The sequence below is a fragment of the Cohnella luojiensis genome, assembly GCF_004564235.1.
In the GTDB taxonomy this organism is placed as follows: domain Bacteria; phylum Bacillota; class Bacilli; order Paenibacillales; family Paenibacillaceae; genus Cohnella; species Cohnella luojiensis.
In genome coordinates, this window is record NZ_SOMN01000019.1 from 1 (window position 1) to 57,671 (window position 57,671).

55 protein-coding genes, 1 tRNA gene and 2 pseudogenes (1 of these 58 running past the window's edge) are annotated in these 57,671 nt (G+C 48.8%); 45 read left to right on the top strand and 13 right to left on the bottom strand.

Features of this window, described 5'->3' with window-relative positions; genetic code table 11:
* Positions 1-318: 318 nt before the first annotated feature.
* Complete coding sequence (locus tag E2980_RS13605; protein WP_135152730.1) at positions 319-1,392, bottom strand: HD-GYP domain-containing protein; 1,074 nt, start codon at positions 1,390-1,392, stop codon at positions 319-321.
* Positions 1,393-1,432: 40 nt separating this feature from the next.
* Complete coding sequence (gene gyrA, locus E2980_RS13610; RefSeq protein WP_135152731.1) at positions 1,433-3,907, bottom strand: DNA gyrase subunit A; 2,475 nt, start codon at positions 3,905-3,907, stop codon at positions 1,433-1,435.
* Positions 3,908-4,070: 163 nt separating this feature from the next.
* Between gyrA and E2980_RS13615 the strand changes: the two genes are divergently transcribed.
* Entirely contained in the window at positions 4,071-4,844 is a 774-nt protein-coding gene (locus tag E2980_RS13615; RefSeq protein WP_135152732.1) for a YheC/YheD family protein, read from the top strand.
* A 110-nt stretch (positions 4,845-4,954) separates the two neighbouring features.
* Here E2980_RS13615 and gyrB read toward each other — a convergent pair whose 3' ends face one another.
* From gyrB to dnaA, 6 genes are all read right to left on the bottom strand, one after another.
* On the bottom strand, positions 4,955-6,871 hold the full coding sequence (gene gyrB, locus E2980_RS13620; protein WP_135152811.1) for a DNA topoisomerase (ATP-hydrolyzing) subunit B: 1,917 nt from the start codon (positions 6,869-6,871) through the stop codon (positions 4,955-4,957).
* Between the two features lie 54 nt (positions 6,872-6,925).
* Positions 6,926-7,171 (bottom strand): extracellular matrix regulator RemB, encoded by a 246-nt coding sequence (gene remB / locus E2980_RS13625; RefSeq protein ID WP_120977999.1) that lies wholly within the window; start codon positions 7,169-7,171, stop codon positions 6,926-6,928.
* 16 nt (positions 7,172-7,187) lie between these two features.
* On the bottom strand, positions 7,188-8,306 hold the full coding sequence (gene recF / locus E2980_RS13630) for a DNA replication/repair protein RecF (protein ID WP_135152733.1): 1,119 nt from the start codon (positions 8,304-8,306) through the stop codon (positions 7,188-7,190).
* A gap of 45 nt (positions 8,307-8,351) precedes the next feature.
* Complete coding sequence (gene yaaA, locus E2980_RS13635; RefSeq protein ID WP_135152734.1) at positions 8,352-8,567, bottom strand: S4 domain-containing protein YaaA; 216 nt, start codon at positions 8,565-8,567, stop codon at positions 8,352-8,354.
* A gap of 10 nt (positions 8,568-8,577) precedes the next feature.
* Positions 8,578-9,717, bottom strand: a complete 1,140-nt coding sequence (dnaN, locus tag E2980_RS13640; protein WP_135152735.1) for a DNA polymerase III subunit beta — start codon at positions 9,715-9,717, stop codon at positions 8,578-8,580.
* 196 nt (positions 9,718-9,913) lie between these two features.
* Entirely contained in the window at positions 9,914-11,263 is a 1,350-nt protein-coding gene (dnaA, locus tag E2980_RS13645) for a chromosomal replication initiator protein DnaA (RefSeq protein WP_135152736.1), read from the bottom strand.
* A gap of 474 nt (positions 11,264-11,737) precedes the next feature.
* On the opposite strand from dnaA, the gene rpmH reads away from it, so the two are divergent.
* From rpmH to E2980_RS13705, 12 genes are all read left to right on the top strand, one after another.
* A complete protein-coding gene (gene rpmH, locus E2980_RS13650) occupies positions 11,738-11,872 on the top strand; it encodes a 50S ribosomal protein L34 (protein ID WP_135152737.1) in 135 nt (44 codons plus the stop codon).
* 77 nt (positions 11,873-11,949) lie between these two features.
* Positions 11,950-12,372: a ribonuclease P protein component gene (gene rnpA / locus E2980_RS13655; protein WP_135152738.1), complete on the top strand. Its 423-nt coding sequence runs from the start codon at positions 11,950-11,952 to the stop codon at positions 12,370-12,372.
* Between the two features lie 154 nt (positions 12,373-12,526).
* Positions 12,527-13,357 (top strand): YidC/Oxa1 family membrane protein insertase, encoded by an 831-nt coding sequence (locus tag E2980_RS13660; protein ID WP_240703029.1) that lies wholly within the window; start codon positions 12,527-12,529, stop codon positions 13,355-13,357.
* Positions 13,354-13,974 carry an RNA-binding cell elongation regulator Jag/EloR gene (jag, locus tag E2980_RS13665; RefSeq protein ID WP_135152740.1) on the top strand — a complete coding sequence of 207 codons (621 nt, stop codon included), beginning with the start codon at positions 13,354-13,356 and terminating at the stop codon, positions 13,972-13,974. Before E2980_RS13660 ends, jag begins: the two co-directional genes overlap by 4 nt.
* 77 nt (positions 13,975-14,051) lie before the next feature.
* Positions 14,052-15,428 carry a tRNA uridine-5-carboxymethylaminomethyl(34) synthesis GTPase MnmE gene (gene mnmE, locus E2980_RS13670; protein ID WP_135152741.1) on the top strand — a complete coding sequence of 459 codons (1,377 nt, stop codon included), beginning with the start codon at positions 14,052-14,054 and terminating at the stop codon, positions 15,426-15,428.
* Between the two features lie 30 nt (positions 15,429-15,458).
* Positions 15,459-17,360: a tRNA uridine-5-carboxymethylaminomethyl(34) synthesis enzyme MnmG gene (gene mnmG, locus E2980_RS13675; RefSeq protein ID WP_135152742.1), complete on the top strand. Its 1,902-nt coding sequence runs from the start codon at positions 15,459-15,461 to the stop codon at positions 17,358-17,360.
* A complete protein-coding gene (rsmG, locus tag E2980_RS13680) occupies positions 17,357-18,112 on the top strand; it encodes a 16S rRNA (guanine(527)-N(7))-methyltransferase RsmG (protein WP_135152743.1) in 756 nt (251 codons plus the stop codon). The genes mnmG and rsmG overlap by 4 nt, the downstream gene beginning before the upstream one ends.
* Before the next feature lie 306 nt (positions 18,113-18,418).
* Entirely contained in the window at positions 18,419-19,234 is an 816-nt protein-coding gene (gene noc, locus E2980_RS13685) for a nucleoid occlusion protein (RefSeq protein WP_135152744.1), read from the top strand.
* Between the two features lie 171 nt (positions 19,235-19,405).
* A complete protein-coding gene (locus E2980_RS13690) occupies positions 19,406-20,179 on the top strand; it encodes a ParA family protein (protein ID WP_135152745.1) in 774 nt (257 codons plus the stop codon).
* Positions 20,160-21,008: a ParB/RepB/Spo0J family partition protein gene (locus tag E2980_RS13695; RefSeq protein ID WP_135152746.1), complete on the top strand. Its 849-nt coding sequence runs from the start codon at positions 20,160-20,162 to the stop codon at positions 21,006-21,008. The genes E2980_RS13690 and E2980_RS13695 overlap by 20 nt, the downstream gene beginning before the upstream one ends.
* A gap of 237 nt (positions 21,009-21,245) precedes the next feature.
* Positions 21,246-22,415, top strand: coding sequence for an aminotransferase class V-fold PLP-dependent enzyme (locus E2980_RS13700; RefSeq protein WP_135152747.1), 1,170 nt, complete (start codon positions 21,246-21,248; stop codon positions 22,413-22,415).
* 46 nt (positions 22,416-22,461) lie between these two features.
* A complete protein-coding gene (locus E2980_RS13705) occupies positions 22,462-22,953 on the top strand; it encodes a DUF4446 family protein (RefSeq protein WP_167747122.1) in 492 nt (163 codons plus the stop codon).
* Here E2980_RS13705 and yyaC read toward each other — a convergent pair.
* Positions 22,928-23,548, bottom strand: coding sequence for a spore protease YyaC (yyaC, locus tag E2980_RS13710; protein WP_135152749.1), 621 nt, complete (start codon positions 23,546-23,548; stop codon positions 22,928-22,930). The two genes, E2980_RS13705 and yyaC, sit on opposite strands and share 26 nt — an antisense overlap.
* 212 nt (positions 23,549-23,760) lie before the next feature.
* On the opposite strand from yyaC, the gene E2980_RS13715 reads away from it, so the two are divergent.
* From E2980_RS13715 to E2980_RS13730, 4 genes are all read left to right on the top strand, one after another.
* Entirely contained in the window at positions 23,761-24,006 is a 246-nt protein-coding gene (locus E2980_RS13715) for a putative Se/S carrier protein (RefSeq protein ID WP_135152750.1), read from the top strand.
* 21 nt (positions 24,007-24,027) lie between these two features.
* A complete protein-coding gene (locus E2980_RS13720; protein WP_135152751.1) occupies positions 24,028-24,891 on the top strand; it encodes a mechanosensitive ion channel family protein in 864 nt (287 codons plus the stop codon).
* Positions 24,892-24,935: 44 nt separating this feature from the next.
* Complete coding sequence (locus E2980_RS13725; RefSeq protein ID WP_135152812.1) at positions 24,936-25,154, top strand: DUF951 domain-containing protein; 219 nt, start codon at positions 24,936-24,938, stop codon at positions 25,152-25,154.
* Between the two features lie 76 nt (positions 25,155-25,230).
* Positions 25,231-25,321: transfer RNA gene (locus E2980_RS13730), tRNA-Ser, on the top strand.
* Positions 25,322-25,831: 510 nt separating this feature from the next.
* On the opposite strand, the gene E2980_RS13735 is transcribed toward E2980_RS13730, so the two are convergent.
* Positions 25,832-26,020 (bottom strand): YjzC family protein, encoded by a 189-nt coding sequence (locus E2980_RS13735; protein WP_135152752.1) that lies wholly within the window; start codon positions 26,018-26,020, stop codon positions 25,832-25,834.
* A gap of 176 nt (positions 26,021-26,196) precedes the next feature.
* Between E2980_RS13735 and rpsF the strand changes: the two genes are divergently transcribed.
* The 10 genes and pseudogenes from rpsF (at position 26,197) to E2980_RS13785 (ending at position 32,639) form a co-directional block, all read left to right on the top strand.
* The gene (gene rpsF, locus E2980_RS13740; RefSeq protein WP_135152753.1) at positions 26,197-26,484 is read left to right on the top strand and encodes a 30S ribosomal protein S6; all 288 of its coding nucleotides are present in this window, start codon (positions 26,197-26,199) and stop codon (positions 26,482-26,484) included.
* Between the two features lie 66 nt (positions 26,485-26,550).
* Positions 26,551-27,054, top strand: a complete 504-nt coding sequence (gene ssb, locus E2980_RS13745) for a single-stranded DNA-binding protein (protein WP_135152754.1) — start codon at positions 26,551-26,553, stop codon at positions 27,052-27,054.
* A 20-nt stretch (positions 27,055-27,074) separates the two neighbouring features.
* Positions 27,075-27,422 (top strand): 30S ribosomal protein S18, encoded by a 348-nt coding sequence (rpsR, locus tag E2980_RS13750; RefSeq protein WP_135152755.1) that lies wholly within the window; start codon positions 27,075-27,077, stop codon positions 27,420-27,422.
* 176 nt (positions 27,423-27,598) lie between these two features.
* Positions 27,599-28,444 carry a hypothetical protein gene (locus E2980_RS13755; protein ID WP_135152756.1) on the top strand — a complete coding sequence of 282 codons (846 nt, stop codon included), beginning with the start codon at positions 27,599-27,601 and terminating at the stop codon, positions 28,442-28,444.
* A 158-nt stretch (positions 28,445-28,602) separates the two neighbouring features.
* Positions 28,603-29,262: a type 1 glutamine amidotransferase domain-containing protein gene (locus tag E2980_RS13760; RefSeq protein ID WP_135152757.1), complete on the top strand. Its 660-nt coding sequence runs from the start codon at positions 28,603-28,605 to the stop codon at positions 29,260-29,262.
* Between the two features lie 91 nt (positions 29,263-29,353).
* Positions 29,354-29,455 (top strand): annotated as a pseudogene (locus tag E2980_RS13765) (oxidoreductase); the annotation flags it as partial.
* 163 nt (positions 29,456-29,618) lie between these two features.
* Positions 29,619-30,650, top strand: a complete 1,032-nt coding sequence (locus tag E2980_RS13770; protein ID WP_135152758.1) for an NADH:flavin oxidoreductase/NADH oxidase — start codon at positions 29,619-29,621, stop codon at positions 30,648-30,650.
* A gap of 19 nt (positions 30,651-30,669) precedes the next feature.
* Positions 30,670-31,560 carry a LysR family transcriptional regulator gene (locus E2980_RS13775; protein ID WP_135152759.1) on the top strand — a complete coding sequence of 297 codons (891 nt, stop codon included), beginning with the start codon at positions 30,670-30,672 and terminating at the stop codon, positions 31,558-31,560.
* Between the two features lie 189 nt (positions 31,561-31,749).
* Positions 31,750-31,836 (top strand): annotated as a pseudogene (locus E2980_RS13780) (D-mannonate oxidoreductase); the annotation flags it as partial.
* 8 nt (positions 31,837-31,844) lie between these two features.
* Positions 31,845-32,639 carry a Nif3-like dinuclear metal center hexameric protein gene (locus tag E2980_RS13785; RefSeq protein ID WP_135152760.1) on the top strand — a complete coding sequence of 265 codons (795 nt, stop codon included), beginning with the start codon at positions 31,845-31,847 and terminating at the stop codon, positions 32,637-32,639.
* Between the two features lie 88 nt (positions 32,640-32,727).
* On the opposite strand, the gene E2980_RS13790 is transcribed toward E2980_RS13785, so the two are convergent.
* The 3 genes from E2980_RS13790 to E2980_RS13800 are packed head-to-tail and all read right to left on the bottom strand — an operon-like array spanning position 32,728 to position 35,360.
* Positions 32,728-33,582, bottom strand: a complete 855-nt coding sequence (locus E2980_RS13790; protein WP_135152761.1) for an SDR family oxidoreductase — start codon at positions 33,580-33,582, stop codon at positions 32,728-32,730.
* On the bottom strand, positions 33,579-34,667 hold the full coding sequence (gene uxuA, locus E2980_RS13795; protein WP_135152762.1) for a mannonate dehydratase: 1,089 nt from the start codon (positions 34,665-34,667) through the stop codon (positions 33,579-33,581). The genes E2980_RS13790 and uxuA overlap by 4 nt, the downstream gene beginning before the upstream one ends.
* Positions 34,668-34,685: 18 nt before the next feature.
* On the bottom strand, positions 34,686-35,360 hold the full coding sequence (locus E2980_RS13800) for a GntR family transcriptional regulator (RefSeq protein WP_135152763.1): 675 nt from the start codon (positions 35,358-35,360) through the stop codon (positions 34,686-34,688).
* A gap of 139 nt (positions 35,361-35,499) precedes the next feature.
* On the opposite strand from E2980_RS13800, the gene E2980_RS13805 reads away from it, so the two are divergent.
* The 18 genes from E2980_RS13805 to E2980_RS13890 all read left to right on the top strand — a co-directional run.
* On the top strand, positions 35,500-37,080 hold the full coding sequence (locus tag E2980_RS13805) for a response regulator (protein ID WP_135152764.1): 1,581 nt from the start codon (positions 35,500-35,502) through the stop codon (positions 37,078-37,080).
* A 78-nt stretch (positions 37,081-37,158) separates the two neighbouring features.
* On the top strand, positions 37,159-38,886 hold the full coding sequence (locus tag E2980_RS13810; RefSeq protein WP_135152813.1) for a sensor histidine kinase: 1,728 nt from the start codon (positions 37,159-37,161) through the stop codon (positions 38,884-38,886).
* Positions 38,887-39,004: 118 nt separating this feature from the next.
* Positions 39,005-40,708, top strand: coding sequence for a type 2 periplasmic-binding domain-containing protein (locus E2980_RS13815; protein ID WP_420808649.1), 1,704 nt, complete (start codon positions 39,005-39,007; stop codon positions 40,706-40,708).
* A gap of 101 nt (positions 40,709-40,809) precedes the next feature.
* Positions 40,810-41,790 carry an ABC transporter permease gene (locus E2980_RS13820; RefSeq protein ID WP_135152765.1) on the top strand — a complete coding sequence of 327 codons (981 nt, stop codon included), beginning with the start codon at positions 40,810-40,812 and terminating at the stop codon, positions 41,788-41,790.
* 14 nt (positions 41,791-41,804) lie between these two features.
* Positions 41,805-42,737 (top strand): carbohydrate ABC transporter permease, encoded by a 933-nt coding sequence (locus tag E2980_RS13825; RefSeq protein WP_135152766.1) that lies wholly within the window; start codon positions 41,805-41,807, stop codon positions 42,735-42,737.
* A 16-nt stretch (positions 42,738-42,753) separates the two neighbouring features.
* Positions 42,754-43,764, top strand: coding sequence for an endo-1,4-beta-xylanase (locus E2980_RS13830; RefSeq protein WP_240703026.1), 1,011 nt, complete (start codon positions 42,754-42,756; stop codon positions 43,762-43,764).
* Complete coding sequence (locus tag E2980_RS13835; protein WP_135152768.1) at positions 43,761-45,836, top strand: alpha-glucuronidase family glycosyl hydrolase; 2,076 nt, start codon at positions 43,761-43,763, stop codon at positions 45,834-45,836. Before E2980_RS13830 ends, E2980_RS13835 begins: the two co-directional genes overlap by 4 nt.
* 117 nt (positions 45,837-45,953) lie before the next feature.
* Positions 45,954-46,283, top strand: a complete 330-nt coding sequence (locus tag E2980_RS13840) for an ArsR/SmtB family transcription factor (RefSeq protein ID WP_135152769.1) — start codon at positions 45,954-45,956, stop codon at positions 46,281-46,283.
* Between the two features lie 108 nt (positions 46,284-46,391).
* Positions 46,392-48,104, top strand: coding sequence for a SulP family inorganic anion transporter (locus E2980_RS13845; protein WP_135152770.1), 1,713 nt, complete (start codon positions 46,392-46,394; stop codon positions 48,102-48,104).
* Positions 48,105-48,331: 227 nt separating this feature from the next.
* Entirely contained in the window at positions 48,332-49,372 is a 1,041-nt protein-coding gene (locus tag E2980_RS13850; RefSeq protein WP_135152771.1) for an LCP family protein, read from the top strand.
* A gap of 154 nt (positions 49,373-49,526) precedes the next feature.
* Positions 49,527-49,967 carry a CBS domain-containing protein gene (locus tag E2980_RS13855; protein ID WP_135152772.1) on the top strand — a complete coding sequence of 147 codons (441 nt, stop codon included), beginning with the start codon at positions 49,527-49,529 and terminating at the stop codon, positions 49,965-49,967.
* Positions 49,968-49,995: 28 nt separating this feature from the next.
* Positions 49,996-51,975, top strand: a complete 1,980-nt coding sequence (locus E2980_RS13860; protein ID WP_135152773.1) for an amidohydrolase family protein — start codon at positions 49,996-49,998, stop codon at positions 51,973-51,975.
* Between the two features lie 183 nt (positions 51,976-52,158).
* A complete protein-coding gene (locus E2980_RS13865; protein WP_135152774.1) occupies positions 52,159-52,461 on the top strand; it encodes a MazG-like family protein in 303 nt (100 codons plus the stop codon).
* Between the two features lie 12 nt (positions 52,462-52,473).
* Positions 52,474-53,373, top strand: a complete 900-nt coding sequence (locus E2980_RS13870) for a DUF2232 domain-containing protein (protein WP_135152775.1) — start codon at positions 52,474-52,476, stop codon at positions 53,371-53,373.
* Positions 53,374-53,440: 67 nt separating this feature from the next.
* Positions 53,441-55,408: a DHH family phosphoesterase gene (locus E2980_RS13875; RefSeq protein ID WP_135152776.1), complete on the top strand. Its 1,968-nt coding sequence runs from the start codon at positions 53,441-53,443 to the stop codon at positions 55,406-55,408.
* Positions 55,405-55,848: a 50S ribosomal protein L9 gene (gene rplI / locus E2980_RS13880; RefSeq protein ID WP_135152777.1), complete on the top strand. Its 444-nt coding sequence runs from the start codon at positions 55,405-55,407 to the stop codon at positions 55,846-55,848. The genes E2980_RS13875 and rplI overlap by 4 nt, the downstream gene beginning before the upstream one ends.
* A 4-nt stretch (positions 55,849-55,852) precedes the next feature.
* Positions 55,853-57,229 carry a replicative DNA helicase gene (gene dnaB, locus E2980_RS13885; RefSeq protein WP_135152778.1) on the top strand — a complete coding sequence of 459 codons (1,377 nt, stop codon included), beginning with the start codon at positions 55,853-55,855 and terminating at the stop codon, positions 57,227-57,229.
* A 177-nt stretch (positions 57,230-57,406) separates the two neighbouring features.
* Positions 57,407-57,671 carry the 5' portion of an adenylosuccinate synthase gene (locus E2980_RS13890; protein WP_135152779.1) on the top strand. Its footprint extends 1,025 nt past the window's final position, so only the first 265 of its 1,290 coding nucleotides appear in the window; it begins with the start codon at positions 57,407-57,409; its stop codon lies off the right edge, out of view.

The window sequence follows — 57,671 nt, forward strand, 5'->3', positions numbered from 1 at the left end:
CAGCGTTCGTCCTGAGCCAGGATCAAACTCTCCATAATAGAGAGCCAAAAGGCTCATTCAATGCTGGTCTTACTTGTTTGTTTCTTACGCTCAATGTTCAGTTTTCAAAGAACAATTCGTGTTTCTTGTTTCGTCGTCCGCGTTAACAGCGACTCAAATAATATATCACGCTGGGCGAATAGATGCAACTGTTTTTTATAAACTTTTTATTAAATAATCTCGCGATAGAGTCTGGACCGTAACAATAGAATAAGAAAAAGACCGAATCGCGGTTGCGTAACCAACGATCCGATCTTCAAGGGAACAAGCAGGAGAATCTTATTTCGTAGCAAACACTTCGCATATAAACAGCTGACGATTCTGTCCTAGATTCACAATCTGGCCGTTAATGGATACCATCGGACGAGTCGGGTTGTTACGATCGGAGAAGACGATTTCTCCAATCTCGCCATTGTTTAACTTAACGAAAACACCAATATGAAATTGCGTAGTTCTCTCAATGAATGTTTGTACATAGAGAGGTTCGAGCTTGCCGAAGGAACCGGAATAAAGCTCCTCAAGTACGAGATAGGGCGACTCCGCCTTGCGGTAATTGCGATTGGAAGTCATCGCATGGTACATGTCGGCTATCGCGACGATCTTGGCGTAAGGGTGTATTTTATCCCCTTTCACCTTCATCGGATAACCGCTGCCGTCAATACGCTCATGATGTTGAAGCGCCGACAGCCATACGCCCTGATTCATCGAAGTACTACCTTCGAGCATTCTGAAACCATATACGGTATGCTGCCTCATCTCCTGCACTTCTTCCGGCGTCAGCCTCGAAGGTTTATTCAGGATTGCTGAATCTACCTTCACGTTGCCAATGTCGTGCAGCAGGGCGGCCATGGAAATCGGAAGCCAGTCTTTCTCCGGAAACTTATTCCACTTGGCCAACTGATAGGAAGTCAGAGCGCATAGAACGCTATTTCGAACGAGGACGTCTAACATTCCGACGGATGGGGGAGCATAAAATGTCAGAACGTTATATTCATCCATATGTTCGATAAGCGCGTTCAAGCCATTACGTAGATCAAGCACGGGAAGCTTCTGTCCGGAACTAACCATGGACATGATACGCTTGAGCAGCCTCTCCATTCGAAGAAACTCCTGCTGTAAGGAGGACAGCTTAATTTCCGCGGTAGCGGCAGTTTCATCTGCCGTGTCCGGACTCTGATCCTCCAAACGTTGGCGTACGATATCCACGCTCGAGATCAGGAAAGCATGCAGAATCTCCGTGTCCCTCTCCGATAGCGCCCGGCCTTGCTGCAGCAACAAGCTTCCGAGAGCAGTCTGGACGTCACTGCCCAGTCGATCGCCAACTTGAACTTGTGAAATTGGAATGATCGGCATGCTGCATCCCTCCCCCTAGACGGTATTGGAAAACAACTCTTTAGTTGTCTTCCGTTTCGCCTTCGACCTCTTCAGAATCCGGGTCAGTATCTTCGCTCTTAGGAGCCCGTGCAACCGTCGCCACGGAATCCTCGTCGCGGATATTAATAAGCTTAACACCTTGGGTAATCCGTCCCATTGTATTAATGCCCGACATACTGGTGCGGATCAAAGTTCCAGACGAAGTCATGATCATCAAATCTTCATCATCGTGTACGACTTTCAATCCCACGATAATCCCGTTCTTCTCGGTCACGTTCAAGGTTTTAATTCCTTTTCCGCCGCGAGTCTGAATCCGGTATTCCGTCATCGGGGTACGTTTACCGTAGCCCTTAGCCGTCACGATAAGAACCTCTTGGTCCGGTGCGACGATATCCATATCGATGACCTTATCGTTCTCGTCCAATTGAATGCCTTTTACGCCGGTCGCAGAACGACCCATCGCCCTAACATCCTGTTCGGAGAAACGAATGGACATGCCTTGGCTTGTTCCCATCACGATCTCGCGTTCGCCATCCGTCAGCTTCACGCCGATCAAGTCGTCGTCTTCTCGCAAGGAAATGGCAATCAAACCGACTTTGCGGATGTTCGAATAATCTTCGAGTGGCGTCTTCTTCACGATGCCGTTACGGGTTGCGAAGAAGAGATACTGGTTAGGCTCAAATCCTTCTACCGGTATCACCGCGTTGATCGTCTCGCCCTGTTCGATCTGAATAAGGTTGATAATAGGCGTGCCTCGAGCCGTCCGGCTTAAATCCGGAATTTCATAGGCTTTCATCCGGAACACGCGACCTTTGTTCGTGAAGAACAATAGGTAGTGATGGGTATTGGTGACGAACAGATTTTCGATGAAATCATCGTCTTTGGTCCCCATCCCCATAATCCCTCTTCCGCCCCTCTTCTGGCTGCGGTAGGTGGAAACGGGAAGGCGCTTGATGTACCCGGTATGCGTCATCGTAACGACGACATCGTCGCGCGGAATGAGATCCTCATCCAAGATTTCGTCATCGCTGACGGTAATCTCCGTACGACGTTCATCGCCGTATTTCAGCTTGATCTCTTCGAGTTCTTCGTAAATAATATCGTTCACGAGTTGCTCATCGGCAAGAATGGCTTTATATTCGGCGATCTTCTGCTGTAGTTCATTGTACTCCTGTTCGATCTTCTCGCGTTCCAAGCCCGTAAGGCGTTGAAGACGCATATCGAGAATGGCTTGCGCCTGATCTGAAGAAAGACCGAATCGCGTAATCAAGCCTTCGCGAGCTTCATCCGTCGTTCTGGAAGCGCGAATGAGCGAAATGACCTCATCCAGATGGTCCAACGCGATACGCAAGCCTTCCAGAATGTGCGCGCGCGCTTCCGCTTTCTTCAAGTCGTACTCCGTGCGACGACGAATAACTTCAACTTGATGCTTGATATAGTAGTGAAGGACGTCCCTTAGGTTAAGGGTCTTGGGCTCGTTATTCACTAGCGCCAGCAAGTTAATTCCGAAGCTTGTCTGCATCTGAGTTTGCTTATAAAGATTGTTCAATACGACGGTAGGCGTCACGTCACGGCGCAGCTCGATTACAATACGCATTCCGTTACGGTCCGACTCATCGCGAAGATCCGTAATTCCGTCTATCTTCTTCTCGCGCACGAGCTCGGCGATTTTCTCGACGAGACGCGCCTTATTGACTTGGTAAGGAATTTCGTGGACGAGAATACGTGCTTTTCCGTTATTCTCCTCAATCGTAGCCCGTGCCCTCATCGTAACGGAACCGCGGCCCGTCGCATAGGCTTGGCGGATGCCAACCCTGCCGAGAATAAGTCCGGACGTTGGGAAGTCAGGTCCCTTTATATATTCCATCAGATCGTATGGAGTTAATTCCGGATCGCGCAATAAAGCTTGCGTACCTTCTATGACCTCCCTCAGATTATGGGGAGGAATGTTGGTGGCCATTCCGACGGCGATGCCGGTGTTGCCGTTAACGAGCAGGTTCGGATATCTTGCAGGCAATACCACGGGCTCATTTTCTTCACCGTCATAGTTAGGCCTGAAATCAATGGTTTCTTTGTTGATATCCCGAAGCATTTCCATGGCGATCTTGGAAAGGCGGGCTTCCGTATACCGCATCGCAGCCGCAAAATCTCCATCAACGGAACCGAAGTTGCCGTGTCCGTCCACGAGCATGTACCGGAGAGAGAAGTCTTGAGCCATCCGGACCATTGCCTCGTAAATCGAGGAATCGCCGTGCGGATGGTATTTACCGATAACTTCGCCGACGATTCTCGCCGACTTTTTGTAAGGCTTGTCCGGGGACATTCCGAGTTCAGACATCGCATATAGAATACGCCTATGAACAGGCTTCAAGCCATCGCGCACATCCGGCAAAGCCCGGCTGACGATAATGCTCATTGCATAATCCATGAACGATTCCCGCATCTCAACCCCAATATCGCGGTCTTTGACTTGGGAGCGTTGTTCTTCCGACATGAAGATCCTCCTTAAGCAATATCAAGCGGGTAATATCGCGCTCGCGGCCTTATATATTCTGGTCGTTCAACAAACACCGCAAGACGATTTCCGTCATAGATTAGAAAATATACAATAATTCCATTATATCACACTGCCGAAGGGAAAGGTTGGATGAACCCGCATGCCGATTCAACGCGTCCGCAGTAAATGGGCCAAAACCGACGTTCTTCTTGCCGATCCCATTTTGAGAGAATACGTGCCTTCCACTCGCAGTTTCGAGCAGTCAACAGTGAAACAAATGCTTGAGCAATACGCAATGATCTATGTGAAACCAATCCATGGAACCTTCGGCAGCGGAGTGATCCGCGTAGAGAAGAATTCCGAATCCTCCACGCCTTATTCCTTCCAATCGGGGGAAACAAAGTACTCCTTCGGTACTTTCAACGAAATGTTCCGCAAGCTGCAAAAAGTGAAAAAACGCAAAGCCTATCTTACGCAACAAGGAATCGAGTTGTTAAAGTATAACGGAAGAAGATTCGATCTCAGGATCATGGTCCAGAAAAACCCGCAATCCCAGTGGGAATCAACAGGGATGATCGGCCGAGTCGCCCACCCTCGCAAAATCGTAACCAATTACCACGCAGGCGGTACTCCCATGCCCGTAAACACTTTGCTGAAGGCTTTCCTTTCTTCCGAGCAATGGAATCGATACGACACTAATCTTCGTAAGCTCGGAGTAGATACCGCTCGAGCTTTGGAAAAGCGGTTCCCGAGAATCAAGGAAATCGGAATCGACGTGGCGATCGATCACCATCTAAGACCATGGATTCTCGAGGTCAATACGTTGCCTGATCCATTCCTGTTCAAGAAGCTGCCCAATCGGTCCGTCTTCCGAAAAATCTATTACTATGCGGTAGCCTATGGCAGGTTCAAAGCCCGTAAACGCAACGCGTGATGCGTGACGGATTGCCAACGATGGTTCCACCGCGCACAGTCATCGCATATCCGCAGGGGGTATCTCTATCTAGAGATACCCCCTGCTCTTATCCATGGATGCCGAACATGCTAGACATCCAAATTTTTAACGTACCTCGCATATTGTTGAATGAATTCCCTGCGAGGCTCCACGTTGTCTCCCATCAGGGTATCGAACATGAGATCGGCCTTGATCGCGTCTTCGATCCTGACTTGCAGCATCGTGCGGCTGTCCGGATCCATCGTCGTTTCCCATAGCTGGCTTGCGTTCATTTCTCCCAAGCCTTTGTAACGCTGAACATTCAGCTTCGCGCCTTCTCCGAACTCCGCGAAGATCTGATCCCGTTCCTTCTCGTTCATTGCATAACGAACGGTTTTGTTCCGTTCGATCTTGAAGAGCGGCGGCTGAGCGATATAGACGTAGCCTTCTTCGATCAACTTGCGCATGTAGCGATAGAAGAACGTGAGGATCAGGGTACGGATATGCGCGCCATCGACGTCGGCATCGGTCATGATGATGATTTTGTGATATCTAGCCTTAGTGATATCGAAGTCATCGCTTATACCGGTACCCAACGCCGTAATCATCGCCCGGATTTCCAGGTTGGAGAGAATCTTGTCCAGGCGCGCCTTCTCAACGTTGAGGATCTTACCGCGCAAAGGCAGGATCGCTTGGAAATGACGATCGCGGCCCTGTTTAGCGGATCCGCCCGCGGAGTCGCCTTCTACGATGTAAATCTCGCTGATGGAAGCGTCCTTGGACGAGCAATCCGCCAGCTTACCCGGAAGCGAGCTAACTTCAAGCGCGCTCTTCCGTCGAGTCAATTCGCGCGCCTTACGCGCGGCTTCCCTTGCCCGGGCCGCTTGAAGGCCCTTCTCCATGACTTTCCGCGCGATAGCCGGATTCTCGTCTAGGAACTGAAGAAGCTTCTCGCTGAACAAAGACTCCACCAAGCCGCGAACTTCGCTATTTCCAAGCTTCGTCTTCGTTTGTCCTTCAAACTGAGGTTCCGGAATCTTAACGGAAATAATCGCCGTCAAGCCTTCCCTTACGTCGTCCCCGGTTAAATTGGATTCGTTCTCTTTCACGAAACCCATTTTACGGGAATAATCGTTAATGATTCTCGTTAAAGCGCTCTTGAAGCCGGATTCGTGCGTTCCGCCTTCATGCGTATTGATATTGTTCGCGAAAGAGTAAATATTCTCCGAATAGCCGTCGTTATATTGCAGAGCGACTTCTACGTTGATATGATCCTTCGTTCCTTCGACGTAGATCGGTTGATCATGCAAAGGATCTTTCGTGTGATTCAAATATTTAACGAACTCGATGATACCTCCGTCGTATCGGAACGTATCGCTCATGCCCGTTCTTTCGTCGCTGATGTTGATCTCGATTCCCTTGTTCAGGAACGCCAACTCGCGAATACGTCCTACGAGGGTATCGTAATCGAATACCGTCGTTTCCGTGAAAATCTCCGGATCCGGCTTAAACCGGACTTGGGTGCCCGTCTCCTCGGTATCCCCTATAATCTTAATGTCGTATTGCGGCGCGCCCCGACGATACTCCTGCTGATGAATATGTCCTTCGCGCTTAACGGTAACGATTACTTGCTCCGATAGGGCATTCACTACGGATACGCCGACGCCATGCAATCCGCCGGATACTTTATATCCCTCGCCGCCGAACTTACCGCCGGCATGCAAGACGGTCATAACGACCTCAAGCGTCGATTTCTGAAGCTTGGTGTTTAATCCAACCGGAATTCCGCGTCCATTATCGATAACGGTAATGCTGTTGTCTTCTTGTATGATTACGTCGATCCGCGTGCAATAGCCGGCCAACGCTTCGTCAATGCTATTATCGACGACTTCCCAGACAAGATGGTGCAAGCCTTTACCGCTGGTAGATCCGATGTACATACCCGGACGTTTGCGTACCGCTTCCAGGCCTTCCAGAACTTGAATCTGACTCTCGTCGTAGGTATTTTGCTGTGAATTTACGGACAAACCTTCCACCGCCTTCTTTACGTAACCACTGTTCAATAACGATACAGAAAGCTATTAGCCTTCCAAAATGTGCGCCCTCTTCTTAAGCGTGGACGTGGATATGGGAGAGTAATACACCTTATGCTCCGTTACAACAATCGATTTCGGATCCTCTTCCCCGATCGTTTCCACTTCTTTGTTCTTCTGCGCATGCACGACGAATTGCCTCGACAGCTTCGAAGATTGCTCGATGGAAATATCGAAGATAGCCACGAGCTGCGACGTTCGAATGATTTTTTCCCCGCCTAGATGGATATACACGAAGCTCACTCCTTACTTAGCGCAGCACTTGGCCGTCTCTCACGTGGAAAATAGAAGCATCCTTCAAGCGACTCATGTTGACGCTTTCCAAACCCGTTGTCGTGATAAAGGTTTGAACTCGGCTCTGGAAAGTCTCTATAAGCTGAGTCTGCCGGGTCTGATCCAATTCCGAGAGTACGTCGTCGAGCAGCAATAACGGGTATTCCCCGATTTCTTCGTGCATCAGTTCCAATTCGGCGAGCTTCAATGACAATGCCGCTGTACGCTGCTGTCCTTGCGATCCGAATGACTGAACATCCTTGCCGTTAATGGCAAAACTCAAATCATCTCGATGCGGACCGGTCAGCGTCATTCCCCGTCGGAATTCCTGTTCCTTGCCCTGTGTTAACTTTAACATAAATTGTTCGAATAAAGAAGATTGTTCTTGGATATCCATACCAATGGAGCTCCCGAATGATGGCTTGTACTCCACGGTGAAGCGCTCGTTGCCGCCGGTGATGCCGGCATGTATTTTCTCCGCCCACTTCTGCAGGTTTATAATAAAGTTTTTCCTTTTTTGCATCATTTTAACACCTGAGGTAGCTAACTGTTCATTCCATACGTCTAACATTTCCGGAGATGCCCGATGGATGTCCGTCGACTTCAGGTAATTGTTTCTTTGTTGCAGTATTTTCTGATATTGCTGCATGTCGTACAAATAACCGGGGTGCACCTGACCGATTTCCATGTCCATGAATCGGCGGCGCACTCCCGGTGCTCCTTTGACGATATCCAGATCTTCGGGAGCGAACAACACCACGTTCAGCGTTCCTACGAAGCTGCTTAATTTGCGTTGTTCCAATCCGTTTACCTTGGCTTTCTTCCCCTGAGCGGATAACTGCAGCTCCAGACTGACATTTCCGTGCTTTCTTCTCATCTGGGCTCTGATAACCGCAGCAGTCTGATTCCAGCCGATCAGTTCTTTATCCTTCGAGGTCCGATGGGACTTCGTTAGAGACAGCACGTGAATCGCTTCGATCAGATTGGTTTTCCCTTGGGCGTTAGGGCCAATGAAAATATTGACCCCGCCTTCCGTGGACAGCTTTAAGGAATCGTAATTCCGATAGCCTTGAAGCTCCAATGTGTTCAACTGCATAGGACATTTCCTCTCCAACTGACTTCGGAAACCGCCAATCGAGGATTAACGAATGCTTATCGTGAAAGACCCGAATCCCTCGACCTCAACGGTATCTCCAACTCTTAGCTTACGCCCTCTGCGATTATCGGGTTCGCCGTTCACGTGCACGCTGTTTTCCTGCAGAAAATGCTTCACTTCGCCGCCCGTTCCTATGCACTCCGCAAGCTTAAGAAACTGTCCCAACGTAATATACTCAGTGGATATTCCGATGCTTTTCATCTTATGCGCCTCAATTCGTCGTCCGGTAAGGGAGAATCAGATGCAGGCTGTTCTCATGGTCGTTAGGTCTGATGATGATCGGGCTCATGGCTCCGTTAAAACCGATGAACAGCTCTTCGCTGTCGATAACCTTTAGCACGTCTAGCATGTACTTGGAGTTAAACGCGATTTTTAACGGCTCTCCGCTCATCTTAACCACGCCTAACTGTTCCGTAACTTTGCCTAGCTCGGAGGAGCTGGATGAGATTTCGATTCCCCCGTCGTCCGTCGTGACCAAACGAACAATATTCGTTTTTTCCTCTCTTGACAGCAAATAAGCACGGTCTATGGAATCGCTTAGCGATTTTGTGTTCAGGACGAGTTCTGTTTTGAAGCTTTGCGGAATAATCTTGGAAGTATCGGGATAAGTCCCGTCCAGCATCCTGGAGTAGAAAAGCACATTGCCAAGCTTAAACAGCACCTGATTCTCAGCGACGACAATATCGACCATTACGTTCTGATCGGGCACTATTTTCGCTAATTCATTCAACGTTTTACCTGAAATGACAATATTGGAGAAGCGTACGTCGTATAATTCGACGGGCGCCGATCGACTCGCCAGGCGATGTCTGTCCGTAGCTACGAATTTGTAAATGCCTTCTTGAAGATTCCACAATACGCCGGTCAATATCGGTGTCGATTCGTTCGTGGTTACCGCGAATACCGTCTGTCTAATCATATCCCTTAGCAAATCGCCGGGGATCGACACGACTTGATCCTCTTGAACGGTAGGAAGGACCGGGAATTCCTCGGGATCTAACCCTACAAGCTGAATTTCCGTAGCACCGGACGTAATGAGGGTCTGAAACCGTTCGCCGACTTCGATATGAACTTCCTCGTGAGGGAGCTTTTTGACGATTTCGACGAAAAATTTAGCGGTAAGGACTACGCTCCCGGGTCTAGAGACTGTAGCTATGGTCTTGTCAGGTGTTTCTAACGGGATGAAGCTTTGTATAGATATGTCGGTATCGCTTGCGGTAAGGGTAACTCCCGATAGATTGGCATCCAATTTAATCCCACTTAGGATCGGGATTGTCGTTCTTGACGCAACGGCCTTGGATACGTGTTGAATGGCGTCGTTTAACTCATTGCGCAATATCGTCAATTTCATGGGCTCACCTCGTCAATTTTCTCCGACATAAACGTTTGTCGCTATTGGGCCGCTCTAAACCGTTTATGCTTGTATTGTAGCATGTTTAAATCTTTAAGTCGTAGTAGGGGCGGTGAATATGTGGATAACCGCGAAAAAGCTCGAAAATAACGCCTATCCACATGTGGACGCTTTGTGCATAGGCGCTGGTGTGTTTTTACGTTAAATTTTTGATTTTTTCGGTCAGGCTGTTGATAATTTTGTACAGATCCTGATCGACCTTGAGCAGCTGCGAAATTTTCTCGTGAGCATGGATAACGGTCGTATGATCCCTGCCGCCGAATGCGTCTCCGATCTTAGGGAGGGAATAATCCGTCAGCTCGCGGGAGAGATACATCGCGATCTGCCTAGGGAAAGCCACGGCTTTCGTCCTCTTGCGCGCTTTGAAGTCCTCTAGTTTCAACCCATAGTAATCTCCGACGCGCTGCTGGATATCTTGCATCGTAATTAATCGATTTCGTCCAGTAGGCAATATATCCTTCAAGGCTTCCGCCGCAAGATGCGCCGATATATCCTGGTTCGTTAGAGAAGAATAAGCAACGATACGTATGAGTGCTCCTTCGAGTTCGCGGATGTTAGAGTCGATCATGTTCGCGATATACATCATGGCCTCGTTAGGAATGTCGAGATTCTCCGCTTTCGCTTTCTTGCGAAGGATGGCGATCCGCGTCTCCAGGTCAGGCGGCTGAATGTCCGTAATGAGTCCCCATTCGAACCGGGAACGAAGACGTTCCTCGAGCGTTGGAATCTCTTTCGGCGGCCGGTCACTGGAGATGACGATTTGCTTATGCTCTTCATGCAGGGCGTTGAAGGTATGGAAGAACTCCTCTTGGGTTCCTTCTTTACCGGCAAGAAATTGAATATCATCAATGAGCAGCACGTCGATATTGCGGTACTTGTTACGGAAGCTCTCGCCCCGATTATCGCGAATCGCGTTGATGAATTCGTTGGTGAATTTTTCGGAAGAAAGATACAGAACCTTCATATGAGGGTTATGCTCCAGAATATAATGGCCGATGGCATGCATGAGATGAGTTTTTCCTAATCCTACGCCGCCGTACATGAAGAAGGGGTTATAGGATTTCGCCGGCAATTCGGCGACGGCCAGCGATGCGGCATGGGCAAATCGGTTCGCTGCACCGATAACGAACGTATCGAACGTATATTTCGGGTTCAGCATATGCATCATCGGTTCTTCGACGATTGGCTGCCGATTCGGTATCGATGGCGACGTCTCTGCAGGTTCGGGCGGCCGTACTTCTTCTATAGAAAACTTAACGTCCACAGGCCTGCCGATATAATCGGAAAGCGTTGAGGATACGAGCTTCGTGTAACGCGTTTCCAACCATTCCACCGCGAAAGTCGTCGGCGCGGTTACGATGACAACGTTATCGCTTAAGAAGAAAGCCTTAGTCGCTTTGAACCATGTATCGAAGCTTGGCTTGCTTAGCTTCGTTTGGATGACCGACAACACTTGTTGCCAGACCTCGTTGTTGCGGTTGTCCACGACATTTTCTCTCCTTTAACCCATCGCAAGGACAAAAAATAAGCGAAAAACAAAAAGTCGAATGTCGGTTCCGACTAGTTATCCACATAATTCCCTGAATTATATGTAGGGATGTCCACTAATATGGGGGTTTGTTCACAAAGTTATTCACAGGGTGTTGATAAATCGAGGGAAAAATAATGTAATCCACTGGAAATGTCATGACTAATCATAGCAGACAAACCCTCTGAATTCAACGAATTTCACGATGTTATCCACAATTTCAATAACTTGTGGATGAAAACTGTGCACAGTACTACATATTGTTGATAAGATGTGCGAGTCTTCGACAAACATCAACTTTATTCGTTAACGATTTATATTTTATACACATGTGAATAAGTAAAAAGATGGTTGATAGGCTCTGCATTGACTTTTTGAGGGCTTCGTGGTTTAATAGATGGACGTGAGTTTTTAAGTAAGGGGGTTGGAATCATGGGTCCTACGTTTAAGCCGAATGTAAGCAAGCGCAAGAAGGTTCACGGTTTCCGTAGCCGTATGAGCTCGAAGAACGGTCGTAAAGTTCTCGCTGCTCGTCGTCATAAAGGTCGCAAAGTTTTGACAGCATAGAACGAAAGACCACTTGAGGTGGTCTTTTTTTCTTACAAAGCAGGATATAGATTTCCGGAAAGATGGAGCGGTGTGTCATGCATAGGAAGCTGCGCCTTCGGAAAAGAGAAGATTTCAATGTGATCTATCGCTATGGCCGTTCGTTCGCCAACTCGCAATTCGTGGTTTATTGGCGCAAACGGTCGCAGACGGGGTCTTTTCGCATGGGCGTATCCGCAAGCAGTAAGTTAGGTAACGCGGTCGTGCGCAATCGGCTAAGGCGTATGGTGAAGGAAATTATCAGATTAAATGCATCCAAGCTGCTCGAGGATACGGATTTGATCTTAATTGTTAGGAAGCCGGCGCTCTCTCTTCCATATAAGCAGATGGAGGGAAGCATTCTGCACGTTCTGCGGAAAGCAGGTTTGCTGAAAGGTTCAACTCCGAATACTGGAGGATCTACTGCTTCATCATCGCGAGGGTCCCGTCCGAATAACCGTAAAGGAAATCAAGGCAAATAAGCTTTGGCGTAGACAAGCCGTAGCTTTTCTTTGCCTTCTTTATTATGGTATAGTGGACTTGAATATTTTTTGTATGTACAGGCTGCATTTGGTCGGATTTCGAAGTTCACATTTACGGCATGCCGGGCGTTTAAGAGGGGAGTTTTTAGTTTTGTTGCGAAATCGCAAATGGTTAATCGTTATCGGTGCATTGTCGCTGGTAACATTGCTCGCGGGTTGTACGCCTGCGGCTACGGCAATACCTACGGAAAATATGGCTGAGAGCGGTTCTTGGTGGACACGGAACGTCGTATACTGGTTCTCAACGATGTTGGATACTTTCGCGGATTGGTTCGGCGGACAATATGGGTTAGCGATTTTGATCCTTACCATTATTGTACGGACGATTATCTTGCCGCTGATGATCAAGCAATATAAAAACACGAAAGCTATGCAGGCGTTGCAACCGGATATGAAGAAGATCCGGGAGAAGTTCAAGGACGATCCGAAGAAGCAGCAAGAAGAAATGATGAAGCTGTACCAGACGAATCAAGTCAATCCCCTTGCCGGTTGCTTACCGCTTATCGTTCAGATGCCGATCTTCATCGCGTTGTATAACTCGATCTACACGAATGCTAACATTCGTGGGAACGCGGATCTGGGAATCGAGGAGAGTACGTTCCTTTGGTTGAAGCTTGGGGAGCCGGATCATCTCTATCTTCTACCGATTATTGCCGCTATCACAACCTTCATCCAATCCAAAATGATGTCTTCGCAGCAGCAGATGGTTGGTCCAATGAAGGGACTTATGTATATTTTCCCGGTAATGATCTTCGTCATGGCGATTAACTTCCCGTCAGCATTACCGTTGTACTGGATCTACAGTAACATCTATACGATCGTGCAAAACTACTTCATGTACGGAAAGAAAAAGCCTGATCCTGTCGAAGAAGCTCCTCAACCAAAACCAAAAAAGGGTAAAGGTAAGGAGGTCCGCGTGAAATGAATACGCTCCTGGCATCGGGAAAAACGGTAGAAGATGCGGTTCGTAAAGGTCTGGCCCAACTGGGCGTGCAAGAAGACCGAGTGAACATCACGGTATTGGAACAAGCCAGCAAAGGATTGTTCGGGCTCATTGGAGCCAGAGAAGCGAAAGTGGAGTTGACATTGTTGCCGGACGGCATTGAAGAAGCGATACGGTTTCTGAAAGACGTGTCGGGAGCAATGGAACTTACCGTTTCTGTTGAACGATTGGATGAGAATGATGCAGTGCGGATTAACATTACGGGTTCCGACTTGGGCATTCTAATCGGTCGACGTGGACAGACATTGGATTCTCTGCAATACCTGGTGAACATCGTGGCTAATCGCCACTCGAACCATCATCTTCGTATCGTCCTTGATGCCGAGCAATTTCGCGAGCGCCGTCGCCAGACTTTAGAAGCACTATCTGAGCGCATGGCTATGCGGGTTATTCGAACGCGGAAGGAAATCGTGTTAGAACCGATGACCTCCCAGGAAAGAAAGATCATTCACGCCAGATTGCAGGCCAATCCGAACGTGAAGACCTTCAGCCAGGGAGACGAACCGAATCGTCGAATTGTAATTGCTTTGAAGCAATAAAATGAGACCGCGCAATGGCTTCCGCATCGTTGGGGGGGTCATTGCGTTTTGTGTTTGATGTTGAAAAGAGGGGTAACATGAACGAGGATACGATTGCCGCAATTGCGACGGCGCTTGGGGAAGGCAGCATAGCGGTCGTTCGGGTTAGCGGGCAAGATGCGGTGGACACGGTAGCGAAGGTGTTCAAGTCCAAACAAAATCTAAGGGAAGCGGTCAGCCATACCGTTCATTATGGATGGATCGTAGACCCTCAGCATGATCAAGTATTGGATGAAGTTCTAGTAACGGTTATGAAGGGTCCGAGATCCTTCACTGCCGAAGACGTGGTGGAGATTAGTACGCACGGTGGAATCGTCGCGGTGAAGTCCGTATTGGAATTGCTTCTTCGGCATGGGGCGAGATTAGCGGAGCCGGGGGAGTTCACGAAACGCGCGTTCTTAAACGGAAGGATCGATCTTGCGCAGGCAGAGGCGGTCATCGACCTTATCCGTTCGAAGTCGGATCGCGCTTTCCAGGTAGCCAGGAGACAAGCCGAAGGCTCATTATCTAAGCAGATTATACCGATGCGTCAGCAGTTGATTGAGCTGCTGGCGCACGTAGAGGTTAATATAGATTATCCCGAGCACGATGTGGAGGATGTAACCTCCGGCTTTATCCGCGATAATTGCAGCTCGGTGCTTCGGGAAGTCGAACAGCTGTTAATAAAATCGAATGAAGGCAAAATACTAAGAGAAGGAATTGTCACGGTAATCGTGGGTCGTCCCAATGCCGGCAAATCCTCTCTGCTTAATGCGCTTGCCAGAGAAAATAAAGCGATCGTAACCGATATTCCCGGTACGACTCGCGATATCGTAGAGGAATCCGTTTCGCTGTCGGGGATCCCGTTAAGGCTTCTGGACACGGCGGGAATTCGGGAAACGAGCGACAAGGTAGAACAGATCGGCGTAGAAAGATCACATGGTGCTCTGAATGAAGCGGATCTTATCTTGCTTGTGTTAAATCACCATGAACCTTTGCATGAAGACGAAAGAAAGCTGCTTAAACAACTGAAGGATCGTTCAACGATCGTCGTCGTGAATAAAATAGATTTACCTGGTCAATTGGAGATTGAAGAGGTCGAGCAGGATTACTCGAGGGATCGAATCGTTTTCTTGTCCGCGAAGGAAGGGAATGGCATCGATTTGTTGGAGAAAGCGGTGTCCGGTTTATTTTTCAGCGGTGCCGTCGAATCTGGGGATATTACGTATGTAAGCAACGCACGTCATATTGCGCTGCTGCATCAGACCAAACGTTCTTTAGAAGAGGCAATAAGCGCGACTCAAGAGAGCGTTCCGATAGATCTTATTCAGATCGATATCGCCGCATCATGGGAGTCGTTAGGGCAAATTCTCGGCGATGCTGCCGGAGATTCGTTGTTGGATCAGATTTTTTCTCAATTCTGTTTAGGAAAATAATATAAATGAGGCAGCAAGGAGGGAAAATAAATGACATATCGTGCAGGAGATTTCGACGTCATCGTTATTGGCGCCGGTCATGCCGGCTGTGAAGCAGCGCTTGCGGCTGCCCGAATGGGCTGCGAAACGTTATTGTTGACGATTAACTTGGATATGGTTGCGTTCATGCCCTGTAATCCATCGGTAGGCGGGCCGGCTAAAGGACATGTCGTAAGGGAAATAGACGCTTTGGGCGGAGAAATGGGTCGCAATATCGATAAGACCTTCATCCAAATGCGGATGTTGAATACGGCAAAAGGTCCTGCGGTTCACGCTCTTAGGGCTCAAGCGGACAAATTCATGTATCAGCATAAAATGAAGGAAACGATCGAACTGCAAGAAAGACTGACGTTACGTCAAGGTTTGGTCGAAGATCTCATTATCGAAGATGGTGCGTGCGTGGGTGTTGTTACCAAGACAGGTGCTGAGTATGGCGCTAAAACCGTCGTGTTGACAACGGGCACTTACTTGCGAGGGAAAGTCATACTGGGCGAATTGATGTACGAGAGTGGACCTAACAATCAACAGCCTGCGGTCAAGTTGTCCGAGGCATTGAAGCGCTGCGGGTTTCAATTAGCTCGTTTCAAGACGGGGACCCCGCCCAGGGTGCATGAGGATTCCATCGACTTTAGCAAAACGGAAATCCAACCAGGCGATAACAAGCCCAAATACTTCTCCTACGAGACAGAGTATATGGCGCATTCCGACGATCAAATTCCTTGTTGGTTAACCTATACTTCCGAGGAAACTCACCAAATCATTAACGATAACCTGTATCGCGCGCCGATGTTCTCCGGTTTGATCGAAGGAACGGGTCCTCGGTATTGCCCTTCCATAGAAGATAAAATCGTTCGCTTCGCGGATAAGCCGAAGCACCAAATCTTCTTGGAGCCCGAAGGAAGAAATACGAAGGAATTCTACGTGCAAGGCCTCTCCACGAGTATGCCGGAGGAGGTTCAGATTGATATCCTGCGTTCTATACCCGGTTTGGAGAAGGTAGAGATGATGCGCCCCGGTTATGCCATAGAATATGATGCGGTAATCCCTACTCAATTATGGCCTTCATTGGAAACCAAGCTGGTACCAAACCTATTCACCGCTGGACAGATTAACGGAACTTCCGGCTATGAAGAAGCAGCGGGTCAGGGGGTAATGGCAGGAATTAATGCCGCACGCAAAGTACAAGGAGCGGATCCTGTTATTATTGAACGCTCAAGAGGGTATATCGGCGTAATGATCGACGATCTGGTTACGAAGGGGACGAATGAGCCTTACAGACTTCTAACCTCGCGCGCGGAATATCGGTTGTTGCTTCGCCATGATAATGCGGATTTGCGGATGACTCCTATTGGCTACGAGATCGGTTTGATCAAGGAAGAACGCCATCGCAAGTTCTTGGAGAAGAAAGAACGCGTCGAAGCGGAAATCAACCGATTGAAGGAAACGAAGTTCCGTCCGGATGAAGCCGTTCAATCGATGCTAACTTCTGCTGAATCCTCTTTGTTGAATAATTCCGTTGACGGCATCACTTTGTTACGTCGACCAGAGCTTAACTATAGGCATTTGGAGGCTTTGTCACCTTCACCAATCGAATTAACCGAAGATATGAAGGAACAAGTCGAAATTCAGGTGAAATACACGGGATATATCGAGAAACAGCAGATTCAAGTGGAACGCATGGAGCGTATGGAGAAAAAGCGCATACCGGAAAATATCGATTACGACATTATTTACGGTCTGGCGGTAGAAGCGAAGCAGAAGCTCGGCAAAATTCGACCGTTGTCGATTGGGCAAGCATCTAGAATTTCAGGCGTTACACCAGCCGATCTATCCATTCTCCTTGTACATCTGGAGCATTATAATCGAGTGACCGCGGCGGCTCACGGATCATGACGGATAAGATTCAGGAGCAGTTCGCGTCGCATGTCGAGAAATTAGGGATTAAGCTGTCGGAAAGACAATTAGCGCAATTTGAAACGTATTACTCCTTGTTGGTGGAGTGGAACGAGAAAATGAACTTAACCGGCATTACCGAACGGGAAGCGGTATATGAGAAGCATTTCTATGATTCGTTAACTCTAGCCGGAGTGGTGCAGTTCGACAAGCAAAGCTCCTTGGCAGATATCGGATCGGGTGCAGGATTCCCATCTATCCCTCTCGCCATCGCATTCCCTCACCTGAGAGTGACGATTATTGATGCCTTGGCCAAGCGAATACGATTTTTAGAAGAAGTCACTTCGCAGCTCGGATTAACTAAAGTGCTTTGTCTGCACAGCAGAGCGGAAGATGCGGCTAGGAAGAGGGAGCACCGGGATGAATATGACATCGTGACGGCTAGGGCAGTCGCAAGACTTGCGGTGCTAAATGAATTTTGTTTGCCTTATGTGCGTCCCGGCGGTCTGTTCATCGCGATGAAGGGCACTGACATTTCAGCCGAACTCGATGAGGGGCGATACAGTGTGGCAAAGTTGAACGGGAAAATCCAGGACGTGAAACATCTGACTTTGCCATCTGATGGCGCAGATCGCCATTTGGTTATGTGCACCAAAAAAGCACCTACGCCATCTTTATATCCTCGGAAATCGGGGATTCCACTGAAGTCCCCCTTAGTTAAACCAATTGCCAGCTTGAATATAAAGAGTTAGATTATCTTACCCATAATGTTCCACGTGAAACATTTCTCCACAAGGAGGGATATGTTTCACGTGGAACATTTTTACGTTTACTAAGGAAGCTTATCGTGGTATCTTTAAAACGAGAACGGCTATTCAAACATAATAGATTGAAAGTTTTTTGCTTTAGCAGGAGAAACGGGCGGTTATAGCGAATATAATAGATTAACAGAGAGATGTGCCGCATATGCGCTGCAAGCGCGAATTGGCGGCGCTTTTTCGTCGCTATGGACACAATACCTTTCCGCCTATCTTACTTAATGTGGTGATCCGTGAGAAATGAAAGAGCCATTCTCCAGACTGCTCGGTCTATCAGATCGAAGTAATCAAGAAGATGTGAAACAAGTTCCGATTCGTGAAATCGTTCCGAGTCCTTATCAACCACGTTCTGTATTCGACGACGATCGCATTGATGAGTTGTGTCAGACGATCAAGACGCATGGCGTGATACAGCCAATTGTCGTTAGGGTGCGTAATGGAAAATACGAGATTATCGCCGGCGAACGCAGGTGGAGAGCGGTTACGAAGCTTGGAATGGAACATATTCCTGCTATCGTAAGGGAAATGAATGATTCGCAAGCGGCTTCCGTAGCGTTAATCGAGAACCTGCAGCGCGAAGGGTTGACCGCGCTTGAGGAAGCGATCGCTTATCAGAAGCTGATCGATCTACATCAACTGACCCAGGAAAGCTTAGCGCAGAGACTGGGTAAGAGCCAATCTACGATTGCCAACAAGATTCGTTTGCTCCAATTAGGAGAGACGGTTAGGCAGGCATTGCTAGAGAGGAAGATTACCGAGAGGCACGGAAGAGCGCTGCTCTCTTTGCCTGACGAAGAGATGCAGAATAAGTTGCTTGCTGAGATCATCGAAAAGGATCTGAATGTTAAACAGACCGAGACGAGAATCGCCTTCTATATGGAGGTTTCCAAACCGAAGAAGACAAAGAGGTTCTCGTTCACCAAGGATGTACGGTTGGCACTGAATACGATTCGACAATCGGTTGATATGGTTAATGGATCGGGAATTCCGATCAAAGCCAGCGAGAAGGATTGCGAAGATCACTACGAGATTATTATCAGAATCCCTAAACGTTAGATCTTATCATGCGGATGCCCGTGTTTGATATCGAATCGCTGTCCACTAAGCGTATGTATGGCGAGCGTTCAACATGGGACCGCTTTTTGTTTCTTAGGAGCAGAACTCGCGGTTTTAAGAAGCGACGACGATACTGTTCTAATTGTTTCATTAACATTGAGGTGAATTGGGTTGTCTAAAATAATTGCGATTGCCAACCAAAAAGGCGGGGTTGGTAAGACGACGACTTCGGTCAATCTGGGCGCGTGTCTAGCATCACTTGGAAAAAGAGTGTTGATCGTCGACATTGATCCCCAAGGCAATACGACAAGCGGGATCGGAATCAATAAAGCCGATGTGAGCTATTGCATCTACGACGTTCTCATTAATGAAGTACATCCAAAGCAAGCGGTAGAGGATACGGATATCCCTAATCTCAAAATCATTCCGGCTACCATTCAACTTGCCGGAGCGGAAATCGAGCTCGTTCCGACGATGTCGCGCGAAATCCGTCTCAAGAAGGCATTGGCTTTAGTGAGAAATGATTTTGACTATGTGTTGATCGACTGTCCTCCTTCACTAGGAATATTAACGATCAATTCTTTAACGGCTGCGGATTCTGTCCTGATCCCGATTCAGTGCGAATATTATGCGCTTGAAGGACTGAGCCAGCTTCTTAACTCCATTCGATTGGTCCAAAAGCATCTGAATACTTCTTTGCAGATTGAGGGAGTGTTGTTAACCATGTTCGATGCAAGGACGAACTTGGGAATTCAGGTAATCGAAGAGGTTAAGAAGTATTTTCAACAGAAGGTATACCAGACCGTTATACCGCGTAACGTTAGGCTTAGCGAAGCTCCATCCCATGGCCAATCTATTATTACTTATGATCCAAAGTCCAAAGGTGCAGAAGTGTATCTCGAGCTGGCGAAGGAAGTGATCTCCTATGAGCAAGCGGCTAGGTAAAGGGTTAGACGCGCTTATCACATCTCTTTCTATTAAAGAAGATGATAAGATTGTAGAAATTCCATTAGCGAATCTTCGCGCTAATCCCTATCAACCTCGTAAAACCTTCGAAGAAGAGGCGATCAAGGAGTTAGCGGAATCAATCCGCGAGCATGGCGTCATTCAGCCGATTGTCGTTCGCCAAGCCTTGAAAGGCTATGAGATTATCGCAGGGGAGAGGCGGTTCAGAGCTTCTCAGTTGCTAGGGAATCCAACTATTCCAGCCGTAGTAAGAACCTATAACGATCAGCAAGTTATGGAAATCGCTTTGATCGAGAATGTACAACGCGAAGATCTGAACTCCTTAGAAGTCGCGATTGCATACCAGGGAATCATGAATCAATTCAATCTTACGCAAGAAGAGCTATCATTAAAAGTAGGGAAGTCTCGTTCGCACATCGCTAACTTCCTTCGTCTGCTCTCGTTGCCGGATGAAATCAAAAATTATGTTTCACGTGGAACATTGTCTATGGGGCACGCCCGTGCATTGGCTGGAATTAAAGACGAGTCCGTTAGACGTCAATTAGCCAAGCAGTCGGTAGCTGGCGAGTGGAGCGTTCGCGAACTTGAAGAAGCAGTCCAGAAGACTGAGGCTAAAGTTAACGTGAAAGCAAAATCGAAGGCCAAGAAACGCGATCCCTATATCGAAGAGCTAGAGGAAACGCTTCGAGAGAAGTTCCAGACGACGGTTCGGATTAAACCTAATAAAGACAAAGGTAGAATAGAGCTTTCCTATTTCGGGAAGAGCGATCTGGAACGGTTGCTAGAGCTATTAAAAGCAATGGCGTAAAGGATAAAACGATAGCATACCCAAGTTGTAATCTTCCGAAGGAAGGATTAAACTAAGGTATGCTATTGTTGCGTTAATCGATCAGAATGATTAAACTCTACAGTCTCGATACTCATCTGAACTTACGATACAAACGTGTCCGCCGTTCCAAGTACAACAAATGACGCGGTGCTCTGAGCGCCCGAGTTTGTAGTCACGAAGCCGGCGAAGCCGTTTTACCTAGGACGGTGGAAATGGATGAACGACAATAAACCAATAATCTATCTGGACAATGCGGCGACCAGCTGGCCTAAGCCCTCATCCGTATGGGAAGCGATGGAACGAAATATGCGGGAGAGCGCAGCTAATCCTGGACGAGGCAGTCATACTATGGCAGTCAAAGCGAGCAGGGTGCTATTCGAGACGCGTAAACGTTTAGCCAGGCTTTTCCGGATTGGCAACCCTAACGACATTGCTTTTGCCCTCAATACTACGCATGCGCTAAACTTAGCGATACAGGGGCTATTAAAGCCGGGAGATCATGTTATCGCGACTTCGCTTGAACATAATTCGATAAGACGTCCATTGGAAGCGTTGAAGCGTAAACAAGGCATCGAAGTTACTTATGTTCCCGCGAGTAAAGACGGAACCATAGATATGAAGGCTTTAGAAGCAGCCATCACGCCAAGGACTAAGCTTATTGCGGTGACGCATAGCTCTAATCTGCTTGGCACGATAACACCCGTTGGAGAGATTGGGGAAATCGCGCGCAGGAGAAACGTGAAGCTTCTCGTAGACGCTGCTCAAAGCGCGGGAGTGCTGCCTATTGACGTGATGGGCATGGGAATAGATATGCTCGCGTTTCCAGGGCATAAGGGGCTGATGGGGCCGCAAGGGACAGGCGGGTTGTACATCCACCCCAACTTGGAGTTAGAGCCTCTCATGCAAGGCGGAACCGGAAGTAAATCGGAGGCGCCGGAGCAGCCGAATGTACGTCCTGATCGCTATGAGGCGGGCACTCAGAATACGGTCGGACTAGCGGGTTTGTCCGAAGGCGTCAATTATATTCTGAAAGAGACGCCGGAGGCCATTCATGCTAAGGAGAGGGAACTAACCATTCAATTGATGGAGGGTCTTCAATCGGTGCAAGGGTTAACCTTACTTGGTCCCGGAGTTGAGGTTGAGAGGACCGCTATCGTTTCCTTCCTGCTAGAAGGAGTCGACCCATCCGAAATGGCATTCTTGTTGGATCAACAATTCGGCATTGCTGTACGCGCCGGTTTTCATTGTACGCCGCTTGGGCATGAGACTGCAGGATCGTATGAGACCGGTGCGGTGCGAGCTAGTCCCGGATATTTTACGGAAAAATCGGAAATCGTATCTATGATTGACGCTGTGAAGGAAATCAATCGAACCTTAAAGGCGTAAAGATAAGTGAAGCATAGAGCAAGAGATAATGGGGGAGAAAGTAATAATGGATGGTTGGAACGATCAGATTGCGATGATTATTGCGGCAGTAGAAGGCGCGCTTCTCTTGATCTTGTTCATAGGATTAGGGGTATTGGCTAGAAAGCTAGGCAAATTAAAAGGGGAACACCGAAAGATGGTGGGGGATACCGGCGTACCGAATATGGAAGAGGTGATGAACGTTGTCCATGAGCGTCTCTCCCTATTGGATCGTAGGCAAATAACCCAAGGCGATAGAATGGATCAACACGAAAAACGCCTGTCCTCCCTAAAGGGACGTATCGGCGTTCATCGCTTTAATGCTTTTTCAGACTCAGGCAGCGATCTTAGCTTCTCGGTGGCATTCGTGAATGAAGAGCAGGATGGAGTGGTGATCACAGGCATACACGGCAGGGAACAAACGTTCCTGTATGCAAAGCCGATCGATAAAGGCCAATCCGCCTATATGCTTACCCCGGAAGAAAAGATTGCAATTAATCAGGCGATGCAAAAGGCATAACGGACTTGCTTCGCGTGTTATGTACGGCGTTTAAGAGACTTTGCGCAATGATTTCCGACATCTTGACGACGAGATTAAGCCGAGTATTCTGAAGGACGAAGTATTCCATGAATCCTCCGACGTTCACGATGCCGGTCATGTGGATATCCCCAACGGGAGGCAGCTCCTTGTTCACGCCGGCTCCCGGACGAACGGGTCCCGACCCTACCTGGATGCATCCCACGCTGGATACTTGTCCAAGACAGGCATCTACGGCGATAACGAAGGGTTGACGGGAGGTTCTCATAATCTTGAGCAGCGTGTCTCCCAAGTTCATCGCGTGAACGGGGTCTTCCAATGTTCCGTACAAATCGAATAACGAGCTATACTCCCGAGCTAATGCCGTTCCAACCAATGGTCCAAGCGAATCTCCAGTCGAGCGATCCGTGCCAACGCAGACGATGACGATCCGGCGCTCTTGCGGCAAAGCTTCTAAATAGTACTCGAGTTTCTGGGATAATCGATGCAAGACCGTTGGTTCGTTAAAAGGAATCTTTAAAGAGAGCGCCGCTGATTCCGGTGCGGAGCCCGGACGTTTCTCCCACGCGCCGTTCATTCGTCCGATTCGCCTCCTACCCTAGTATGTTACTAGTATATGGACGAAAGGGCACATTTATACTTGGGCAACAAGTATAATCGGTTAAAGCCGTCTTAAAATGGCTAATTACGATTATATCGGAGCGATCAGATGAGTATTACGGATTCAGAAAATATACTTTATGATCGTATTGGAAAGGTTAAAGTTGTATAGGCAGGAGGTATGCAACTATGGAGTCTCTCTTGATCGCTTTCGATTCTACTCAACAAGCGCTTCGGGCGGAGATGCTGCTGGAATATGCGGATATCGAGATTGATATTTGTCCGACGCCGAAGGAGATTACCGCCGGCTGCGCATTATCAATCGAATTTCCCAGTGCGGAGATCAATCAGGTGAAGCAAATTATCCTCTCAGAGAATGTGGAAATCCGGGGATTGTTCGAGAAAACGTTCGACGGGTACGTGCAGATTCAATGAGTTAAAGGAGATATATGCCTTATGTTTGGCTTTGGAATGGCAGAAAAAGCAGAAAACGTACATGAACTCTGGAATCGGTTCATCGATCAATTGTGGGACACGACCAGAGACACGGATATGTGGACGGCTGCGAGCATGGTGTTACTAAGAGTCATTCTGATTTTCGTCGTAAGCCGCCTCGCGTTGTTGATAGTAAACCGCTTCATCGATCACGTGACGAACGTGAAGAAATCGAGAAGGTTGAAGCTTCGTACGAGGCGCGTTCAGACGATGGGACGGCTGCTTAAGAACACAGCTTCCTATATCTTTAATTTCATAGCGATATTGTTGATTCTAGGAGAGTTTCATATCCAGCTTGCACCCTTGCTCGCAGGAGCGGGCGTTATCGGCCTCGCGATAGGATTCGGGGCGCAGAGTCTGGTCAAGGATGTCATCACTGGATTCTTCATAATCTTAGAAGATCAGTTCGCGGTTGGCGACGTCATCCAATCAAAGGATTTCAAAGGTACGGTCGAGATGATCGGTTTACGCGCGACAAGGATCAGAAATTGGACGGGCGAGATTCACATCATTCCCAACGGCCTCATTAATGAAGTGACCAATTTCTCGGTTAACCCATTGCTTGCAGTCATCGATATTACGATCGCATACGAGAAAACGATCGAAGAGTTAATGAGTACGATTCGAAGCGTACTTGTTCAAATAAACGATTCCAATATTACGGGAATTCCGGAAGTACTCGGAATTCAGACGCTTGCATTCAATCAGATGACGATAAGAATCACCGCAAGGTGCAAGCCGAACACAACGGGAGATGTCACGCGTCTTATCAATACCGAATTGAAGAAAGCATTCGAGATGACAACATCGGAAACCACACCATAGAACGAATGGAGCTGGACAACGCACTTACGGACGGGGGAAACGGTATGGAGCGGAAAACGTTTGATCTTGGGGATGTCGTGCTCATGAAGAAGCAGCATCCTTGCGGAGCCAACGAGATGGAAATCATCCGAATGGGCATGGATATTCGGATTAAATGCGTGAAATGCAAACACAGCATTCTGCTGCCTCGGGCTAAGTTCGAGAAGAGCTTGAAAAAGGTGTTGAGGTCGCCGGGAGATGGGCAATCGGCGATCGACGAGTAACTTAGAAGGAAACGCGGACTGGAGATTGAATCCAGTTGCAAGCACCTCTTAAATATGATATTATTTTTCTTGCTGCGGAGAGGTACCCAAGAGGCCCAAGGGGGTTGACTCGAAATCAACTAGGCGTCGCGAGGCGTGCGTGGGTTCGAATCCCACCTTCTCCGCCATCCAATAAAAAAACCAACGTGCGACCCCATCGGGGTCGTTTTTTATTGGATGGCGGTGGGGTTCGAACGGGCCGTTAAGCAAAAATGCCGGGGGCATGTTTGTAGGCACAGGGACTCGAATCCCACCTTCTCCGCCATCCCTAAATACGAAACGCGCAAACCTTCTACTTTTAAATAAGTGGGAGGTTTTTCTGTTAGATATAAAAACGATTTAAAAACAAAGAACCCTTCGCAGGGTTCTTCATGGCGACGCGTAATGAGTTGCATTGAGATTCGTAACCAATACGTTGCTGATTTAACTCAGCGCTTCGGTCTTCCGGCAACTTCGTGTGTTACAGACAAAAGCCTTTAGCACAACGCCTCGCTTCCGTTATTCCTACTCCGAATGGAACGCTTGCTCCTGCGGTTGTTGCACCCAGTCGTTCAAGGGAACCACACCTCTCGTTTTACGTCGCCGAGATATAGAATGGCTCAAACAGGCTCTGATTATTCGGATCGATGACGAGAAGGTTAATGCAGCCTCTTTATCTTCTTCCATTTGCGGTTGTGATTCGTGGTGTCGGGAAACCGCTCGCCTTTGCGCAGTTCGACATGCTGAGGATTATTAACGCCCATGTGGAAGGAATCTTCTCCGACTTCCATGTATTCCCCACCGTTCGGCGCTCGCTGACCTGGCTCGAATTGCGTTTGCTCGCCCATTGTCATCACCTCCTGTTCATAAGGATAGTGTAGCGCGAATTTCCTTGCAGTATTCGGGCTATTGTGATAAAGTATTCAGGCATGCGATTGAATGCATGCTCCTTGCTTCCCAGCCGAAGACAAGCTCATCGGTATACCAAGTGGGGGGCCAAAGACCTTAAGGAGGTGAACGGAAGATGCGCAACTACGAGTTGATGTACATCATCCGTCCGGACGTGGAACAAGAAACCGTTCAAGCTGTCGTGGAAAAATTCCAGGGCATCATCGTGAACGGCGGAGAGATCGTGAAGCACGACATTATGGGTAAACGTCGTTTAGCTTACGAGATCAACAAACACCGCGATGGGACGTATGTGTTGGTTCATTTCTCGGCGCCGTCGACAGTAGTGACGGAGTTGGAACGCGTTCTGAAGATTACGGATGAAATTATCCGTCATATCATCGTCAGAGAACAAGTCGCGTAAGCCACACAGAACCAGGCGGAGTACCGCCGTAAGCCTTTATGTCATGTTAAGTGGAGGGAAGCCGCGATGTTGAATCGAGTCATTCTCATAGGACGCCTAACCAAGGATCCCGAATTGCGTTACACGCCGGCAGGCGTTGCCGTTACCCAATTTACGTTGGCGGTAGACCGTCAGTTCTCCGGAAGCAAAGAGGAGCGCGAAGCGGATTTTATCCCGATCGTTACTTGGAGGCAATTAGCCGAGACGTGTGCCAATTATCTTCGTAAAGGCCGTTTGGCCGCCGTGGAAGGACGCATTCAGGTGCGTAACTACGAGAACAACGAAGGCCGACGCGTATACGTGACGGAAGTCATCGCCGATAACGTTCGATTCCTGGAATCAGCCAACCGCGATGGCGGCGGACAAGGAAGAGAAGAAGGCGCAACTGGCAACCCGAGCGCAAGCGCAAGCGGAAGCGGGTACGGAGGCGGCAACCGCAGCTCTGGCTCACGCAACAGCGGTAACAGCAGTGATCCCTTCGCCGATGACGGGCGACCGATAGATATATCGGACGATGATTTGCCATTTTAACTGGAAAGGACGGATAACAAATGAGTGAAACAACTACTTCTCAACCTCAAGTACGTGAAGAGCGTCCTGCGCACAGCCGCCCAAGCGGCGGTGGCGGAGACCGCGGCGGAGATCGTGGCGAGCAACGCGAGCCTCGTAAATTCCGCCGCGGCGGCCGTAACAAGCGCAAGAAGGTTTGCTACTTTACGGTTAATAAAATTACTCACGTGGATTACAAAGAATTGGACTTGCTTCGTAAATTCATCAGCGAGCGCGGCAAAATCTTGCCACGTCGCGTGACAGGAACGAAAGCGAAGTATCAACGCATGTTGACGGTAGCGATCAAACGCGCTCGTCAAATGGCTTTGCTGCCATACACGACTGAGTAGTCGATCTAAAAGCACCCTTCGGGGTGCTTTTTCTTTTAGGACTAGAGGAAACGTTGTTTTGCATGGTCTTGAGATTTCAGTCTGCCCGAGGTGTTTATATTGAGCAAACGGGAGGATAATATGAAAGGGGAGATTAAGCTTAAAAAAATGAGCGGATGTTATGAAGGTGAATGAGGATGTATGAAGCGCTGTTATCTGAACTAAGGAAGTTTGTAGCAGAGCTAGAGCAAAAAGAGGCCGCGGCCAAATACATCGTCCCCGGTGAGATTATGAAGGCCGTGAAAAAAGCCAAATCGTTGGAAAAGCTGCTGCATGAAATATTTATGCAAGCTAGCGGTCACGGCGGGATTCAACTCAGTCCCATCATCCGTAGAGAGTTCGGTATGAATGAAGAGTTAATGGATCACTTCGCGCAGTGGGCGCCTTATATAAAGGAGCAATTCGAGGAGGAACTCCACGATGCGATAGACCGAGCGGAGATTCGTGCGGGAAATCAAGGGGTGTTTTTTGAAGGGACGCCCAGCAAAAAGGAAGCGGAAGAAGTTCTCCGATTACTGAAGGATATCGCACATGCCGCGGTGAGATGTCAGTTTCATGCCAGGCTCGCAGGACCGGAGTTATATGTTGATATCTTGGAAAAACTTCTGCAGTTTTATGCCCTGCCGAATACATACCCTGAGGGAAATGTCGTTAGTTACCGTAACCTCATCTCGGCCGACCGGCTTTATGCAATGTCAGGATGTGACGATACGATCACGGATGCCTTGAAGGATTTTGCCAAGGCGTGGTACCAACGGTCACCACATACATTTCTGGAGAGCATGGAAGGGTATTTTTCCTATGAATATGTCCACCACTTCTTGTTCGCAATAACGGAGGAACAGCTGGAGAGGCTGCGTAGCGACTATATCCGGTACATCGAAGAAGAATTCAAGCTGGTAAGGGCCAAGCCTGAATTAAATCGCGCAAATAATTTGAAAATCATGCTGGAAACGGTATTAAGCTGGACAACTGGCGGATAATGGTAGTCAGACTGTTGAGAAAGTCTCAGCAGTCTTCTTTTTTCGGTAATGTATAAATATATTTATTGATAGTCGATTATTATCTAATTGGATTTATAGTAAAACCAAAGTTACAATAGGATTGCAACTACAAATCACAAACAGAGGAGAGAATCAAAATGAAAAAAAACATATTAATCGTAGTCACATCAGCCAATCAAATAAACAGTGAAAAAACTACGGGACTGTGGCTTTCAGAGTTCGCTGAAGCTTATATTGAGTTTTCAAAACAAGGTTTTGATATCAGTGTAGCAAGTCCTTTAGGTGGTAAAACCCCAATTGATAAAAACAGCTTGAGTGCCGATTTGGATCAAGAAATACTTGATTCTGAGAAATATCTTGCAAATACGATCAAGCTTGATGAGGTAAAGGCTGCAGATTACGATGCCATTTTCTTGCCGGGCGGCCACGGAACGATGTTTGATTTACCTGACAACGAAAAGCTTCAATCATTACTTAGAGAGTTTTATGAAGCTGAAAAAATCGTAGCTGCGGTTTGCCATGGACCAGCGGGTTTAGTCAATGCAAAGTTATCCAATGGCAAATATTTAGTGGAAGGTAAGCGAATTACAGCATTTACGGATACGGAAGAAAAAGCTGCTGGTTTGGATCAATATATGCCATTCTTGTTGGAGTCTAAGCTTCGTCAAGCCGGCCCGACCTTTGTTTCCGCACCTGATTGGAATGATCATTATGAAGTCGACGGTAACTTAATAACAGGTCAAAATCCTCAATCAACAATTAGCGTGACTAGAGAAATGATTTCCAAACTGAAATAATTAAATTCCAAGGCCCATTACGGTATCAAAGTCGACGTAATGGGCCATTTTATACAGGTTGACATTATATTTTGAAAGCGAGATGTTAAAAATGGATTTAAACTTAAAAAATAAATTAGTGCTCATTACAGGATCTACCGCTGGAATTGGTAAAGCAACAGCCATTAGTTTTTTGAAAGAAGGAGCTAAAGTTACGGAGCTCTAGCAACGGTCCAGATTCGGACAATTTTGATTTTTAATGAAACTACAAAAGATCACTTCCTTTGTTTTCTGTTTTCAAAAACAAGGGAAGTGATCCTTGCATTTTTGGGTAACCCCCAGTATTATAATCTAAACCATTTAAGAGGTGTTTTGTTATGAGTAATCATCTGTTTACTCCGTTTGAACTAAAAGGACTTCAATTAAAAAATCGAATTGTAATGGCACCTATGTGTCAATATTCCGTAATCGCTAAAGATGGCAAGCCAAACGATTGGCATTACATTCACTACCTTAGCCGCGCGGTAGGCGGTACAGGCCTAATCATCACGGAAATGACTGACGTTGAACCGGATGGTCGAATAACAGATTATGATCTAGGGCTTTGGTCTGATGAGCATATTCCGGCATTTTCTAGAATCATCGATGGAGTGCATGCTCACGGTGCAAAAATTGGCATCCAAATCGCTCATGCGGGTCGAAAGGCTGAAGATGCAGCAGAGCCGGTGGCCCCATCAGCATTAAAATTTCCAGGATCCAGATATAAAACGCCCCGAGCCCTTAAAACCAATGAAATAAAAGATATGATACAGCTCTTTGGCAATGCAACTCGCCGTGCTGTGCAGGCAGGCGTAGATATGATTGAACTTCATGGAGCCCATGGGTATTTAATTCACCAGTTTCAGTCGCCTTTTACAAATCGACGCCAAGACGTTTACGGACAAGATTTGGCTAAATTCGGAGTAGAAGTGATTCAAGCGGTCAAAAAAGAAATGCCTGATGAGATGCCGTTATTCTTCCGAATCTCTGCGGTCGAATACGCTGATGGCGGTTATGATATTGAACATGCCATTGATATGTGTAAAGCCTACCAAGCAGCTGGTGTAGATGCGTTCCATATCAGTTCTGGCGGTGAAGGTCCGGCAGGAGAAAGAAAGCCGGGTAACTATTCAGGATATCAAGTGCCGTTCGCACGGAGAATCCGGGAATCTCTTCGAGTACCTGTTATTGCTGTAGGCATGCTTGAGGATCCGGCACTTGCCGAATCCGTTATCGGCAATGAAGATGCGGATCTGGTGGCAATCGCCCGCGGGATGCTTCGGGATCCTTATTGGGCCACCCATGCTGCCATTTCACTAAGAAGCGAAAATACCCATGTTCCAAAGCAATATGAGAGGGCTTATCTTTAAAAGCGCGAGGATCTTAATTATGGCTAATTTTGAATGGTACCGAAGTTTTATCAGCATTTACAAACATAATTCCGTTTCGGAAGCAGCCAAGTCGCGGATTATGACCCAACCTGCAATGAGTCAACATTTAGCTTCACTAGAGGCAGAGGTTGGCGAGCCATTGTTTACTAGAACATCGAGGAAAATGGTTCCGACTGAACGAGGTAAAGAACTTTATACGCAATTGGTACCGCTTATTGAGTCTCTCGAGGAGACAACGCTAAGCTTCAAGGCAGTCTCAACTCCTACGCTTCCAATTGTGAGAATCGGCACCGCGCAGGAGTTTTTTCGAGAAAGAATTGCCCCTTACCTCGAAAACTTTAACATGCGTGTGATTGCCTATTACGGGTTTGCATCGAATATTTTAGAATTATTAACGGAAGATAAGGTCGATATCATCGTAACATCACAAAAGAGTTCAGTACCGAGTTTAGAGTATATTCATTATATGGAAGAAGAGTTTGTTGTAGTGTCGCCCTATTCTTTTGAAGAACCTGAATTCAAAGACTCGAAACAACTGGAAACTTGGCTATTTTCACAAAAATGGCTAAGCTACGGTCTTGAATTGCCCATCATCAGAAGATTTTGGAGGGAAAACTTTCATCAACGTCCTCAAATGAAGCCTGAGCATGTATTACCCGATTTACATGTTTTATTATCCGCTATTGAACACGGGGCTGGAATTAGTCTACTGCCCACGTATATGCTGGAAAAATCCTTAAAATCGAACAAGGTAAAAATAATTTGTGAATCATATAAAGTAACTAATCATTTATATTTTGCTTATCAAATAAAAAATCGAAACATGCCCAAATTAAAAATGATGATAAATGCCCTGAAGACTGCTGCTAGCGAAAAGGGTTCTATTTAACGTGCAGGAGAATGGCGAGACGTAGTGAATACTTACTATTATCGCAAAACCGGAATCGCGGACGATCGCGGTAGCTTAATCTATTAACGTTAATTACGAAAGGTCGGATTTCGTATGAGAATGGTGTTCCGGTGGTACGGGGAAGGGAATGATACCGTCACCAAAGCGGCGATCGATAACTTCAAACAATGGCTGGCGGATGATACCGTGTCCGGATTCATAACGGGCGTGACGATTCCAGTGGATGGCGGCTTTATGGCTTATTCGGGAGTATAGGAGACCTCATGACCATTATCATTAAGGATATCATAGATGCCTTAACGACTCCCATCGGCGTTGTTCCGGACAGCGTAGACCAATTGCTCTTCGGAAACCCCCGTTCGATCGTCAAGGGAATTGCCGTCACGTTCATGGCGACGCAGCAAGTGCTGGAGAAGGCATCCCGTCTGGGGACTAACCTGATCATTACGCACGAAGGCGTGTTTTATAGCCATTACCATTCGAAGTCAGCACTCGTGGAGGATCCCGTATACGATGCCAAGAAACGGTTTATCGCCGATAGCGATCTCGCTATTTTCCGATTTCACGATGGCATACACCGTCATCGGCCGGATGGAATAATGGAAGGGTTGCTTCGTTCGCTCGGCTGGGAGGCATTCGTTACCGAACATCTTCCGGCCGCATCCGTGGTCAACCTCCCGATTAGTACGGTGGGAGAGGTTGCGGAACATGTCAAAAAGCGACTAGGAATCGAAACCCTTCGCGCCGTGGGGGATCTGTCGATGGCTTGCCGTCGAATCGGGTTGCTCGCAGGCTACAGGGGAGGAGGAGAACTTGCAATCCCGCTATTCGAACGACACAAGCTGGATTTAATCCTGTACGGAGAGGGACCGGAGTGGGAGACGCCGGAATATGCGAGGGACGCGGTCGATCTGGGTCTGGGCAAGGCTCTTCTCGTTCTCGGTCACTTGGAAAGCGAACAGCCTGGAATGAAGCTGCTGGCCGATCGGCTCCGTAGCCTTTTTCCCGTCATTCCCGTCCATTTTTTAACCGTGGACCCTGTTTTCCGAATTGTTTAAGCAAGCAACACGCCGAATATCCAGTTTACTTGTAACAAAAAGCACTGACTTTGATATCAGTGCTTTTTGTTATAGGGAAAGGGACTGATCATACCCCGGAGTAGGCCATGAATCCGCCATCGATTGGAATGACGGTACCGGTCACGAAACCGGATGTACTCTCGTCAGCCAGCCACAGCAAGGTTCCAATCAAATCCTCCGGCACTCCGAATCGTCTCATCGGCGTATGGGATAGGATCTTGCGCGAGCGTTCGGTCATCGACCCGTCGGGGTTCGTCAGAAGCTTCCGATTCTGCTCGGTCAGGAAGAAACCTGGCGCGATGGCATTAACCCGGATACCCGCCTCGGCGAGATGGACGGCAAGCCATTGGGTAAAGTTGTTGATGGAGGCTTTGGCTGCGCTGTATGCAGGAACCTTAGTCATTGGACTAGGCGCACTCATCGAAGAAAGATTGATAACGACGGCGCCTGGGCGCCCAATCATCCCTTTGGAGAATACTTGCGTCGGAATCAGCGTACCGACAAAGTTCAAGTCGAGCACGTTGCGGAAGCCTTGCACGCTCAGATCGAAGAAGGTCGTCACATCCGTACGGTTCAGATCCTCCATTCTGAAGGTTTCATGGGTCGTGTTAGCGCTCGGGTGATTGCCGCCGGCTCCGTTGATCAGAATGTCGCAGGGCCCGTACCGTTCACGAACGATTCGTTCGGCCTCCCGGACGCTGTCTGCATCGGTCACATCGCATACGGCGGCTATTGCTTTGAGTCCGTTGCCGCGAATTTGTTCGGCAATCTCGTTGCCTTTCTCTGCGGTCCGATTCAGAATCGCCACCTTCACGCCTTGCCGAGCAAGCTCGAACGCCATGGCCCGGCAAAGAATGCCGGATCCTCCCGTGACGACAGCGACTTTTCCTTCTAAGGATGGATGCTTGGGCCACTCTCTCATGACGGATTCCTCTTTTCGCCTTGTAGTCGGACTCGTTCAAGCGCATCCCAAGCGCCCCATAGGTACATGATGCCCAGGGCGCGATCGTAAAGCCCGTAACCTGGTCGGCATTTCTCGCCCCAAATATGCCTTCCATGGTCTGGTCGGCAGTATCCTCTAAACCCTTCGTCGTGATACGCTTTCACAATACCGGCGATATCGACGGTTCCATCTTGCGAACGGTGCGACGTCTCGATAAAGTCACCGTTGTCGAACACGCGTACGTTACGGATATGAGTAAATGGAATTCGATCCTTAAACTCGTGAATCATAGATAGGATATCGTTATTCGGGTTGGCTCCAAGCGAACCGCTGCACAGCGTGATGCCATTCGCAGGGCTGTCGTGCAAGCGCAGAAATCTCCGCAAATTAGCTTGGCTAGTCATAATTCGCGGCAGCCCGAAGATAGGCCACGGCGGGTCGTCCGGGTGGATCGCCATTTGGATGCCGTTACGCTCGGCTACGGGAATGATGGCATCGAGAAAATAACCCAAGTTGCGCCACAGGTCGTCTTCCGTGATGCCCCGGTATAATTCGAATAAAGAAGCTAGATGAGCAAGCCGTTCCGGCTCCCAGCCCGGCATGCTTAATTCCCCATTGTTAATAATTGTCCGAACCAGCTCAGAGGGATCGACGTCGGTCGTTTTGGCTTTTTCAAAGAAAAGTGCCGTCGAGCCGTCTTCCAATTCCTTGTACAGGTTCGTCCGTACCCAGTCGAACACGGGCATGAAATTGTAGCAAATGACTTTGACGCTGACTTGCGCGAGCTTCTCGATTGTACGTATGTAGTTGCTGATGTATTGATCGCGGGTCGGCAGACCCAGCTTGATGTCCTCATGCACATTTACGCTTTCGACAACATCGAGATGAAGTCCAACCCTGTCCGCTTGATCCCGAATGTTCAGTATTCGATCCATGGGCCATTCTTCGCCGGCGGGGCTGTCATGGAGTGCCCATACGATGCCTTCCACACCTGGAATCTGTCTGATCTGGTCCAGCGATACCGTATCGTTTCCTTCGCCAAACCAGCGAAATACCATGCGCAATCCCATCACCGCCTGTATTTATTTGATATAATTCGGGTACTTTTCTTTCAGAACTTCCATATTCGATATACTTAGGTTCAAATGCATCTTCATCACGCGTTCGGCATGGTTGGGATCGCGCCTGCGAATCGCTTCTACCATTTCTTTGTGCTGTTCATATAGAGGGTTCCAATGCTGATCTGTTGAAAGCCACAGCATCCTGCTCCGGTTCAGATGGGAGTTCATCTGCTGGATGACCGCCCAGGTTCCTAGCTTGCGACAGCCTTCGAACAAGGTACGATGAAACGCTTCGTCCAGATCGAACATCCGCTGGTCGTCCCTCTTTTCCATGCTTTCTTGCTGCATCGCTAGATTCGTATCTAAAGCAATAAGCATTTCTTCCGGAAAATGTTCACAGGCAAGCCGAATAACCGCCCTCTCAAGCTGCTCCCGCATGAAGCGCCCTTCCTCAACGAGCTCCGAGTCGATAAGTGATACCTTGGTGCCGCGCTGCGGCAACACTAGCACCAGGCCTTCCTGAGCGAGACGTACGAAGCTTTCCCTTACTGGTGTACGGCTCATCTGGAAAACCATAGACATTTCCTTCTCCGACAACACTGTTCCTGGAGGCAGCTCCAGAGTTAAGATTTGATGCTTCAACCGGCTATAGACGACATTCCCTGCGGAACCCGGCTGCTGTGAGCTCCAATCCATTTCCTTACCTCCTATTCTTTTTACAATGCTACCACACTTGTATGGTAGCATTGAACTACCAAAACATCTATTTATGACATTATTTAAAATGTGGTAGGCTGTTGATACAACGCATCGCACCGATTGGGAGGAATTATTAATGCATCTGCATAGCGTTATCCTGGTTGACGACGAAGTGTTTACACGCAAAGGCTTGATGAAGCTGATCGATTGGGAGGCATGCGGCTTTCGAATCGTTGATGAAGCCGACAACGGTGAGGATGCGCTAGAGCTCATCGGGCGTGTTCGGCCGAATCTGGTCATTACAGACATCCGTATGCCGGTGCTCGACGGTCTGGAGCTCATCCGGCGTATCACCACGGAAACCGACGTAAACCCGGTGTTCATCATCATCAGCGGCTACAACGATTTCAAATATGCCCAGCAAGCGGTCCGTTACGGCGTTCACGACTTCATTCTCAAACCGATCGACGAGAACGAATTTACCGAAACGCTCTGCAAATTGAACGAAAGGCTCAATCGCGAACGGGAGGAGCGTGTGCGGAACGAACGACTGTTAACCGGCGCCATGATCGAATCTCTTATTATCGGCGAGGCAGACGATATATTCGTCGCCGAATGGGAGCAGCGCTTGAAGCTTCGTCCGGCCGACCGTTTGTTCTATCTCTTCGCGGAACTGAATGACAACCATCTGTGGCGGTCGTCAGGCGAACAAGTATCGGCTGCCCGTTTCAAGGAGATCGTTCAGCAAGCGCTGCACCGCGTAACCCCCGACGATCAGCCGATCTACCTGCACGAGCATCGCAATCGGATCGGCATTCTTGTGCCGGACCGTGCCCTGGAGCCGTTCAAGGGGGAAATCGAATCATTCACCGTTAAGTTCCGTCAAGAGCTTTCCGTCGAGGCCGGCAATGGTGTCTTTCTCTATGCCGGTACCCCGGTTCACCGTCTCTCGGATATCCGGCAATCTTATAAGACAGCTAAGGAAGCGATCTTGTACAAATACGTCCATGACGATAGCCGTATCGTCATCTATGACCAGGTACGATTGGAGCGGCTGAATTATATCGGCATCGACTCGAACGAGTTCAATCGGTTTATCGAGCAGATCGAAGAGCTGCAGTCGGGGGCTGTCAAGGCGAGCGTTGAAGCGCTTTTCCGCGACTTCAGAGAGAAACGGTATGCCCCGGAAGCCATTAAGATGAGTATTCACCAGTGCATGCTCAGCGTCACCAAGACAATCCGCAGCATGGACGGGGACGAGCGGTCGCTCGGATCGCTGGCGCCGATCGTCGGCTGGCACGACCTGAATCTATCGCTTAGCGAGCTGAAAAGGCTGTTCTCCGAGTTCATCGAAGAGAGTCAGAACTATATCGCGGAGTTGCGAAAGGAACAAGGGAAGGGCGGCATACAGAAAATCCGCTGCTACATCGAGGCGAATTATTCGAGCAACATAAGCCTGAAGAGTATTGCTGCGCAATTTTTCATCAATCCGGTCTATCTCGGGCAGCTGTTCAAGAAGACGTACGGCGTTTATTTCAACGATTTTTTACTGCAAATACGGGTAAACGAAGCTAAAAAACTGCTGCGGCAGTCATCGGATATGCGCATTTACGAAATAGCCGAGAAGGTCGGCTTCAGCAGTGCGGATTATTTCGTCACCCAGTTCGAGAAGATCGAGCAAATGACGCCCACTGAGTACCGTAATAAGCTTCTATAATCAGATGACCTTCCGACAAAGGGGACAATACGCGTGAAACCGAGATTTAATTGGAATAACGTCCGTCTGCGAAACAAGATGCTGATCGTCTATATTTTGTGCGTATTCGTCCCGATCGTGTTGACTAATCTCATCTTCTATAGCGTGACGACGGAGAACGTGAAGAATCAGAGGATGAAGGACGTCTCGCGCGCAGTCGAACAAATAAAAAACGAGTTTCGGGCCAAAATCGACGACGCAGTTGCCGTCTCTTCGGTTTTCTTCACGGATTATAATCTAAATCAAATTCTGGAGACCAATTACGAGAACCCGGCCGATTATGTCGAAGCTTACGACTCGTATTTCCGCAGAATTCTGAATAACTATACTCCTGTATATACATCGGTCCAGAACATCAAGATCTATGTGAACAATCCGACCATGCTGCATTCGGGCGGCATCGGAAACTTAACGGAGGAAGTGAAAAGAACGAACTGGTACCAGGCACTGCATCAGAGCAAATCATCTCAACTCATCTTCGTCCGGACGTCCAAGGAAGATTCGAGTATGAGCAAGGGAGTTCTAGATTCGTTCAGCGTAGTTCAAAGAATGAATTACTACAACTCTCAGAATCGGTACGAAAAAGTGCTGAAAATCGAAATGAAAACGTCTTCAATCCAGCAAATTTTTCAAAATCTCAACCTGCAGGGCAATATTTACTTGCTCAACAATCAAGGCAAGGTCCTATACACGACCGATCCGGGCGTCGATTGGAAAATGGAATCTCCCGACTTTCAGTCGCTCGAGTTTCCAGCGGACTCGATTCAAGTTGAGACGAAGTATCAATATGTCAGCTTCTTGGAAGGCTGGCGCATCGTCGGCACGATTTCGGAAGAGGAAGTATTGAGAGAGTTACACAAATCCAGGGATTTCATCTTCGTTCTGGCCAGCATTAATATTATCCTCCCGACCTTGATCATCCTCTGGATCACTAGGTCGCTCAACGTTAGATTGGTACGTATTCTCAGGCATATGAAGAAAGTGAAAAACCAAAATTTCGATACGATCAAAAAAGGGGAACTCGACGAGGACGAGATCGGGCAATTAACCGGGGAATTCAATCGGATGACGCTGCAGGTGAAAAGCCTGATCGACGATGTGTACGTCGCCGATATTCAGAAGAAAACGCTCGAGCTCGAACGCCGCCAAGCACAGCTGAACGCGCTGCAGAGCCAGATCAATCCGCATTTTCTATTCAACGCGCTGGAGACGATCCGGATGCGCAGCGTGGTCAAGAACGAGACGGAAACGGCCAAGATTATTCATAACATGGCCAAAATATTCCGCACCTCGTTAACTTGGAGCAAGGATCGGGTAACGGTAAGCGAAGAAATGGAATTCATCGTTTGTTTCTTGGAAATCCAGAAATATCGGTTCGAGGACCGATTGAATTACCATCTGAATATCGATCCGTCCGCCAGGACATGCGTCATTCCCAAAATGATGTTTTTGCCGTTCGTGGAGAATGCCAGCATACATGGAATCGAACCCCTTAAGAGCGGCGGGAGGATCGACGTGCGCATCGAGCGAGAAGCGGATGAATTGGTGTTCGCTATTCGGGACAACGGCATCGGGATGGACGAGGAAAAAGTGAATCGATTCTATGGCTATCTGGAAAGCGAAGAAGAGATCGGGGAGAGGATCGGCGTGCAGAACGTCATCTATCGGCTGAAGCTTATTTACGGCAACCGATTCCAGCTCTTGATCGAAAGCGCGCCTATGGAGGGGACGTTCATCAAGTTGCGGATTCCGGTCGACGGATCGTGACGATATATGCTTTTCAAAGTACGGACTATAGTTTATTGGGTAAACAAAGCCCTTGAATGATTCTATAATGAAAGTGCTTACAAAAAAACATATCATTCTTGAGAGGGGCTCGAATTTAGTGGCAAAGAAATTACTATTTGCCTGCATGGCTGCCGTCTTGGTGTTCACCGCCGCTTGCTCTAATGGCAACAATGGCAAGAACAACGCGTCCAGCACAGCCGGCGGCAGCACTCCTGCAGCAACGGAAAGCGCTGCCGCATCGGAAAAACCGCTTGATAAAGTAACTTACTCTTACTTCCTTGGCGTTGCTAATGCGCCGGACGTGAACACGAACGAGACGACGATCGGTAAAGCTCTCGAAGATCAAACCGGCGTCAACTTCAAAATCGAACACTTGGTAGGCGACCTTAAAGCGAAAATCGGTACGATGATCGCCTCCAATGATTATCCGGACGTCATCAACCCGGATGCCGGTATCGATCAGCTTGTCGACGCCGGCGCGTTTATCGACCTGACTGATCTGATTGAAAAGAACCCGAACATCAAGCGCGTGTACGGTCCATTCCTCAGCCAAATGAAAGCGGCGGACGGCAAAATTTACTACCTCCCGATCTCGGCACAAGTCGGCGACTTCATGCCGGATCCGAACATCAACCAAGGCGCCTTCTGGATTCAACGCCGCGTGTTGAAAGAAGCGGGCTATCCGAAGATCACCACGTTGGACGAATACACGAAGCTGATCGAAGACTTCGTCGCCAAGCATAAAGACGAAGATTTGACCGGACTCATTACCCTGACGCATGACTGGAGATTCTTCGCGACCTCCAACGTGCCTATGCACCTGGACGGTTATCCGAACGACGGTAACGTCGAAGTCCACATGACGACGTTCGAAGCCAAAACGTACTACACGACCGACTCCACGAAGCGTTGGTTGCAAAAATTGAACGATTTCAACTCTAAAGGTCTGTTCGACAAGGCTTCCTTCGTAGACAACTACGACCAATATCTTGCGAAGCTCTCTTCCAAAAAAGTCGTCGGATTCTTCGACTACGGCTGGCAAACGGGCAATGCCCGCAACCTCCTGGTAGATGCGGCAAGACAAGATCCGACGCAAGACGATTTCGTATACCAACCGATGCCGCTCACGTGGGATGGCGGTAAAGACCAACTTCTGGATCCTGCGGGATTCGTTAAGAACCGCGGTATCGGCATCAGCGTAAGCGCGAAAGATCCGGAACGGATCATGGCGTTCTGGGATAACCTGCTGAAAGAAGAGAACCAAATCTTTAAGAGCTGGGGTATCAAAGGCGAAACTTACGAAGTGGACGACAAAGGCCGCTTCTACCGTACGGCTGAGCAAATCAAGAAAATCGACGAGCCGTTCAATTTGAGCTTCGGCTTCAGATACTTCAATTGGGATTGGCCGCAATACGGCGCGAACTCCACGCTGTCTGACGGTAACGCGTTCGCGCCCGGCTTCCAACCGGAAGTATTCCAAATGAGCTTGACGGATGCGGACAAAACGATTCTCGAAAAATACGGCGTTAAAACGTACGCCGAGCTATTCGCTGCTCCGGACGACCGCGCATGGTACCCTGCTTGGGGGATTCCGAAAGCGCAAGGCTCCGCCGAACAAATCTGGGAAACGACGAAAGACGAAGTTACGAAGAAGTACTATCCGAAGCTCGTGCTGGCGAAACCGGCCGACTTCGATAAAGTATGGGGCGAATATGTAGCCGAATTCGGCAAGCTTGACACGGCAGGCTATGAAAAATGGTACACGGAACAAATTAAAGCCGCTATCGAAGCTGCCAAATAATCGATTATAAGCAATAAGCGAAAGGCCGGCTTATACGTGCTGTTGGCTCGCATAAGCCGGCTTTCGCTTATTCCATTAGCAAGGACCGGTTCGGAAGGAGAATGAATATGGGGAGTAACATCAAATCTGCAACGTCTTCCATCGCGTCTGATCTAAAGCCGACGGGACTGAAGCTTTTCTTCAAGAAACTTGTGCAACAACGGATCCTCGTCTTGATGTCCGTTCCTTTTCTCATATGGCTCTTTCTTTTCAAATACCTGCCGCTATGGGGTTGGACGACAGCCTTTCAAAAGTACAGACCGGCCAAAAGCTTCTCGGAACAAGAATGGGTCGGTTGGGATCAATTTAAGTTTCTTTTTCACGACGAACGGTTTCTCCGCGTGTTAAGAAATACGCTTGCGCAGAGCGGAATCAATCTCGCTCTTGGTTTTATTACCGCTATTATCCTCGCGCTCTTGCTCAACGAATTGCGCGGAATGATATTTAAGCGTGTCGTACAGACGGTTACTTATATGCCGCATTTTCTTTCTTGGGTCGTTGCCGCGGGGATTATTCAGGCGACGCTCGCGCCGGATGGCATTATCAATGTGTTAATGATTAAATTAGGCATGATCGAGAAAGGCCAAGAAATATTGTTCCTTGGCATTCCGAAAGATTTCTGGACCATATTAGGACTCGGGACCGTTTGGAAAGACCTTGGGTGGAATACGATCGTATACTTGGCTGCGATGGCAACGATCGATCCCGCGCAGTACGAAGCGGCGGAAATGGATGGAGCGGGGCGTTTCAGACGGATGTGGAACGTTACGTTGCCAGGTATCAAGTCGGTTATCGTCGTCCTGTTAATATTGAACATCGGTAATTTGATGGAATCGGGATTCGAGGCGCAATACCTGCTTAAAAACGGTATGAACATCGATTATTCCGAGAACATTGACATATTTGTTCTGACGTACGGTATTAACCAAAGCAACTTCTCCCTGGCTGTAGCGGCAGGCATGTTTAAAAGTCTCGTCAGCATTGTCTTGCTGTTCATCGCGAATAGTATCGCGAAGCGTGCAGGCGAGAGCAGACTGTTCTAAAGGAGGATTACCGGATGGCAAATTTAGCTACGGGAACTGCACCTAAGAAGCTTGCGCGCAGGAACGCTTCGTTAGGAGACCGAATTTTCGACACCTTAAATATTACCTTCCTTTGCTTGCTGATGCTCGTCACCTTGTATCCTTTTTTGAACACGCTCGCGTTATCGTTGAACCGAGCGATGGATTCGATCAGGGGTGGCATCTATATATGGCCGAGAGACTTGTCGCTTGAAAACTACAAATTCGTGTTTAGTCAATCGACGATATTCCATGCGACGTTGATCTCGATTCTTCGCTTGGTCATCGGTTCGATAACAACCGTATTCTGTTCGGCAATGGTCGCGTATACGATCAGTCGGCAAGACTTCGTGTTGCGGAAGTTCATCACGATCGCTTTCGTCCTGACCGCGTACGTTAACCCGGGTCTTATTCCGAACTATTTGAACATTCGCGATTTAGGCTTGATTGACAGCTTCTGGGTTTATATATGGCCGGGATTGATCGGCGTCTTCAACCTTATTCTTATCCGATCTTTCATCGACGGTCTTCCGGAAAGCATCCTGGAGTCCGGGAGAATCGACGGAGCGGGAGAATTCAGGACGTTCTTCAGCATCGTCCTGCCGCTTTGTCTTCCTGTTCTTGCTACGGTAGCGTTGTTCACGGCGGTATATCAATGGAATTCCTGGCTTGATGTATTCTTGTACAACTCGTCGAATATCAATCTCAGTACGCTGCAATACGAGCTGCAAAAAATTCTTCAAAACTCAAGCGCCTCTTCATCGGCGGCAAGCGCGTTCTCGAATCCGGATGCGGCAGCCAACGCGGTTACGCCGCTCGCGGTACGATCGACGATGACGATCGTGGCTTCGGTTCCGATGATCGTCATGTATCCGTTCCTGCAGAAGTACTTCGTTAAAGGGATGATGGTCGGCGGCGTGAAGGGTTAACGGGAGGATGAGTGAATTGGTAGATAACATAAACCGAAGCATTCCCAAATTATATGAAGCATTCCAAGATTGTTTCGATATCGGTGCTGCAGTCAATCCGCGTACGATCGTTCAGGCCGGGGATTTGATTGCAAATCACTACAACAGCCTTACCGCCGAAAATGAAATGAAATTCGAGAGACTTCATCCTGCGGAGGATAAGTATACGTTCGAAGCGGCCGACAAAATCGTCGATTTTGCACGGAAGCACGGAAAGAAGCTGAGAGGGCACACGCTCGTATGGCACAATCAAACTCCCGATTGGCTATTCCAAGATGACGATGGAGGACGGGTAGACCGCGATACGCTGTTTGCTCGAATGAAATCGCATATCGATACGGTAGTGAAGAGGTACAAAGGAGACATCTTTGCTTGGGATGTCGTCAATGAAGCCATTGCCGACGAAGGATCGGACCTGCTGCGCCCCTCCAAGTGGCTAGATATTGCGGGACCTGCCTTTATAGCTAAGGCTTTCGAATTCGCCCACGAAGCGGACCCCAATGCCTTGCTCTTTTACAACGATTACAATGAGTCGCACCCGCTGAAGCGGGATAAGATTTACACGTTATTGAAATCGCTGATTAAGCAAGGAGTTCCGGTGAATGGAATGGGCTTGCAAGCCCATTGGAACTTATTTGATCCTGGGCTGGATGATATTCGATCCGCGATAGAGATGTATGCTTCGCTTGGTCTCGTGCTGCATCTGACCGAGATGGATATGTCGTTCTTCCAGTTCGATGACCGGAGAGCGGATCTGACCGCTCCGCCCGAGGAGATGCTGGAGCTTCAAGCGCGGCAATATGAAGCGGTGTTCGACCTGCTGCGGGAGTACCGGGACGTTATTGATTCAGTTACATTCTGGGGCTCTGCGGACGATTACACCTGGCTTAACGATTTTCCGGTTCGGGGTCGGAAAAACTGGCCGTTGCTATTCGATGAGAAGCACCAGCCTAAACCGAGCTTCTGGCGGGTGGTGGAAGGCCGATGACGGGGAAGCTGCTATCCGTTGCCGGATATAACGCCTGGCTCGGATTTAACCGTGTAGAATCGAGTAAGATTTCTAATCCATACGTCGATTGGTGCGGCCGAATCGTCGCTGCCGAGAAGGGAGAAATCTTCGGAACTGCCGCAGCGGAATTGACGCGCGGCATCGAGTCTCTATTTGGTATTCGGCCATTGACGTCCGAAAGCACGGAAGGCTTCCGCTGCATCACGTTCGGCACTTTCGAAGGCGGCAACGAACTCATCTCCCGCACGTTCGGCGCAGAAATACGTTCAACGATCGTACCGGAGGGTTATGCAATCAAGACCAATGCGGCTGATGGCTGCATAGCTATCGGGGCATCGACGGCATCAGGCGTTCTGTATGGCGTATTCCATCTGCTAAGACTGCTCGGCACGGGATGCTCGGTGGACAAGCTTGAGCTGGTAGAAAACCCGAATAACGGGTTGCGTATGATTAATCAATGGGATAATATCGACGGGAGCATTGAGCGCGGTTATGCCGGAGAGTCCATTTTCTACGTAAACAATGAAATTACAATGAATATGGAGCGCGTCCGCGACTATGCGAGACTGCTTGCCTCTATAGGCATAAATGCCATTGCCATCAATAATGTAAACGTGCATAAGTACGAAACGATGTTACTGACGGATAAATTCCTTCCGGACGTGGCGAAGCTGGCAGACGTATTCCGGGCGTACGGCATCAAGCTGTTCTTGAGCATCAACTTTGCGAGCCCTATTGAGATCGGCGGACTATCGACGGCCGATCCACTCGATCCGACTGTACGTAATTGGTGGAGCAGGATAACGGCTAAAATATATACGGCGATATCGGATTTCGGCGGATTTCTCGTAAAAGCCGATTCGGAGAACCGGCCGGGTCCGTTTACGTATGGCCGGGACCATGCGGACGGCTCCAATATGCTGGCCGAAGCGCTGCAGCCGCATGGAGGCATCGTGATCTGGCGTTGCTTCGTTTATAACTGCAAGCAGGATTGGCGCGACCGGTCGACAGACCGGGCAAGGGCTGCATTCGATCATTTCAAGCCGCTAGACGGCCGGTTTCATGACAATGTCATCCTGCAAATCAAGAACGGTCCGATGGACTTCCAAGTACGGGAGCCGGTATCGCCGCTGTTCGGTGCGCTGGAAGCAACCAATCAAGTGATAGAATTCCAGATTACGCAAGAATATACGGGCCAGCAGCGCCACCTGTGTTACCTCGTCCCTCAGTGGAAAGAAGTACTCGACTTCCAAACCCATGCGAAGGGCGGAAACCCCAGTGTCAAGCGTATCGTTGACGGTTCTGTATACGGCAGACGTTTCGGCGGATTTGCAGCTGTCTCCAACATCGGCAATGATGCCAATTGGACGGGGCATCTGCTGGCCCAGGCCAACTTGTACGGGTACGGCCGGCTTGCCTGGAATACAGAGCTGTCCGCGGAAGCGATCGCGGAGGAGTGGGTAAGACTTACGTTTGGCGGCGACGACAGGGTCGTTCGGACGATCAAGGGCATGCTGATACATTCATGGAGCATTTATGAGTCCTATACGGCACCGCTTGGCGTCGGCTGGATGGTCAACCCGGATCACCACTACGGTCCGAACGTGGACGGCTATGAATATTCGAAGTGGGGTACATACCATTTTGCCGATTGCCGCGGTGTTGGCGTCGACAGGACAGTCAAGACGGGGACAGGGTATGCCGGGCAATATATGGGCGACAATGCCGCTAGGTATGAATCGGTAGAGAACTGCCCTGACGAGCTGTTGCTGTTCTTTCATCATGTACCTTATACGCACGTGCTCCATTCGGGGGTAACGGTCATACAGCATATCTATGATTCGCATTTTAACGGCGTGGAGCGGGCTGAACAGCTCGAAGAAACATGGAGCGGCCTTGCAGGTATCGTAAACGAAGGGTTATACGAGCAGGTTGCCGAGCGTCTGAAGGAGCAAGCGGAGCATGCCCGCGAGTGGTGCGATATGATTAATACGTACTTCTACCGGAAGAGTGGAATCGCTGATCAACTAGGACGTAAAATTTATTCATAATACGCAAGAAGGAGCGGGCATTTTGCGCCGCTTCTTCTTTTTTGTTTTTTTGTCGATCTTAAATATGTGCTATTGTATTCCTATATTCAAAAGTTTAAAAACTAAGGGGCACATGCCATGAATCACAATATTCAACAATTCAAAGCGGATTTCTTTAAAGCTTTGGCTCATCCGATGAGAATTCGAATTCTTGAAGTTCTTAGCGAAGGCAATAAGAACGTAAATGAGCTCCAGAGCATCTTAGGATCCGAAGGCTCCGCCGTATCCCAGCAGTTGGCCGTCTTGCGAAATAAAAACATTGTCTTCGGTTTAAAAGACGGTACTTCCGTCATATACTCGTTGCGGGATCCATTAATTACAGACTTGTTGGCGGTAGCTAAGCGGATTTTCGATAATCATCTCGTCGATGCCATATCCTTATTGGAAGTGATTCGAAATGAGTCTTGAATGGAGTAGCGTAAATCGGGCATTTTCGGATTGACGTCATCAAAGCAGAGGAGTATCATTTCTTCTATATTCAAATAATCAAATATATAAATAAAAGAAGGTTCGAAAATGAAGTGGAAAGGAAGATTTGAGGGATACGAGGCATCCTCCATCCGCAAGGATCTCATTTCAGGTCTAATTGTCGGTATTATCGCCATTCCTCTAGGGATGGCGTTTGCTATCGCTTCCGGAGTCAAGCCGGAGTACGGAATATATACGACCATAATAGCGGGTATTATCGTTTCCTTGTGCGGAGGCTCCAAATTTCAGATCAGCGGCCCAACGGGAGCATTTATCCCGATTCTCTTCGCTATCGTAATGCAGTACGGTTACGAGAACTTGCTAATTGCGGGTTTCATGGCGGGGATTATTCTTGTTCTAATGGGCGTGTTTAAGCTTGGAATACTCATTAAGTATATCCCCCGCCCGGTTACGATCGGATTTACGGCAGGTATTGCAGTTATTATCTTCAGTGGACAAGTGGTTAACTTTCTGGGTTTGAGCGGTATCGAGAAGCATGAGGATTTTTTACCGAATATGAAAGAAATCGCGATGCATATCGCAACTATAAACATCTACAGCGTCTTAACGGCAGCGATCAGCTTGGCCATTATCCTGTTCATGCCGAGAGTACTCCCCAAAGTTCCGGCCTCATTAGCGGCAATTGTTGTTTCCAGCGTAGCTGCTGCATTGTTCTTTAATGGGCATGTAGCTACGATCGGATCTTCTTTCGGGGCTATTCCGAGCGCGCTGCCTCAGTTTCATTTTCCCGAAATTACGTGGGATCGAGTGCAAACCCTTATGGGTCCGGCTTTTATCATTGCCTTGTTAGGCGGCATAGAATCCTTGTTATCGGCAGTTGTTGCAGATGGAATGGGCGGTGGCCGTCACAATAGCAACAAAGAGTTGATCGGACAAGGAATCGCGAATATGGCGGCTCCATTATTTGGAGGCATACCCGCGACTGGAGCTATAGCGCGAACGGCAACCAATATTAAAAGCGGAGCCGTGTCGCCTTTTTCCGGAATCATACATGGCGTTGTCGTTTTTCTCGTCCTTATTCTATTCGCTCCTTACGCATCCCATATCCCGCTTGCAAGCATGGCTCCCATCCTCATGCTAGTTGCGTGGAACATGAGCGAGCGGAAAGAATTTACGCATATATTAAAAACCAAAACAAGCGATACCCTTGTACTTTTGATTACTTTTTTGCTAACGGTGTTTACCAATTTAACGACTGCAGTAGAAATCGGCTTAATCCTTGCCGTTATTTTATTTGTAAAAAGAATGGGAGAATCGTTGACGGTAGCTAAAGTATTACCCGATCCGAACAATAAGCATGAGAAAGTACAATCGTACATGGTATATGAAGGACATGATTGTCCTCAAATCAGTATTTATACGATAGAAGGTCCTCTGTTCTTCGGAGCTGCCGATAGGTTCGAGAAGACGATAAGCGATAAGGTTGACCAGATATCGGGAATATTGCTCTTAATCATGGGGAAGGTTCCGTTCATGGATATGACGGGGAAATCCAATCTGGATAGCTTAATCATGCGCTACCAGAGTAGGGGGGGAATCGTGCTTCTATCGGAGGTGCAGCAGCAGCCTTTGGAGGTATTCCATAACACCGGATTAGAAAAGTTAATAGGCGGGGAAAACTTATTCGAACATACGGGAGATGCCATCGATTACGCGTTAACCCGATTGAATTATGAAAGGTGCGTGGGTTGCAAGCATTTTGTTTTCCGGGAATGCGCTCTATTATCGAAAGGGAATTGACATGACGATGCTGCCGGATTCCCGGCGGCGTCTTTTATTTCCCGGATAAAACATGGAAAAGTGGTGGTACTTGGTCTGCGTGGAATGTTTTCTATTTGTTTAATAGAAGAATGGGCTCGATTTGTAACAAACTTGGCGAGTAAATCGTATATTAGGGGTCCAGGGTGATCGATAGAGACAAAGATATACAAATAATAGGAGAAGTTATTGAAAGGAAGAGAGATATTATGCGTAATTATCGTCGTTTTAAAATTGCTATTTTATCTACCTTCGTCCTGCTGGTTGTCGTTACGGGCGTTATATATGCAAATCGGGGTGCCCTATCGGCGTTGGGATATGATTGGTTCCTATCCGGCAAGGTCGAAGCAAGCTTCGCGGATTCCTATCAACCGTTAACGGATCGTCCTACGACAAAAGAGCCGCCGCAGGTCGAAAAACCCTTCAGCATGCTGCTAATGGGCGTAGATGCCAGGGCGAATGAGCAAGGTCGTTCCGACACGCTCATCTACACCGTTATCCGTCCGCAGGACGGGAAGGTACTGATGATATCCATCCCCCGCGATACGTATACGGAGATGGTGGGCAGAGATACAGAGGATAAAATCACGCATGCTTATGCTTTCGGCGGTGCCGAGATGGCTGTTAATTCCGTTGAGAAGCTGCTTGATGCGAAGGTCGACCATTATGCTTCGATCAACTTCCAGGGATTTATTAAAGTCGTAGACACGCTCGGAGGCATCTCGTTGCCGATCACCGAAGATATCGTGAACAAGGGAGCAGACCACGAGAAATTTACCATCGAGGGTAATCTGGACAATTATACGGGCTTGGATGCGCTCCGCTTCGTTCGATATCGCGAGGATGCGGGCGGAGACATGTCACGTACTGAACGTAACAGACAGTTCCTTGAAGCGCTCATACAAAAGACGTCTTCCATGAAACAATGGACGAAGATTCCCGAGATTCTGGACATTATCGGAGACAACTTCAACACGGATCTGCCGCCATCCTCCATGAGCGATCTAGCGAAGCAGTTCTTGCAAACCGGACATCAAATCAAGAGCTATACGCTCCAAGGCGAAGGCAAGAGAATGGGGCCTCAGAATCTGTGGTACTTCGTTTCGGATGAGGAGGATTTAACATCCGTTCGTTCAACGATATCGACATGGTTAAATCCGGAGACTCCCGAAAGCGAGCTTAAGATTCCACAAGAGCAAAACCAAGATCAATCCGGCAAATCCAACCCATCGCAAAGCCCAGCCGCATAAAATGGAAAGATGGGGAAATAGCAATGGTGAACCGAAATGCCCGGCGTGATATAATGGTCGTATTGTTGCCAATGCCATCGCTCGATACAACGCGTCTATGCGTCCTAAGGACGCCGATGCCGTTTTACTTGAACGAGGAGGAAATCAAGAGATCATGAACATTGCATTTTTTCTATTACCAAAGCAAGAGGTTGTATGCGTGAACGAAGATTCGACCCTTAGACAGACGCTGGAAAAGATGGAGCGCCACCGATATTCAGCCGTACCCGTCATCAGCGAGACGGGGGAGTACAAGTCGACCGTCACCGAGGGCGATCTGCTCTGGTACTTGAAGGATCATCCGGGATTGAGCTTTGATCAGCTTCACCGGGTATCTCTATGCGACGTTCCGTTAAGAATGAATAATCTTACAGTTCGCATCGACGCCAATATGGAAGACCTCATCTCCTTGGCGAAGACACAGAACTTCGTTCCCGTCGTTGACGACATGAACCGCTTTATCGGTATCGTACGGCGAAGCGACATCATTGATTATTGCGAGAAGCTGCTTCTGCCTTTTGGCTCGAATGAAAAGGAACTAAAGCGGGAAGCGTAGGAAAATATAGGACAACTACGGAGGAAAGATGACTTATAGCCGGCAAAAACCAGTCAAACGCAGGATTTTCCCGTTATTAACCGCTATCGCGGTCGTAATCATCGCGGGCGGCATATGGGCCGCGACCACCTTATTCGGAGACGAGAACACCCAACAGATGCCTGCATCAAGTCCGGGAGCAACGAGTTCGGATTCCGAAGGAGGCTCCAAGCCTTCGGGAGATGCATCGCCGTCTACCCCTGCAGAGGCGGAGGGAGTAATCGACCAACCAACGGCTTCCGAGTTAGGTAAAACATATGATGTCGTCATTTCCAACGGACGCGTCATTAATCCGGAGACGAAGCTGGACCGAGAAGGGCTTAATGTAGCTATTCAGGACGGCAAGATCGTGATGGTAACCGACCAGAAGGTGAAGGGCAAGCGGGAAATCGACGCGACGGGACTGGTTGTGGCGCCTGGCTTCATCGACAATCTATCTTACGATCCCAATCCGGTCGGCGTCTGGAACAAGATTGCGGACGGCGTGACCAGCAACATCGCCATGCATGGAGGAACGGCTAGTCCGGAGAAGTGGTATCCCTACTATGTTCGCAATAGAACACCCGTTCACTTCGGAGCTTCGTTCTTCTACACTCAAGCGCGCAATCAGTTCAAGCTTAGCCGTTACGATACGGCCAAGCCTGCACAGACGCAGAAGTTGGTAGATCAAGCCGAGAAGGCGCTTAACAATGGGGCGCTCGGAATTTCTTTCAGCTTGGAATACGTGCCAGGCGTCAACGACAAAGAAATATTGCCGCTCATGAAGCTGGCGCACGAATATAATGTCCCGGTCTATTTCCACGCTAGGTATTCCGATATGGAAGAACCGGGAACGAACATCGATGCTATCAACGAGCTTCTTGGTTATGCTCGCGCTTCGGGAGCTGCGGTCCACATTGATCACATCAATAGTACGGGCGGAACCTTCTCGATGACGCAATCGCTCAAGATGGTATCGGACGCGATCGCGGAAGGTTTGGACATCACTTCCTGTATCTATCCTTACGATTATTGGGGAACTTACTTAAACTCGGCCCGATTCGACGAAGGCTGGCAAGAGCGGTTCCGCATCACTTATAAGGATTTGCAGATTGCCGGAACGAACGAACGTCTCGATGCGGAATCGTTCAGGAAATACCAGCAGCAAGGCAAGCTCGCGGTCGCTTATGCGATTCCTAAGCAAGACGTTATCGATTCTCTCAAGGCGCCGTACGTCATGATCGGCAGCGATGCCATTCTCGAGCCGGGATTTAACAATCACCCGAGGGCTTCGGGAACTTTCGCGAGGACAGTCGGTTTGTACGCCAGGGAGCAGAAGGTCATCTCCTTATCCGACGCGATTGCCAAGATGTCGCTCATGCCGGCACAGCGGCTGGAGAAGCAGGCTCCCGCTCTGCAGAAAAAAGGCCGCATTGCCAAAGGAATGGATGCCGATATCGTGGTATTCGACTACGGCAAGATCAGCGATAAGTCGACGGTGGCCAAACCGGAGATCGTCTCCGCGGGAATCGAGTATGTACTGGTCGAAGGCCAAGTGGCGCTTGACGAGGAAGGCATTCACAAGGACATCCGTGCAGGACAGCCGATCAAGAGCGAATTCCTGCGGGTGAAGGAAGGCGGGCCGACTCTCTCATGGGGGGACAGCCAAATTCAACTGCTGGAGTACCGCAGCACGAACTATGTTGATCTGGAAGCCTTGAAGGCGCATGGTTATACGGTCGAGTGGGACAAGCTTAAACGCCAGTCTAAGGTTACAGGCGGAGCCGATACAGTCCCAGTCAACATTCCCAAACCTAAGACAGGCGAATTGATGTTGGAGCGGGGCTACAAGTTGATCTGGGATGGCGGCGGCAGCACGGAGCTATTGTCCGTCGGAGATCGGAATTACGTTCCGTTATCGGCGTTGAAAGCCCATGGCTGGAAGTTGACCAAAGAAGGAAACGGATTTAAGCTTGCAGCTCAGGAATAAGGATAGACGAAACCCGAATGCGAACCGATGCATTCGGGTTTTTCATGGATGGATAGCCGTCCCAGGAAAGGCTAACCATGCTTTACTTGGCTTGTCGTGAGGGACTGGTTTTATGATATAATGAAATTTGCAGCTTTCCGGGCTTCTGCATCCATGAATAGTTGAAGCGTAGGAGGAATAGCGATGGAACGAGACATGGATGTTGCCAACAGAGTACGCATGATCGAGTGGTTGAAGACGGAAGTCGTCGACCAGACGTCGCGCTTATTCAAGGCGATGTGGGATGGCAGTACCTCGCGTGTAATTGACAGCTTGGCTGGCTTGATTGCGAGTTCGTACATCTTGGGCCGGCGATTAGGAATTCCTTATCGTGATCTGGATAGCGCCATTGCGGATAAGCTCGCTAAGCTCAAACAAGAAGGACATCAGCTAGAAGATCAATATCGAGATTTAACCGATTTATCCGAACATATCCGCAAGAGGTGAATTTGTTTGAATATGAGTTGGAAGTCGATAGCTTGGAGCACGGCGGCATTATTGTTGTTGCTCACGCTTGCGACCCCCTTGAATGTCATGACAACGTTCTTGATCATGACTCCATTCGTTGTCCTATACACAACGCTTAATCCTAAAACATTTGTTTTGCATCTGATTCCCATCGGGATCATCGCGTACTTCCTGTCGGGAGCGGCCGGACCCGTCGTGATCACGCTTGGCTTCTTTTTTCTAGTCCCCGCCATGGCGATGGGGCATCTTTACAAGAAGGGCAAATCCGCTCGGACGGCGATCACGGTCGGTTTCGTTATCGTTCTAGCTCAACTGCTGCTGGAGCTCGTGCTGTTCTCCGCGTTGTTCGATATTAACCTTAAAGCGGAGCTAACTTCCATGCTTACGGATAACTTGAAGCAGCTTGAGAATGGGGATATGTTCAAGACCGGATGGGCGGCGGAAACGGCAAAGGAATTCAGCAATGCCATCATGACGATGTTGCCGATGCTTTTACTCGTCTCTGCTTTTCTCTTCACGGTCGTGACTCACGGTCTCTCTCGTTTATCCTTGCGGAGAGCGGAGATTCAAGCGCCCGCCTTACCGCTAGCGAAAATATGGAGAGTTCCTAGAAGTCTCGTTCTGTATTACTTAATCGCTATGGTTGCCAGCTTAGTCATGACGGAAGAGGCCGGCGGGTACTGGTCGATCGTCATAGCGAACCTCGTACCGATCTTGCGGTTCGTCTTTACGGTGCAAGCAATCGGGTTCTTCTTCTTCCTAGCCGATGCGAAGAAATGGCCGAGAGCAGTTCCTCTTCTCCTATGCATACCGCTCCTGCTGTTTCCCCCGGCATACATCATTGGGTTGATCGACGCAGCCTTTCCGCTGCGCAAATATTTCGTGAAATAAGGTAGGGCCGGGATCACGTGCGAACCGCACTGTTCCGCTATACCATTAGACGGGAGCGAAAGCGGATATGCCCAAATTTCTCGTGCAGCGTTGGCACGGTATGCATATCGTCTGGGCACTAGTGCTCATCTTCATGTTAACCGTTGCGTTAGCCTGGTACCAATGGCTGCTCGGTTTGTTAGGTTTGGTGCTAGGCGGGCTCGTGGCCGTATACGGTATTTTAGCCGAGAAAGCATTCCGCAATGATCTGAACGATTATGTGCTGACATTGTCCCATCGCATTAAGAACGTCGGTAACGAAGTAATCGGACAGCTTCCATTCGGCATTGTCGTCTATAACGAGGAAAAAGAAATTCAGTGGCATAACGGGTTCATTACGACGGTTATCGGCAAGCCCTCAGTCGTTGGAGAGTCGCTCTTCACGCATTTTCCCGTCCTTCAGCAGACCGCTAAAGATAAGGAAGCCGGTATTGAGATTACGATAAGCGGACGCGTTTACGAGCTGTTGCTGCGTTCGAAGGAACGCGTGATTTACGTAATCGATATTACCGATCGCTGGATGCTGAAGAAGCGCTACGATGAAGAAAAGCTGGCGCTCGGGATCGTGATGATGGACAATCTCGAAGAGGTCGCCCAAGGCATGGATGAGCAACAACGCGCGTTGATGCTATCCAAGGTAACCGGCGAGATCAATGAATGGTCACAGAAATATGGCTTATTCTTGCGTCGTCTATCTTCCGATCGTTATATGGTCATCACGAACCTGATTACCCTGAAGAACTTAGAGCAATCACGCTTCGAACTGCTGGATGACGTTCGGGAAATCACCATCGAGCAGAAGCTTCCCATGACGTTAAGCATAGGCTTCGCAGCCGGCGCCGACAACGCCAACGAGCTGAGCCATCTGGTCCAAGGAAGCTTGGATATCGCGCTTGGCCGCGGCGGCGACCAGGCGGTTGTTAAGGTCGGCCAGAGGCAGAGCTACTATGGGGGCAAGAGCAACGCGGTAGAGAAGAGAACAAGAGTACGCGCCCGAGTGATCTCCCACGCCTTGCGCGATCTGATGAAAGAAAGCGACAATGTCATTATCATGGGCCATAAGATGCCGGATATGGACTCTGTCGGAGCGGCGATCGGCGTTATGAAGGCTGCTCAGCTATATGGCAAAGAGGCGTATATCGTTCTTGAAGGCATTAATCCGGCGATACAACGGATGATGGATATGCTGAAGGAAGACGAGAAGCTGATGAAGCGGTTTATCTTGCCGGAACATGCTTTGGGCTTGATCGGGAAGAGATCGCTGGCTGTCGTTGTCGATACGCATCGCTCCACGATGGTTGCCGAGCCTCGTTTGCTGCAAGCAACGGAAAGGATCGTGATCGTGGATCATCATCGCAGGAGCGAGGAGTTCATCGATGACGCGGTACTGGTCTACATGGAACCATATGCTTCTTCTACGTGCGAGCTCGTAACCGAGCTCCTGCAATATATTCATGAACGGGTCGTGCTCGATGTTCGGGAAGCAACCGCATTGCTGGCCGGCATTACCGTAGACACGAAGAGCTTCGCCTTCCGTACGGGATCTAGAACGTTCGAGGCTGCGTCGTTCCTCAGGCGTAACGGAGCGGACTCCGTGCTTGTCCAACGAATGCTCAAGGAAGACCTGGAGGAGTACATTCGCAAGGCGGAGATTATTCGTAACGCGGTGGTAACCTATCGGGAAAGTATCGCTATTGCGGCGGCAGATTCAGGCAAACCGATATCGCAATTGCTTATCGCACAAGCGGCGGATACGCTTCTTAACATGACGGGAATCAAGGCTTCGTTCGTAATCGGCTTAAGGTCGGACGGACTTGTGGGCGTTAGCGCTAGATCGTTAGGGCATATCAACGTCCAGGTCGTAATGGAACGACTGGGTGGCGGCGGACACTTTACGAATGCCGCGGCGCAGCTTCAAGGGACCGTAACGGAAGTTATGACTAAGTTAGAGCAAACCTTATATGAACTCGAGAAGGAAGAGGGGTTATTCGAATGAAAGTTATTTTCTTGCAAGATGTTAAAGGACAAGGGAAAAAAGGCGAGATTAAAGAGGTATCCGAAGGCTACGCGCGTAACTTCCTGCTGCCTAAAGGCGTAGTGCAGATCGCTACCGAAGGCGCGAAGAAGACGTTAACCCAGCAGGTAGCTTCGGCGCAGAAGAAGAAGGATAACGAGAAGAACGAATTCAAGGCTCTTGCCGAGCGTTTGTCCGAGATGACGGTTGTCATTAGAGCCAAAGCCGGCGAAGGCGGAAGGTTATTCGGCGCCATTACGAGCAAGCAAATCGCGGAAGCATTAGAGCAGCAGAAGGTCTCGATCGATAAACGGAAAATCGAACTCGATGATCCGATTCGCGTGTTAGGCGTAACGAAGGTAACCGTGAAATTGTATCCCGACGTAAAGGGCACGCTAAACGTACAAGTCGTGGAGGAATGAACCGATGAACGGAAGCGGGGACCAGCAGATACTGTATGATCGCATACCCCCTCAGAATCTGGAAGCGGAGCAAGCGGTTCTAGGAGCCATTCTGCTTGAGGCTGAGGCGCTGATCACTTCCATGGAGCGCTTGAAGGCGGAAGACTTCTATAGCGTCTCCCATCAACGCATTTTCGAAGCGATGGTTGCTCTTAATGATGATAACGAGCCAATCGACCTCATTACCTTGACTGCCCGGTTACAGGATTTAGGACAGATGGACGAGATCGGCGGGGTCATGTATTTGGCTAAGCTGGCTAACTCGGTTCCAACCGCCGCTAACGTGGAATACTACGCCCAGATCGTGGAGGAGAAGTCGATCCTCCGTCGGCTGATCCGTACGGCCACGCAAATCGTATCCAACGGTTATGCGACGGAGGACGATGTGGGCGTCCTGCTTAACGATGCCGAAGCGCGTATTATGGAAGTTTCCAGCCGCCGCTCGGCGACGGGCTTCATTAGCATTCGCGATGTCCTAATGGAAGTATTCGAGAAGGTTGAATTTCTCTATAACCACAAGGGCGGGGTATCGGGAATTCCTTCGGGATTTATCGATCTCGATAAAATGACCAACGGATTCCAACGAAGCGACCTCATTATCGTGGCGGCGCGCCCATCCGTAGGGAAAACGGCCTTCGCCTTGAACGTAGCCCAGAACGTGGCCGTTCGCGCTTCGGAGACGGTTGCGATCTTCAGTCTGGAGATGTCGGCTCCTCAGCTTGTTCAACGGATCATCTGCGCGGAATCGAACGTAGATGCGACCCGTATGCGCACAGGGCATCTCGAAGGCGACGATTGGGAGAAGCTGTCGATGGCGATCGGATCATTATCCGAAGCGCAGATCTACATCGACGACACGCCGGGGATTACCGTATCCGACATTCGCGCGAAATGCCGTCGTCTTAAGAAGGAAAAAGGACTCGGCATGATACTGATCGATTACTTGCAGCTTATCCAAGGCCGGGGCAAAGCCGGCGAGAACCGCCAGCAGGAAGTATCCGAAATCTCGCGTACGCTTAAACAGATCGCCCGCGAGCTCGAAGTTCCCGTCATCGCTCTGTCTCAGCTCTCCCGTGGCGTAGAACAGCGTCAAGACAAACGTCCTATGATGTCCGACCTTCGGGAATCCGGATCGATCGAGCAAGATGCCGATATCGTCGCGTTCTTGTATCGGGATGACTATTACGACAAGGAATCGGAAAAGAAGAACATCATCGAGATCATTATCGCCAAACAACGTAACGGTCCCGTTGGCACGGTCGAGCTCGTGTTCCTGAAAAATTTCAATAAATTCGTCAGTCTTGATCGATCACATGGCGAAGCTTATGCAGGCAGCGCATAAATCGACAAAACGAGGCTAAATTCCGAACGATAATATAGGTGATCGCGGGATTGTTCGTTTTTCCGTTGACTTCACCCGTTACAGTTGCTAAACTAATCATGCTGCCTGATCGCTCGTTCGCGATATCGGGCGGCATTATCATGCCGGCGTGAGGAACACTCCGGGTGGAGGGATTGCATGTCAACAGTCGTTGTTGTAGGTACGCAATGGGGAGACGAAGGCAAAGGGAAGATCACGGACTATCTAGCCGAGAAAGCCGATGTCGTCGCTCGTTATCAAGGCGGGAATAACGCCGGCCATACTATCCTCATAGAGAACAAAAAGTACAAGCTAACGATGGTTCCTTCCGGAATTTTCAATCAGAACAAATTATGCGTCATCGGCAACGGGATGGTTATTAATCCCGGTGCATTGGTGGAAGAAATTCAATATATTCGCGATA

What these genes read in the sequence shown, in the direction of transcription:
- yaaA (WP_135152734.1), bottom strand. Translation starts at nt 8,567, where the DNA reads ATGAAAAGCATCGGAATATCCACTGAGTATATTACGTTGGGACAGTTT.
- E2980_RS13725 (WP_135152812.1), top strand. Translation starts at nt 24,936, where the DNA reads ATGGAGCGGAAAACGTTTGATCTTGGGGATGTCGTGCTCATGAAGAAG.
- E2980_RS13870 (WP_135152775.1), top strand. Translation starts at nt 52,474, where the DNA reads ATGAGTTGGAAGTCGATAGCTTGGAGCACGGCGGCATTATTGTTGTTG.
- gyrA (WP_135152731.1), bottom strand. Translation starts at nt 3,907, where the DNA reads ATGTCGGAAGAACAACGCTCCCAAGTCAAAGACCGCGATATTGGGGTT.
- E2980_RS13875 (WP_135152776.1), top strand. Translation starts at nt 53,441, where the DNA reads ATGCCCAAATTTCTCGTGCAGCGTTGGCACGGTATGCATATCGTCTGG.
- E2980_RS13805 (WP_135152764.1), top strand. Translation starts at nt 35,500, where the DNA reads ATGCATCTGCATAGCGTTATCCTGGTTGACGACGAAGTGTTTACACGC.
- E2980_RS13700 (WP_135152747.1), top strand. Translation starts at nt 21,246, where the DNA reads ATGAACGACAATAAACCAATAATCTATCTGGACAATGCGGCGACCAGC.
- ssb (WP_135152754.1), top strand. Translation starts at nt 26,551, where the DNA reads ATGTTGAATCGAGTCATTCTCATAGGACGCCTAACCAAGGATCCCGAA.
- dnaB (WP_135152778.1), top strand. Translation starts at nt 55,853, where the DNA reads ATGAACGGAAGCGGGGACCAGCAGATACTGTATGATCGCATACCCCCT.
- mnmG (WP_135152742.1), top strand. Translation starts at nt 15,459, where the DNA reads ATGACATATCGTGCAGGAGATTTCGACGTCATCGTTATTGGCGCCGGT.
- recF (WP_135152733.1), bottom strand. Translation starts at nt 8,306, where the DNA reads ATGCAGTTGAACACATTGGAGCTTCAAGGCTATCGGAATTACGATTCC.
- E2980_RS13860 (WP_135152773.1), top strand. Translation starts at nt 49,996, where the DNA reads ATGACTTATAGCCGGCAAAAACCAGTCAAACGCAGGATTTTCCCGTTA.
- rpsR (WP_135152755.1), top strand. Translation starts at nt 27,075, where the DNA reads ATGAGTGAAACAACTACTTCTCAACCTCAAGTACGTGAAGAGCGTCCT.
- E2980_RS13760 (WP_135152757.1), top strand. Translation starts at nt 28,603, where the DNA reads ATGAAAAAAAACATATTAATCGTAGTCACATCAGCCAATCAAATAAAC.
- dnaN (WP_135152735.1), bottom strand. Translation starts at nt 9,717, where the DNA reads ATGAAATTGACGATATTGCGCAATGAGTTAAACGACGCCATTCAACAC.
- rplI (WP_135152777.1), top strand. Translation starts at nt 55,405, where the DNA reads ATGAAAGTTATTTTCTTGCAAGATGTTAAAGGACAAGGGAAAAAAGGC.
- E2980_RS13810 (WP_135152813.1), top strand. Translation starts at nt 37,159, where the DNA reads ATGCTGATCGTCTATATTTTGTGCGTATTCGTCCCGATCGTGTTGACT.
- E2980_RS13715 (WP_135152750.1), top strand. Translation starts at nt 23,761, where the DNA reads ATGGAGTCTCTCTTGATCGCTTTCGATTCTACTCAACAAGCGCTTCGG.
- noc (WP_135152744.1), top strand. Translation starts at nt 18,419, where the DNA reads ATGAAAGAGCCATTCTCCAGACTGCTCGGTCTATCAGATCGAAGTAAT.
- E2980_RS13855 (WP_135152772.1), top strand. Translation starts at nt 49,527, where the DNA reads ATGAACATTGCATTTTTTCTATTACCAAAGCAAGAGGTTGTATGCGTG.
- rnpA (WP_135152738.1), top strand. Translation starts at nt 11,950, where the DNA reads ATGCATAGGAAGCTGCGCCTTCGGAAAAGAGAAGATTTCAATGTGATC.
- E2980_RS13825 (WP_135152766.1), top strand. Translation starts at nt 41,805, where the DNA reads ATGGCAAATTTAGCTACGGGAACTGCACCTAAGAAGCTTGCGCGCAGG.
- rsmG (WP_135152743.1), top strand. Translation starts at nt 17,357, where the DNA reads ATGACGGATAAGATTCAGGAGCAGTTCGCGTCGCATGTCGAGAAATTA.
- E2980_RS13840 (WP_135152769.1), top strand. Translation starts at nt 45,954, where the DNA reads ATGAATCACAATATTCAACAATTCAAAGCGGATTTCTTTAAAGCTTTG.
- E2980_RS13615 (WP_135152732.1), top strand. Translation starts at nt 4,071, where the DNA reads ATGCCGATTCAACGCGTCCGCAGTAAATGGGCCAAAACCGACGTTCTT.
- E2980_RS13735 (WP_135152752.1), bottom strand. Translation starts at nt 26,020, where the DNA reads ATGGGCGAGCAAACGCAATTCGAGCCAGGTCAGCGAGCGCCGAACGGT.
- yyaC (WP_135152749.1), bottom strand. Translation starts at nt 23,548, where the DNA reads ATGAACGGCGCGTGGGAGAAACGTCCGGGCTCCGCACCGGAATCAGCG.
- rpmH (WP_135152737.1), top strand. Translation starts at nt 11,738, where the DNA reads ATGGGTCCTACGTTTAAGCCGAATGTAAGCAAGCGCAAGAAGGTTCAC.
- E2980_RS13785 (WP_135152760.1), top strand. Translation starts at nt 31,845, where the DNA reads ATGACCATTATCATTAAGGATATCATAGATGCCTTAACGACTCCCATC.
- E2980_RS13695 (WP_135152746.1), top strand. Translation starts at nt 20,160, where the DNA reads ATGAGCAAGCGGCTAGGTAAAGGGTTAGACGCGCTTATCACATCTCTT.
- E2980_RS13800 (WP_135152763.1), bottom strand. Translation starts at nt 35,360, where the DNA reads ATGGATTGGAGCTCACAGCAGCCGGGTTCCGCAGGGAATGTCGTCTAT.
- E2980_RS13835 (WP_135152768.1), top strand. Translation starts at nt 43,761, where the DNA reads ATGACGGGGAAGCTGCTATCCGTTGCCGGATATAACGCCTGGCTCGGA.
- E2980_RS13820 (WP_135152765.1), top strand. Translation starts at nt 40,810, where the DNA reads ATGAATATGGGGAGTAACATCAAATCTGCAACGTCTTCCATCGCGTCT.
- mnmE (WP_135152741.1), top strand. Translation starts at nt 14,052, where the DNA reads ATGAACGAGGATACGATTGCCGCAATTGCGACGGCGCTTGGGGAAGGC.
- jag (WP_135152740.1), top strand. Translation starts at nt 13,354, where the DNA reads ATGAATACGCTCCTGGCATCGGGAAAAACGGTAGAAGATGCGGTTCGT.
- E2980_RS13790 (WP_135152761.1), bottom strand. Translation starts at nt 33,582, where the DNA reads ATGAGAGAGTGGCCCAAGCATCCATCCTTAGAAGGAAAAGTCGCTGTC.
- E2980_RS13720 (WP_135152751.1), top strand. Translation starts at nt 24,028, where the DNA reads ATGTTTGGCTTTGGAATGGCAGAAAAAGCAGAAAACGTACATGAACTC.
- E2980_RS13845 (WP_135152770.1), top strand. Translation starts at nt 46,392, where the DNA reads ATGAAGTGGAAAGGAAGATTTGAGGGATACGAGGCATCCTCCATCCGC.
- E2980_RS13705 (WP_167747122.1), top strand. Translation starts at nt 22,462, where the DNA reads ATGGATGGTTGGAACGATCAGATTGCGATGATTATTGCGGCAGTAGAA.
- E2980_RS13850 (WP_135152771.1), top strand. Translation starts at nt 48,332, where the DNA reads ATGCGTAATTATCGTCGTTTTAAAATTGCTATTTTATCTACCTTCGTC.
- E2980_RS13865 (WP_135152774.1), top strand. Translation starts at nt 52,159, where the DNA reads ATGGAACGAGACATGGATGTTGCCAACAGAGTACGCATGATCGAGTGG.
- E2980_RS13755 (WP_135152756.1), top strand. Translation starts at nt 27,599, where the DNA reads ATGTATGAAGCGCTGTTATCTGAACTAAGGAAGTTTGTAGCAGAGCTA.
- E2980_RS13775 (WP_135152759.1), top strand. Translation starts at nt 30,670, where the DNA reads ATGGCTAATTTTGAATGGTACCGAAGTTTTATCAGCATTTACAAACAT.
- E2980_RS13605 (WP_135152730.1), bottom strand. Translation starts at nt 1,392, where the DNA reads ATGCCGATCATTCCAATTTCACAAGTTCAAGTTGGCGATCGACTGGGC.
- rpsF (WP_135152753.1), top strand. Translation starts at nt 26,197, where the DNA reads ATGCGCAACTACGAGTTGATGTACATCATCCGTCCGGACGTGGAACAA.
- E2980_RS13770 (WP_135152758.1), top strand. Translation starts at nt 29,619, where the DNA reads ATGAGTAATCATCTGTTTACTCCGTTTGAACTAAAAGGACTTCAATTA.